Consider the following 57,671-nt stretch of genomic DNA (forward strand, 5'->3'; position numbering starts at 1 on the left):
CGATACGTTCTCGCGGTTCGCGATGAAGGCGAACCTCATATCGAGTCCTTCGCAAAGTAGGCCGCCGCTTTTTTTAGGATGTCGCGCTCCGCCTTCATCCGCGCCAGCTCGCGGCGCAGCCGCTCAATCTCAAGCTGTTCTGGCCGCAGGTTGCCGTGGCCGGGAAAGGCCGATCCAGGATCGCCTTCCGCCTCGCGGATCCACTTGCGCAGCACGTTGGCATGCACGTCGAGATCGCGCGCCGCCTGCGCCGCAGCCCCCCCCCGCTCCAATACCAGCTTCACCGCCTCGAGCTTAAACTCCCGGCTGAACTTCCGTCGTTGCATCGTCACCCTCCGGTTCCAAAAACACCTTATCTTGGTGTCCACGAAACCGGGTGCAGCTCAGACATTTGAGGCATTAGCGTTCAACGTATATCTTGAATTTGGTCGGACAGACCTTGTTCGTAGGTGCTCCATCCTGAGTTGATGCCATAAGGCGCGCGGTGGAAGATCGCTTCGATCCGGCGGATCTGTCCATTTTCTATCCGGAAAAGCTCACCCAACTGCCACGTCCAGTTGAGCCGCTCATGATCGAAAAAGGCGAATGCGAACACGATCCCGCGTTCGCGATCAACCGCAACGAAGCGACGGTCGCGGACGCGCGAAACGATGTTCTTGAGCGCGGCTTCGAACTGATATTTGCACGTCATCCGCCCGCGCTTGCCGGTCGCCGGATCAAGCGCGTTGGCAAGCACATCCATGCCGTTTTCAAACCGGATGCAGTCATCCGTGAACGGGTAATAGCCCCTGCCGTCGTTACGCTGCAGCCCCGTGAAGTAGTAATTCGCGGTCCTGACTAATTCCTCGCGCGTTTGACGTTGAGCAACGGGGATCGGCGTTGTGAACAAGGGATGGGGCCGCCCCATCTTTTCAACGCCGACGCCCGTGGGAGGGATGTCGTTCCGACTGCTATTTGTGTCATCCGGGCGGGATGCGAGTTGCTCGATCTCGGTGATCCGATCGCCACGGATTTTCAAGCGCAGTGCAATGGCGATCACATCCTCCTTGCCATCGCGATTTTCGGCGCGAACCGTTCCCAGAAACGCGACCTGCTGCGTTTCGATATCGGGGACGATGAATTTGTAAGTACCAAGCGCGCTCATCGAATGCCAAAGGCCCTCGTCGCCTAACGGCAACTGAATGCCATTCTCGGTGAATTTTGCCTCCCGCGCGAAAAGCGTTGGGTCCACCTTGGCGTCACGCATAGCGACCAGATAGCGGTCTACCCACCCCTCTAAGCAAGTCCGATCGCAGGCGGGAGACGCGGGCTGCTGTGCGAATGTTGCTGTCCCGATCATCAGAACGCAGGCCCATACTACGGCTAATTTCATGCGATTCATCCACCCTCTCCCACAAACCTATCACTGTTAGGTTTTGTTTATTCGGAGCGTGAGGAGGAGCGCAAGCAAAAGGTTTCGACAGGCAATGTCTCAGATTTATGCGTCAGGATCCGGGAGGCCGCGAATAAGAGCTGACAGGCCGAAATGGAAAGCGTCGTCCGCCGCCGTGACTGCACGTCCGCGTTTTGCCGCGAGAGAAGCCTGCTCATCGATGGTCCAGCCAAGCGTGAAGCGATAGGCCGACATGCGAATGAATGTGGCCTGCGACGGGGTGAAGCCAACGTCAAACAGTGGTTGATATAATGTATGGATCAGTCGCTGCGAGCGTTCAGTACCGGTCGGACCTCCGCCAGCACACAGGATAGCACCATCCTGGCACGACAGCATGGCCTTCCTGGTGAGCGTGGAGATTGCCAATATCCAAGCGCGCCAACTTTCGCCTGGCAGGGGGGGCCGCCAACTGGGTGCAAGCAATTCCTCGGCGACATGGTCCAGCAGAACTCGTTTGCTCGCAAAATGATGGTAGAGCGTTGCCCCTTGGACATCGAGCCGTTTTGCGAGCGTACGCATACTCAGCCCATCCAGCCCGCTTTCGCGGAGCAGGTCGAAAGTCGCTGCGATAATTTGTTGTCTGTCGAGTGGCATCTCGCAGCTTTTCCTTACCAGTTAGGTCTTTGGCAAGCGGAGTTTCGTGGGTTGACATGCTCCCTAACATTGTTAGACTAACAGTGTTAGAATAATCAATATGCAGTATCGGGCGCTTAAGCCCTGCCAGTGGCATCGGGAGGGGTGGATGTGTCGACGAACGTGGGTCTGGCGAAGGGCGGTGGCCGCTTGGGCTTTGCAGTTGCCACTGCCACCGCAGATCTTGAGGTCCGCCAAACGGCGCGATCCCGATCATGGCAGTGAGCATGCCGATGAAGGTGTGGGGGTGAAGGTGAAGCAGGTAGTGCGCTCGGTGCCCAAACCGAAAACGCTATGTTCATTGCAATCAGGCCGTCATGCCGCGGGTGTTCTCCTGGCGAGGTCGGCACAGGCCGTCGGATTTCGCATTCCTGCTGCTCTCGCGGCTGTATGTCTGGCGGGCGCCGGTGCGGCGGCGACGGGCAATCCTGCATCTTATTCAGTTCCCGTCTCGTGCGATCGCGGTTGCCTCAAAGTGCTGCTCGATCAAACGCTCGACGCAATGGCAGCGAACGACATCAGCCAGCTCCCGCTCGCCAGCGATGTGAAGGCGACCGAGAATGGCGTGGAGCGCGCATTATGGGACGGGCTTTGGCGGACGGCCAACGCGCGCGGCCGCTATCGCATCACAGTCGTTGATGCTGAGGCCGGCCAGGCGGGCTTCGTAGGGACCATGATGGAGGACGGGCGGCCCGTTTATATCGCCCTCCGCATCGCCGTGCGCGAGCAGAAGATCGGCGAGATCGAAACAGTGGTCGCGCGCGGAGGAACGGCCGGTCCCTCTGTTGCATCGCCTGGCGCGAAAATCGAGGAGATCGGCAGGCCTCGCCCGCAGTTTCAGCGCAATGTGGCGGAGCGTGAGCGCATGTCACGCGAAGAGCTCGTGCGTGTTGCAGATGCCTATTTTGCCAATCTCCAAGGAAGCACCGGTAAGACCAGTGCTCCTTTTGCAAAGGGCTGCGAGCGCATTGAGAATGGCGGACAGACCACAAATCTGAAGACGGTCAGGCCCGGCCGTGAGCGGTTTGATGCGCTGATATTGGGTTGCGAGGGTCAGCAGCTCAGTGGTTTCTATGCTTTTGTGACGGGCATCAGAAATCGACGCTATCCGATTGTGGATCGTGAGCGCCAGTTGGTGCTGAGCTTCTCTTATTGGGATCATACGGGTGCGGTGAAGAATCTGGTGCTGACCAATGGCCTCACCGTGCCCTCGCCCTTCCGCGCTCCTCTGACGTTTCAAGTGGCAGAGCTGTTTCAGATCGATGCGGGTAAGCATGATCAGATCGAGGCTGTCATCAACACGGTCCCTTACGGCATGCGTTCTGATGTCTGGGATAAATAACTTCACATCTTCCGGAGATTGTCCGCCGCAAGCGAGTTGACATAGTCATCAAATAATCGTCTCATATGGGACGGATACTGAATCATCGTATAGTAATTTTTGTGCGGATGAACCCGCGTTGCGAGGGTGACGAAAGCCCGCCCCGCCGTGAGCCATCCTCTAATTAAATTTGCGACATAAACATGGGACGGAGCGGGATAGCTCCAAAAAGGGGAGGTCTGAATGGCCATAGAATCACAGCGTTTGTTTCGTCACTCGATGTTGAGCTCTGCCGCGCTTTTCTCGACGGCGCTGGCCTGCGCCATGCCGTGCGCGGCCATTGCACAGGAAGCCACCGATCCCGCTGTTGGGGGCGGTAGCAATCCTGCCGTCGCTGGCGCATCGATCGAGGGCGGCAGTAATGACATCGTCGTCACGGGCTCGCGCGTGATCAGCGATGGCTTTTCCGCGCCCTCGCCGGTGACGGTCGTGGCGGCGCAGCAGCTCCTTACCAGCACACCCTCGACGATTGGCGAGGCTCTTAACAAGCTGCCGCAATTCGCCAACTCGGTGCGTCCGACGACCTCGCAATTTGCGCCTGAGAGCGGCGCGGCGACCCAGCTCAACCTGCGCTCGCTGGGCGCACAGCGCAGTCTGATCCTGCTGGACGGACGCCGTGTGACGCCGAGCACGTCCGATGGCATCGTCGACGTGTCGATCTTGCCGGAAGAGCTGGTGCAGCGCGTGGACATCGTCACTGGCGGTGCCTCTGCTGCTTACGGATCGGACGCGGTGGCCGGCGTCGTCAACTTCGTGCTCGATACGAGGTTCAAGGGTGTCAAGGCTGCGGCGCAGTCGGGCATCACGCAGCGCGGGGACAATGATACGAAAAAAATCTCGCTGACGGTTGGCACCAGTGTCGGCGAGCGGCTGCATGTTGTCGCGAGCGGCAGCTACTTCACGCAATCTGGCGTGAGCGACTATCGCGATCGCGACTGGTTCCAGTCCTGCGCGCCGCTGGTGCTCGCGGGGCAGACGCCGCTGCGCGTGCGCACCTGCAACCTCAAAACACCGCTCGAGGCGGATGGCGGCCTGATCGTGTCCGGCCCCTTGCGCGGCATTCAATTCGGTCCTGGCGGCGTACCGCAGCCATTCATCTTCGGAAACCCGCTCACGTCCAGCCAAATGGTCGGCGGCAGCGGCGAAGATCAGGGGCTCGACTTTACGCCGGTCGCAGCGATTGAACGCAAGACCGCCTATGGCCATGTGCTCTACGAAGCCAGCGATTCAATCAATCTCTATGCCGACGCGCTCTACGGTAACAGCCTCGCCAAGTTCGGCGGCACGTTGATGGGCTTTTACGGCAACACGGCGCTCACCATTTATCGCGACAATGCCTTCCTTCCGCCATCTGTCGCCGCGCAGATGGATGCGGCGGGCATCACCCAATTCACGCTGGGCCATACCATGCGCCAGACCGGCCTGTTGCGGAACCAGGGCGAGAGCGAAACGCTCCGCTTTTCCGCTGGCTTCAAGGCGAAGCTCGGTGGGGGCTGGAGCCTCGACGGTCATTATGGCTACGGCACCAACCTCCAGACAATCCGCGCGGAAGGCAATCTGACGATCGAACGCGTGTTTGATGCGGTCGATGCGGTTCGCGACCCGGTGACAGGCAACATCGTTTGCAATCGCTCGCTGACGGTGCCAGCCGTGCAGGGCTGCGTGCCGTTCAATGTGTTCGGCCCAGACGCTGCGTCGCAGGCCGCTATCGACTATATCCGATCCAGCCCTTATGGGGGCACCGGATCGCGGACCTTTGAGCGCACCAAACAGCATGTGGCTGAAATCGTCCTGAGCGGTGCGCCCTTTGCGACTTGGGCCGGCGACGTCGCGATCGCCGTTGGCGGCGGCTACCGAAAGGAGTCGGTCAATCGGACTGTTGACCCGGGGTCGAACGGGCTCAAATTCCCCAATGGCCAGCCGCGCGGCGTGGCGAATACGCGTTATGCCACCAGCACATTCGGCGCCTACTTTCTTTCAAACCAGCGCCCGATTGTTGGCGGATATGATTTGTGGGAAGTCTTCGGCGAAGCGCTCATCCCGCTCGCCGATGGCGTGCCTTTTGCGCGAAAGCTGGACCTAAATCTTGCCGGTCGCCACACGAGCTACAGCACCAGCGGTGGCGTCAACACCTGGAAGGTCGGACTCAACTGGCAGCCGATCGACGACATCCGCTTCCGCGCCACCCGGTCGCGCGACATCCGCGCGCCTAACTTGCGCGAGCTGTTTTCGACATCCGCTGCGGGGGCGTCCGCCGCGGTCGACCCGTTTCGCAACAATGAAACACCAGTGGTCGTCAGCCAGGCAAATGGCTCGACCGCGCTTAAGCCGGAAGTGGCCGACACGCTCACTGTCGGCGGTGTATTCACGCCTTCCTTCATTCCCGGACTCAACATATCGGCTGATTATTATACGGTGCAGATTGATGATGCGATCGGACAGCTTGGCGTCCAGAACATCATCGATCAGTGCTTCCGAGGTGCCACGGCATTGTGCCCAAGGCTCGAACGCGCGCCCAATGGCGTTCTGTTCCGGGTCGATAATGGCTTCCTCAACATCAATCGCCTGAAAACGCGTGGCCTGGATATCGAAGGCAGCTATCGCACCGAGCTGGGGAGCGGTTCGCTTGGCCTCAGGGCCATTGCATCGCGCGTGTTCGAGCTTTCGACGCTCATTCCGGGGTCGACGGTCGTGAATCGCGCAGGTCAGGTCGGTGTCGATGGCGGTGTGCCGAAGTGGACCTTCAACATCAATGCCACGCTCAAATTCGGCGGTTTCACCGCGAGTGTGGATGAGCGGATTATCGGCGCCGGCACATATGACGCGACGTTCGTGGAAGGCGTGACCATCGATGATAATCATGTTCCGGCAATTACTTACACGGACCTGAGCCTGACCCAGGATATCACAACCGAGAATGGCCGGAAGTTCCAGATATTCGCGACAGTGAACAATCTGCTCGATCAGGACCCTCCGGGCAATGCCGGGAATTTCTTCGTGTTCGCGACGCGGCCCACGAATACCTTCCTTTACGACCAGATCGGGCGCTCCTTCACCGTCGGCGTGCGGGTGCAACTGTAGGCAGTCCGATTTTCACTCTGGCGAGCGCGCAATCTACGCTCGCCAATTTCTCACAAGATGCAGCCTGCGGATCGTCAACATCATGAGCAGGATGGACATGTTCAATTACGGAAGGGATGGAATGCTGAGAAAGATAGCCGGTCTGGCGCTCGGATCTTGTATTGCTCTCACCGCCATGCCTGCGATGGCGCAGCAAAGCTGCACACGCACGGCCCTGGAGGAAGCAACCCAATCCTATGTAGCAGCTCAGCAGGCGGGAAATCCCAGCCTGATCAAGCTGGCTCCCGATGCCGAGCTTCAGGAGCAGATGGAGCCTATCACGCTTGCCGCTGCTCTGCTGAACAAACCGCAAAAAATAGATTTTCATCGCGCGATTCATGACACCCAGGGCTGTGAAAGCTTCGTGGAAGTGATCATCACCGATCCGGCGCATCCCTATGTGCTGGGCACGCGGATCAAGCTCACGGGCGATCTGGTCCGCGAAATAGAAACACTGGTTACGGATGCGGATGACTGGCTGTTCAAGGCGTCCAACACGCTGGCTTATTCACGGGCAGAGAAGTGGGACATGATCCCGATGGAGAAGCAGGACAGCCGCGAGACAATCATCGCCGCCGCCGATGCCTATCTCAACCTCTTCAACGACCCGACGGTCAGAGTGCCGTGGGGCAGCCCATGCGCGCGACTGGAGGGAGGCATCTATACCGCCAAGGGCGCGCCCGGCGTGGTAAGCAAAGAGGATAGCTGCGCCGTTGGTGTGCCTAAGAACACGCCGCTGGTCGACCGTCGCTATCTTGTCGACCAGGATCTTGGCTCGGTCGTCGTGTTGCTGCGCTTCGGCAACAGCAGCTTGCCCGACAGCCACCTGTTCCGGGTTGAAAATGGCCTGCTTCGCTATGTGCATACCATCACGGTCTGCAAGACGCTCAACTGCGGTTTCCCGGTCAAGCCCATCCCCAATCCGCCGCGCGGCTGAACGAGGGTGACGTCCAGATAACAGAGACTGCAAGGGAGAATTCGGATGGCGGGCACACCCTATCCCAAGGAACAATATAACCGCATTCCGTGGACCAAGCTCAGCGACGCCCAGATCCTGTCAGCACTGCGGCCAGTGGCTGAGGCGGGGCCGGCGAGCCACGGCAAGAGGCCCGATCTGCTCGCGGGCAAGCAGTTGCGCATCGTGACCGACAAGGGGCTCACGCTCAATTATCGTTTTACCGGCGCAGACAGGCTGACGGTTGCGGAGAATGGCGCCAAGGCCGTGACTGCAGGCTATGGGGCACTCGCACTGGACGAGATTGTCGTGCTCACTCACCTGATCCCGAACAGTGAGCGCGGCTTTGCTGTGATCATCGACCAAGCCACCAATCTTGCGACGGTGTTTGAGGTCTGGTTCGGCGGGTTTGTCGACAAGCGCGAGGTGATGCGCGAAATCTACCACGGTTATGTCGATGTTGCAGGTAGCGGCCCGCCAGCCGCTCGCCACGCAGCGACCAATCGCGTTGAAGGGAAGGCCTATCACTGGACGCAGGACAATGGCATCGAGACGCTCGAATTTTATCCGAGCGCGGCCTATTCTCATTTCGTGGAACTCACCCGCACGGGCGGCGAACTCGGATTTTGCGGACCCTCCGATTATATCCGCCTGTCCGAAGAAGCCTATATCTACACACGCACCGAGTGCGAGTTCTCGGGGATCTTCACGCTTTACGTGATGGATGTGAACCGGATTGAGCAGATTGGATTTCGATTAGGCTTCGATCAGCGCGACAAGCTGGAATATTACATGTTCCGCGGCCAGGGCGAATGGCTTGGTCAGCTCGCCCAGTTTGAGAAATTCGGCGATACAAGGGGGAATGTCGTGCCCCCGGATGAGCCTGGTAAAGGCGCGCGCCGCGTGTATCGTCCTTTGCGCACCTGGAAGACGCTCACCAAGGCACAGGTCGATGAAGCGGCGAAGACGACGCTGGTGTTCGACAAGCCGAGCCAAATGGCAAAAAACGGCAATCCCCCCACGGACAAGCTGACGGGCAAGGCGCTGACCGTCCGTTACGACAATGGCCCCTCCATCGAATATCGCTTTGATGAGGCCGATCGTTTGCGATGGCGCTATGTGGGGGAGGTAAACTGGATCACTGCCCGCTACAATGCTTGGGAATCCGCGCCGGGCTTGTATATTTTCGGCCATCTGCTGGAAGGCGCGCCGAACCACGACTGCCATTCGACCGTGATCGATCTCGATGCGGGGCTGGCCACCTGTTTCAACGGCTACGTCAATACACCCTATATCGCCAATGAGGCTGCCGCCCGGACGCTGTTCGGCACGGTGGAAGGGGAGGGGATCCAGCCGCCCAAGTTCAGACGTCATGAGCGAACCAATGAATTGCTCGGTCGTGCATTGACGTGGAATTACGCGCCCGGCCTCACGTCGATGCACCTCTATTCAACACCGCGCACTGTCTCCTGGATCATCTTCACCGATGAAAACGCGGGGGGAATGGAGTGGAGCGGTTCGGGGGATTTCGTGAAAATTCGCGATCAGATCTATTTTGCGCATTGGCTTGAAGAAGCGTGCAACGGGTCGATGGGCACCTTCCTGATCAACATGCGCACCATGCATGACGCCGGCATCGGCTATCATTGTGACGAGAAGGGGCTGAGCCTTGGCCCCATCGGTGCGCATTCGCGCCACGCTGGCAAGTTGGACATCGACCGGTTCTACGCGCAAAAGACGAAGAGGAGCGACGCATGACCACCGACACCACTTCATCCCGCCGCTCATTCCTGAAAAGCAGCGCGTTCATCGCGATGCCGCTCATCACCGTGCCCACTGCCGCGCTCGCCGACGACGGCGCTGCTGTGCGGCTGGCGCAATTGGAGGACGAGGCGGCCGTGCGCAAAGTGCATGAGCGCTGGCTGCGCGACACCGCAGGGGCCGTGACGCATCTCGATGGCGCGAGCGCGGTGACCCCAGACCATGATGGCCAGCCCCTCGCGATCCAGATTGCAGACGATGGCCGCAGTGCCATCGCCCGTCAGCCCTGTGTCGTCGAGTCTGCGTCGACACTGGAGGCAGATTGCACATTCGCGCAAATGGCCTTGGCGCAAGGCAATCGTTGCATACGCCAGACCGAGCGCCGTGTGCTGATTACGACATTGGCCAAACATGATGATGGATGGGTCGTCACGAAGGTCCGGTTTGCCGAGGCCTAAGATAAATGCGGGTGTGCGCGAGCCAAGCCCCTCGCGCCAAGCGACAGATCAAGGGCAGCTGCGGTTCACCAGCCCGATCTCATGCCATAAGGCACCATATTGAGCACAACTTCTATTTGCGCGATCTTGCCGCGCCGTAGTTTGAACAGTTCAAAGATCTGCCAGGAATAGGGCTGTCGCACGCTGATCGGCACGGTGCGGCCGTCGGTCAGCTTCGCTTCGTGGACGGTTCCTGCATGATCGAGGAAGGGCAGGCTGGCCACAACGCCGCGCTCTGTGTCGATAACCGGAAAGCGCCGATCACGCACCTGCGTCACGAACACGAAATAGCCAAGAGCGAACTGTTCTGCCGGGCCGAGGCCATAAAAGGGTGGCGAGCCCTCCTTGTCGAACTCTGGCGCCTGCGTGGCATAGACGCCATTGTCGAGCCGACGGCATCCCTCCTCAAATGGAGCAATGAAATGCCCGTCGTTGCGCTCGAGCGTGCGGAAGTAGGAATCGGCCAGAGCGGCGAGCGCCTCCCGCGACATGCGGTCCTGCTCCGGAGGCACTTCCTTCCAGATGGGGAGGGGCTTGCCCATGGTAGCCAACTTTTTTGGGCCATCCTTGTAGAACAGGATGTCGGTGCGCGAGATCACCATTTCCGCCTCGGCAATGCGATCGCCGCGCAATGCAAGGCGAATTCCGGCGATCACAGGTCGGTCATTTTCAAGTATCACCGCCGTCATCGCGATGCCGCCCGTTTCGCGATCGATGACAATATGCTGATAGCGGCCGGCGCCATTCGCGGTGCCCCACAGCCCATCGCCCAGCGTCAGTTCTTGCCCATTTTCTGTGAGGCGGAACTCTGGGTGAAGAGGTAAGTCGCCGGGGTCACGCGCGATCAGCCCATCAAGATATCGCATACCGAGTTGTTCAAGATCATCGCGGTTATAGTGCATCAAGCATTCTCCTCACCGCAATAGTGATGGTCCCAAACGGGACTGTCAAGTTGGGCAGTTGACCCCCGCCGTTCACATCGGCTAGCCGGGCTTCCTGAACGCGCACGAACAGACGTCTTGCGATTGGAAATTGAGGGCGGAACGGACTTGGGGCGAAAGATATCCACAGGGGCAATCGACCGCATTCCTGCAGAGCTCCGCCAGCGCGTGCTGGGGGAGGGCGGAGACTGGTTCGGGCTTCGCATGATCCTCATCGGCAATTATTATTCAGCGGAGGCCTTTGCAGCGCTTGCCCAGGACCATGGTCTGCTTCGTGACGAGTTCACCATTCTTGGCTATCTGTCCGACTATGGAGAGATGACCGCGAATGTGATCTGCGCGATGAGCGGGCGACCGAAGAATAGCATCAGTCGCGGGGTGATCAAGCTCACGGCCAACAAGCTCATTACCGCGCGACCGAGCGAAGAGGATCGCCGTTATATGGTGCTCGACGTGACCGACGAGGGTCGCGCGCTTTACATGCAGGCAATGAAGCTGTTCCGGGAGCGAGAAGAGGAGATATTCGGCTTTTTGTCGCGACGCGATTTGGCCAAGCTGGACGATCTGCTGATGAAAATCCTCGCCCACTGGCATGCACGTTGAGTTGACATGATCTCATTTGGGACTATTCCTGCCCCAGCCCGGGAGAGGAATTGTCATGTACGAAGTCGCACCGATCCGTCCGGTCCCGCCCATGGTGCGCGACATGGACCTGGGCAAGAACCGCCAGGAATCGACCACGATACTGGCCGGGCAGGACATCCAGCTCGACCATGACGATGGCGCTGCCCTAATCCTCCGGTTCGGGATCGACAGGGTGACATGGGAGATGAGCGGAGCGGCGGAGCCCGCCTCTGGAGGCGCCCCTTATGATGCGGTTGAGGTTCGTCCAGGCATCTTCTTCGTTCATATCGCCGAGGCGGAGCGCAAACTCGGCCTCACGCATGTGATTGACCGCGAGCAGGGGCGTGCAATTACGGTCTGGGACCAATTGATCGAAGGTGAAAGCGCGATGCGCCGCCTGGTCCGTCCGGCGCGGATCGCGGGCAGCACTGTCGATTATCTGCCAATAGCGGAGAGCCGCGAGCTGATCGGCAGGCGCGCTTATTGCCAATATAGTGAAGAAGCTGCGCTGGAACATGTGTACGTCAATTCGCGGGCAATCCTGTGGCAATGGCTGATCTTACCGAGCGATCCCCGCTTCGATGCGCTAAGGACGGAGGTTGGGATCGAGGCCGTGAGTATGTGCAAGGTCGGCGATGAGCTCTTTCTTCTCGCGCTGCACGATGGCGGCTCCATCGAACTGACATTGCTGATGGATTTCGCCCAAGGTCGTAATGTCGGCCAGCTATTTGGCGGGACGGAGCGCGGGATCGTCAGTCGGCCAGTTGGCGCCAAAATCATTCCGCTCGGTTACATCGATTATCCGCAAGGATTTGAGCCTGGTTGATCCTGCCGACCAACTCCCCCGGAGAGAGCGATGAACGAGCTGCCGATCACAGGATATCTTAACCGCCTCTCCGCACGTCCTGGTGAGCAGCTTGAGGCGCGGATCAGCGTTCGGCGTGGGGGACGCTATCAGGTGCGGCTGGTGCGGGTCATCTCGGCTGATCCCAACCCTGCCGGACCAGGGTTGCAGTTCGAGGATTTGTCATCCCTGTACGAGACCGAGCAGCTGGGGCATCGCCAGCCGATCCGTCTCGGCTCCTTTGCCGAAGCGCCGGGGCCCGGCATCATCACCGATGCCGCCTGCTGGACAGCGCTCGCCATGCCCTCAATGGCGCAATCTGCGCCGCGCGTCGTGCTTCATCATGCGGGTGCGGCGGCCAAGCTTACCTTGAGCATCGGGAGCGGAAAGGTTGAGGCGCGGCTGGACACGGGGCAGGGGGTCTTCGTTGCTGAGGTCGCGGGGCGGCTGCGCCATGATCGCTGGCACCGTATCTGGGCCAGTCTCGACATCGCGTCGGGCCGGCTGCTCGTTGGCTTCCATACGCCCGCTCATCTTTATGAGCCAGCCCAGAGCGGTTCCAATGAGGTGGAGGTGGTTCACGCCTCGATGCCTGGTCGAGGTCTTGTGCGGCTCGCGGCGGCCAGACCCGGCGGACAGGATGAAACTTTCAACGGGAAGATCGAGGACCCGGCCATTCTCGCCTCGTTCCGCGCAGAATGGCCCCGCCCGCTTGAATCGCTTGAGGAGCTTGGCAATCGCCTCATCTGCGGCTGGGATCTCGGGATCGGGATTGATACGCAGGAGATTGTGAGCGTCGGCGAGCAAGGCTGTGATGGGACGCTCGTCAATCTGCCCATGCGCGGCGTGGTCGGTGCACGCTGGACTGGCGCCGAGCAGAGCTGGCGGCATGCTCCTGGCCATTATGCCGCGATCAGGTTCCACGAAGATGATCTGGGTGATTGCGGCTGGGCGCAAAGCTTCGCATTCGCGGTTCCCGAGGGGCTGAAGAGCGGATCCTATGCGCTCCATCTCCGCTGCGAGGATGGTGAGGATTGGCTGCCCTTTTATGTGCTCGCCCCGCGTGACGGGCCGCGCGCGAACGTGGTTTTTCTCGCGCCCACCTTCACCTATCAGGCCTATGGCAACCATGCGATTGGCTGGACCGATGACGCGCTGCGCGCCCGGATAGCAGAATGGGGGGCTTACCCTCATACGCCTGATGACTTTCCGATCTATGGCCGCTGCACGTACAATCATCACCCGGACGGATCGGGTATCGCCTATGCCTCGAGAGCGCGGCCGATCCTGACGATGCGGCCAGGGTTCCTCACTTTCAAGGACAGGGCAGAGGGCGGGTCAGGTGTGCGCCACTACGCCTCGGATTCGCACCTGCTCGGCTGGCTGGAGGCGCGGGAGATCGAGTTTGACGTGATAACGGACGAAGATCTCCATGAGGAGGGAGTCGCGCTGCTCGGCGGATATCGGGTGGTGTTGACGGGCGGCCATCCGGAATATCATACCGCCGAAACGCTCGATGCCTTGCAAGCGCATGTGCAGAGGGGCGGGCGCCTTTGCTATCTTGGTGGCAACGGCTTTTATTGGCGGATCGGCCGAAACCCGTCGCTGCCATGGGCCCTCGAGGTTCGTCGCGCTGAAAATGGCGTACGCGCCTGGGCAGCCGAGCCCGGCGAATATTATCATGCGCTCGATGGCAAGTTCGGAGGCCTATGGAAGCGCAACCGGCGTGATCCACAGCAGCTTGTTTTGACCGGATTCTCGACGCAGGGTCGATATGAATCTGCATGGTTCCGGCGCACCGACGAGTCTCGCCACCCGGCAGTTTCGTGGATATTTGACGGCGTGGACGGCGAAGTTTTCGGGGATTGCGGCCTCAATTCCGGAGGCGCCGCAGGTTACGAACTTGACCGTGCTGACACGCGACTGGGCACACCGGACGGGGCAGTCGTCATCGCTCGGTCTGAAGGCCTACAGGCGGGCTTCCTGCCGCTCATGGAGGACATGCGCTTTCCCCCTCAAGCGCTTACCGGCGAGGATGCCGGAGCACTCGTGCGGGGTGACATGACCTATTTCGTTACCGACCGCGGCGGCGCCGTGTTTGCCGCCTCTTCCATAAGTTTCAATGGGAGCCTCTGGTGCAACGGCGCGTTCGGCGGCCCTGTGAGTCGCATTCTCGAAAATGTTGTTCGCCGCTTTGCTCGAGGTACTCACGAGCCGCTGGCGGACTGAATGCTGCTGATTGCACCTTGAATCCCGCGCGCAATGGCGCTTCTCCAAACCCGGTAAAATTTCCGCTCCCCATCGGGAAAGATTTTGCAATTCGGTCCCAAATGAGACTATAATTGCCCGTATGGTGTCGCGAAGGAACGAGGCATCAAACAAGAGGAGAGCGGGCATGTTTCGAACGGGGCGGTCGAGCAATTTCATGATCGCGTTGGCGATGCTTGGCGGTGTGGTTCTTTCCAGCGGAGCCCTTGCAAGCCCTGCGGATGATCGTGCGGCGATTGAGGATCTTCATGGCCGCTACTTGTTTGCATTCGATTGGCACGACGCGGCGAGCTATGCAGCCACCTTCGCCGAAGATGGTACTCTCGATTATGGTGCTGGCGAGATCAAAGGTCGCAAGGCGATCGCGGCATTTATTGAAGAAGGCCGTAAACGGGCTGTTGAAGCGCGCGCAAAGGTGCCTGCCGGGGAGCGTCCGAAGGGAGGACGCCACATCATTTCAAATATCGTCGTCAAACTCGACGGGAACAAGGCTCACGGACTGGCCTACTGGACCCATATGACGAGCGGACCGACAGGTTATGGCACGGTCGATTTCTGGGGCCACTACGAAGACGAACTCGTCAAGGTTGATGGCCAGTGGCTGTATGCGCGTCGCCGCATCTACAATCAGGCCATCCCAGAATGGTCGGCCCAGGACGCCAACCCGGTTGTTACACCCAGCGCCCCGCCGCGCCAGCGCGCGACTCCTGCACAGGGCACATCAGCCAATCGATAAACACCTCTATCGGACGACACGATCATGGGAAGGATGAGGATAATGCGCGCACAATCACTGAATTTGCGTGGAGGACGGGTTTGCGCCGGTCTTATTGCAGCCTTGCTCTGCACGAGTGTTGCGCCCGCAGCCACGGCCGCGCCAGCAGCAGCGCCGTGCGAGCGCGCGTGCTTGGAAGGCTTTGTCGGTCGCTATCTCGATGCCGTTGCGGCAAAACAGCCGAGCGCAGTGCCGATCTCGCCGAATGTGCGCTTCACGGAAAACGGCCAGCGCCTGTTAGTCGGCGACGGCTTGTGGAACACAATGAAAGCGCGCGGCAACTATAAGCTGTTCGTCACGGACGTCGCGGCCGGACAAGTCACATTCTTCGGGACTATCCAGGAGGATCATCGCGACGCCGCCAATTTCAACGGCTCGTTCATTGCACTGCGTCTGCTCGTCCGTAATCAGCAGATTGCGGAAGTGGAGCAGATTGTGTTCCGCTATCCAAATGAGACGGATAATGCGAGCTACAACCGGCTCGATGGCATGGCGATCCATCCCAAGCTCATAGAGGTGATCCCTAAAGCTGATCAACTGTCGCGTGCAGAGTTGATTGCGCAGGCGGACAAATATTTCATCGGGCTCCAGAAGAATGACGGCAAGGGCGACTATCCATTCACGCCCGAGTGTCTGCGTCACGAGAATGGCAAGCAAGCGACACTTGCACCTACCCCGGCTGGAGAAAAGCGCCCCGATCCGGCCACGGCGACTGGCTATTCCGGCCAGTGGAGCTGTACCGAGCAGTTCAAGTCAGGGCTGATGGCGTTCGTCAACCGCATTCGCGATCGCCGCTATGTTGCAGTCGATCAGGAACGTGGACTGGTGTTCGCCTTCGCCTTCTTCGATCACTCGGGTGGCGCGACGCGGACTTTCACCACTGCCAATGGCCGGACGGTCACCGCCGGGCCGGTCCAACCGCATACATGGCAGATCGCAGAGATTTTCAAGATCGAGAAGAATGGCATGATATCCAAGATCGACGCTCTGCTTGAACGCGCACCTTATGGATTGAATTCGGGCTGGAGCACTTGGGAGCAGGGCATGTCTGACCATGCGCGCGATGTGACTTTCGAGGCGCCGACGGGCATCTGAGAATGCCGATAGATCGAGGCGGTCACGGCATGACGCCTCGATTTCAAGGCCTCTTAAAACTCATGCCAAGTAAGAGCGGCTATAACAAAGAATTGAATTAGGGGTTATGCTGTTTAACGCCTGCAAGACGATAATGTAATGAAATTCATGGTAGACAACTGTTGCGATAATGTCATGAACAATGGTTTTAAGTTCTGGAGATGCTGACGCATTAACGCTGTTCGAGGGAGCCGAAAACCGACTTCTCAAGCTTCTTCGGGAAGCTGGTTTGAGTCGATGAACGATCGGCAGCTAATAGAGGCATCAGTTTGATCACTGAGCGCCCGCTATGTTGGCGGCTTCTGACACAGTGCCCGCCTCCACAGTTGCAGCTGCTCCCGACCAATGCCGGTCGTTGAGATCGGAAAGCGCTAATGTCTGCTCCAGACGATAGCAGTCATTGAGTTACTTTGGCCCGTCCGACGGGACCCGCCCTCAAACCCGACGTGCAATCTTTCGAACCGGTTCCCGAAACCTGCCTTTCATTCATCTAATGACAGGACATTCGTTGACGGTAATCATCCATCTCAACCAGAGCTTGAGATGCGAAATGCCCTGCAATTCCTCTTCGTCAAAGCGGCCGATTGGCACTGCTGATCGAGGACATGTACAATCGATTATCCAACGTCACCCGCGCCACAGTTTCTCCCTGAGCGGTAGCGCGGGCAACGGTTCTGCTCAGGCTGCTTCGTATTCCACCGCCTTTTCCTGCCGGACGATGCGACTGGTGCGGCCATCGATGCTCACTGGCGCTTCGCCATGAATGGTGGCGCGGCGCAGAGTGCGGCGCTGCAGGCCGAAGTCGGCGACGGCGCGGTGCTGCGTTGCCTGATTGTCCCAGAAGGCGACATCGCCGGGCTGCCAGCGCCACCGCACCAGGTTCTCCGGCCGGGTGATATGGTCTTGGAGAATGCTGAACAGCCGCTGGGAATCCGCCTGATTAAGACCGACGAAGCTCTTGACGAAATGTCCGAGCAGCAGGCTGCGCTGGCCCGAAACGGGGTGAACGCGAACCACCGGATGCTCGGTCTCGTACACCGTGGAGGCGAACACATTGCGATGCCGCTTGATCTGCTCCTGCGCGGTGGTGTTGTCCTTGGGTGCATTGCCCAGGATCGCAGCGTAATCGTAGAGATTGGTGTGCACAGCCCAGAGATTGTTAACGAGTTGGCGCAGGGATTCCGGCAGCGCCTCATAGGCCGTCTCGCCATTGGCCCATAGCGTGTCGCCGCCGGCCTCCGGGATCGTGATGCCACGCAGGATCGAGCCCTTTGGATAGGCATCGACAAAGGTGACGTCGGTATGCCAGCTCGAGGCGGCGTATCCCTCGCGGCTATCCAGCTCCAGCAGGTAGCGCGAGCCTTCTGCGACCGGCACGGTGGGATGCGCGACCGGATCGCCGAAGAGCGCCGTAAAATTCTCATGCTCAGCGTCATCGAGATGATGCTGGCCACGGAAGAAGATGACCTTGTGGCGAACCAGCGCGTCTTGGATCGCCTGTACGGTCGCAGCGTCGAGATCGCCGGAGAGCACGACGCCCCCGATTTCGGCGCCGATCGTGCCTGTTACCGGCTTGATGTCGAGGGGGCTATTGGGGTCTGCGGCATTGGCATAGGTCGTGATGGACATGATGAGGCTCCTTCTTGCCTTTGGGGGTGCGGGGGGGGGGATTTCAGTTGGGCGATTGGGGGCCGCGCGGGCGCTCGCCGACGATGGTCACGCGCTCCATCTCGCGATTGCCGCGATAGTCGGGCACCGCGTAGTGCTGGGTCGCGCGATTATCCCAGAAAGCGATCGAGCCGGGCTGCCAGCTCCAACGCACCTGGAATTCCGGCCGCTTCACCTGGTCGAAGAGGCGAGCGAGCAGCGCTTCACTGTCGCCTGGTGCAAGTCCGACGATCTCGCGGGTGAAAACGGAATTGACGTAGAGCAGCTTCTCGCCAGTTTCGGGATGGATGCGCACCACCGGATGCTCGACCGGCGGATATTGCGCCTGCAAGGCGGCCCGCTTTTCAGCGGACTCGATGAACTGCAGGAAAATGCGGGTATCGTGAATGGCGGTCAGCCCGTCGATCCGGGCCTTAGTCTGCTCGTCCAGCGCTTCATACGCCGCGACCGCGTTGGCGAAGACGGTATCGCCACCCAGACCCGGCGAGACGCGCTGGATGAGGATGGATGCCGCAGACGGTTCAGCGCGGAAGGTGGTGTCCGCGTGCCAGTTGCTGTCCGTGGTGCTGCGATACTTGCCGGCGAACTCCTTGGAGCGCAGCGGCAGAATTTCCGGATGATCGGGGTGCGCGAAGACCGGGTGGGTCTCCAGATCACCAAACGCTGCGCCCAGGGCGATATGCTGGTCATGCGTCAGATGCTGATCGCGGAAGAACAGCACCTTGTACCGCAACAAGGCGGCGTGAAGCGCGGCGTGTAACGGCCGGGTCAACGGCTGGGAGAGATCGATCCCGCTGATCTGCGCTCCCAAACTGGGCTGAAGCGGCTTGATTTCGAACAGGTCGGTATCGGAAGCAATGAGGGTCTTTTCGAGGACGGTCATGACGTGCATCTCCTTTCAGGGATTTCATTCAGTGCGGGTCACTCGGCCGGGGCGAGAGCGAGGGGCTGGTCGTCCAGTTGGCGGCGGATTTCGGAATGGGCGGCTTCGTCGAGCGGGAAGCGGGCGAGGAGCAGTGCGGAAAAGGCGTGGCCCAGCGCAGGACCAAGCGCGAAGACATAGGCAAGGCCAAGCAGCGCTTGCGGGCTGTTGCTGCCCCGGGGATCGAAGCCCAGCCAGGCGACGAGCGGCAGGGCCACACCGATAGCGATGGCCGAGGCGCCTTTGCCCGCAAGGCTGAACACCGAATAATAAAGCCCAGTGCGTTCCTCACCGGTTTCGAGGCGGTGCTTGTCGGCGATATCGGCGACGATGGCGCGCAGCATGAGGTTGCCGGAGCCTTGCGCGAGCCCCTGCACCAAGGTCAGCGCCAGCAGCAGACCGAAGGTGTCCGGCGTGACCAGCAGCAGGCTGAGATTGACCGCGACCTGCACCAGCTCGCCCAAGACCGCCGTTCGGTGCTTGCCGAGCTTGAGGCCGATGCGCAGCCAGATGGGGCCCGCGAAGATGCCGAAGACGAACTGGAAGAGGAACAGCGCCGCTGCCCAGTCCGGCCGGCCCATATAGAAGCTGACGTAGAAGACGATGAGCGCTGCGCGAATGCTCTGGGCAAGCGTCACGGCGAAGTCCGAGGCGAGCACGCGCAGAAGCAGGGTATTGGCGAACACCGCGCGCAATGTGTGCTTGATCGACAGCGTCTCCGCTGGCCCGGCCGGAGCCGGAACTTCCGGAAATGCCGTAAGCGACAGAAAGACGCCGGGGATGACCGTGGCAAGCACCAGCGCGCCCATCAGTGACATTTGCAGGTGCCCGTCGCCCGGCCGCAGTTGATCGGCGAGCGCGGGAAGCAGCAGCGTGACGAATAGGGCCGCCGAACCCACGACCGTCTGGTAGGTCGCGATGCGGGTCCGCTCGTGATAATGCCCGGAAATCTCGCCGGACCAGGCCAGGAAGGGGATCTGGATCGCCGTCCAGCCTAGGTAAAAAACGAACAGGACGCCGCCGAGGTAGTGCGGCGTTACCGTCGCGACCGGAAAAAACAGGAAGATGGAGGACAGGGTGAACAGCACGGCCCCCGCCGCCATCCATGGCTTGCGGCGTCCGAAGCGGCTGCGGGTACGGTCGCTCAGGGAGCCGATCAGCGGATCGGAAATGGCATCCCACAGGCGGCCGATCAGAAAGATGAAGCCGATCATGCCGAGCGACAGGCCGAAGTCCCGTGCAAAAATGGCGGGGAGGTAGACGCCGATGGGCATGGTCGCGGCGGCGATCGGCACGGCAACCGCCGAAAAGCGGATGAGCCGCAGGGCGCCGGAACGCTCGTCGCCCTTGCTCTGCAGCGGCGACAATGAGGAAGAGGGGATTGCAGTGAGTGCGGTCATGGCGTGCCTCACAATTTTGCGCGGAGTGTGATGCCGTAGGTGCGCGGGTCGCCGATCAGCCCCGTCACCAGTCCGGTGTTCCCGGCCGACAGCGTCTGGAAATAATTCTCGTCGAGCAGGTTCTTGCCCCAGATCGAGAGGTCGTAGCGGCCGTCGTCGAACCGTACGCCGATCCGCCCGTTCAGCAGTCCATAGCCGTCCACGATGGCGAGCCGCGAGTTAGAGGCGGAGGTGTTGAAGCTCGATCGATGCGACCAGTCGGCATGGCCGTACATCTCGGTCGTGCTGCCCAATGCGGGAACCGGTGTCGAGACATCTGCGCCCAAAGTGTAGGTGAACTTCGGCACGCCCGGGAGCTGCTGGCCGGTGAGGTCTTGTACGGCAGAAATGTTCAGGCGCTCGACGGCCTGCGGCGCGTTCCTGTAATCGCGATAGCTGGTGTCGGCATAAGCCAGCGACGCATTGAGGCTGAAGTGCCGCAAGGGAGCGTAAACCGCGTCCAGCTCGAAGCCGCGAGAGCGCACCTTGGGAATGTTCGCGATATACTGCCGGTAGGTGACCGTGTTCGCCACCTGCTCGGTGATCGCCGTCTGATAATTGGCGGTGTCGATCCAGTAGAGCGCCCCGTTGAAGGTCAACGCGCGATCGAACAACTGCGACTTGAAGCCGACTTCATAGGCATCGACTCGCTCCGGCGCGACCTCTGGCGCGATACCCGCCGGCAAGGCAGTCAGATTGAGCCCGCCTGACTTGTTGCCGCGCGAATAGGTGCCATAAATGATCGCGTCGCGCGTCGGTTGCCAGCGAAGGGTAACGAGGCCGGAGAGGCTGTCATCCGAGAAAGCGGTCGCGAAGGTCTGCACCGGGTTGAACTGGGCGCGGATGGCGTTCGCTGTCGCCTGCTGTGCCGGCGTGAGGCCGGAGAGATCATTGCCCGCCACCCAATATTGGCGGAACGCGCCCTCCTTCTTCTCATGGGTGTAGCGCAGGCCGGCGGTCAGGGTCAGCGCATCGCTGATCGACCAGTCCGCCTGCCCGAACAGGGCGAGGCTATGCGTCTGCGGCGTGGAGGTGGAGTTCGCCTCGAACCCGTCAAGCGCTGCGTTGCCGACGACGGGATCGACCGCCGGCAAGTTCCAGGCCGCCGCCGCCGAGCCGTAGCGGCTCGCGCCATAACCGCGAATGATCTGCCAGAAATAATAGCCGCCGATCACATAATCGATTGGGCCATCATCCTTGGACGCAAGGCGGATTTCCTGACTGAACTGGCGTTGGCGGTTGGCCTGCTGCGCCTTGGTGACGACAGGCAGCGCGGTGGAATCGCCATCATTGGCCGGGTTCCAGTCCCACCAGCGATAGGCGGTGATGGAGGTGAGCTCTGCGCCGCCCAGATCCCAGTCGACCTGACCGGACACCCCATAGCCATCCATGTTGGACTGGTAATGGCTGTCGGACTCGCCCCGACGCGCGAACGGATGGATGGCCGGCAGTGAAAGGCCGAACCGCGCCAGACGCGCCGCAAAATTGTTCGGGATTGTCGCGCCGTTTTCGTAGGTGCCGACATAGTTCGCAAACACGTTAAGGGCGTAATTCTGCTTCTGGCTGGCATAGTCGCCGATCAGCCGGATCGAGACATCGTCCGTCGGTGTGAAGAGCAATTGGCCCCGCACGCTCGCATTCTCATAGTCTTGCGCGTCCTTTCCGGTGGTGGTGTTGAAGAGCAGGCCATCGCGCTTGGTGTAGGCACCGCTCAGGCGTACAGCGAGACGATCGGTGACGATCGGGCCGGATACCGAGCCGCGAACTTGCCGATAGCCATAATTGCCGATGCTCACCTCGCCGGAAGCGTCCGGCTCGAAACTTGGCTTGCGGGTGCTGATGTTGATGACGCCCGAGGTCGTGTTCTTGCCGAACAACGTGCCCTGCGGGCCGCGCAGCACCTCGATCTGCTCGAGATCGACCAGATCGAACTGCGAAAGGCCGACGCGGCCATAATAGACATTGTCGATATAGAAGCCGACGCCGTTCTCCAGCCCATCATTGGTCAATGCGACATTGCTGCCGAGGCCGCGAATGTTGATGTTGGTATTGCGCGGGTTGAAACTGAATACCTGCAGCGCCGGCACTTGTTGCTGGATCTGGCCGAGGGTGAAGTCGCCGCGACGATCAAGCGTTGCCGCGTCGATGACGCTGATGGCGATCGGCACGTCCTGCACGGCTTCCTCGCGGCGGCGGGAGGCTGTGACGATGATCGGCGAGCCTGCGTCCTCCTCCGCTGCGGTCGGCTCGGTCTGCCATGGCTCTTCGGCCGCATGGGCGCTGATCGGCACTGCGAGCGACAGGGCTGCAGCTGTTGCCCGCAGCATCGTCCGGCGCGCGCCGGTAGGCGAGAAGCGCTCGCCTGTATAGAGCCCGATAATATACTGATTAAGTGTCATTATTATGGTTGTCCCTGAACGTGACTGTATTTGGTCGACCGTCGGTTTTCGCCGTCACGGTCTTCGAGGCGGACAGAGCGCAGGCTTCCCCCCGGCAGCTGAGACCAGATGGCCAGCGCCGATTGCTGAAGAGACAGGGGGTAGCGCGCCAGGTCCGCCAAATCGGAACTGGTGAGCCTGATCATGACGATCCTCGCAGACCGAAAGGCGCGGCCACCGGATGGTAGGCGCGACATCATCACGCGCCGGTCCCGAGTGCGTCCGGAGGGCATAAGCCGTTTCGGGCGCTGGCTCGCAATAACCGGCACGCGACTGCGTGCGGACTAGGTCAACAGAGCTGGTGGGTCATGCGCATCGGATCACCTCATCGTTAGAGAGGGGAACACGACGCCTGGCGCGGTCGCCTGAGCATCGTGCGCTTTAGCGGTTGGTCACGCGGAGCAAGCTGCATCCCTATCAAAAGCCGCGGGTCAGACACTCGTGATGATGCGGGAGGGGCCTGACCAGCCATCCCGCTCGAGGTATTTCAACCTAATCGATAGAATATGATTTCGTCAAGGCAAGTTTTGCTTTTGCTACGGCAAAGTTTGGGTGCGGGCGAAGGGCCGGCTCCAATCCCTAAGATAAGTGCGGGGGGCTCAGCCATTAGGAAGATTGCCGTCTACGCCCTCAAAAACGACATTCGCTGGGCCAAAGCTGCTCGTCGAAACCCGTCCTGCTTTCATCCACCTGTCGGGGTCCGCGACCGACAATACCTGGGTCCGATGCCAACCAAACTCCGTCGTTCAGAGCGAGCGAAGCTAGCGTCTGATCCGAACAATAGCAGCCACTCGATCCTCTTCAGCCCATCCGGCGGAACGCGCCAACAAAGCGGTCGTTGGAAGCAAGGTTTCGGTGACCCAATAGCTGCCGCTCATTCAGGTGAGCATTACTCACCAAATGTGAAACGGTCAGGTGGCAAAGAAGCCATCGTCATATTTGTTCACAAATGGGCTGCGTCTTGTTCGCCTGCGAGGTGCACGATGGCATTGGGGGCGCACATTCGCTTTAACTCTTAGACAGACGGTCCTCGCGCATTACAATTCCTTGATTGAGTAGGATTTCGAAGCGCTGTTCGTCGAGCGGCGGCGCGAAGAGGTAGCCTTGTCCCACCGAACAGCCCAGTGTCCGCATCATCACTCGATCGGCCTCAGTCTCAATGCCTTCCGCGACGACGCGCGCGTCGAGCGCCACTCCGAGCTTCACGATGCTTTCAACGATGACGTGCTTGACATGGTTGTGCGCCACTTCCCGCACGAAACTACGATCAATCTTTATCTCGCTGAGTGGAAACCGTTCGAGATAGCGTAGGTTGGAATAGCCCGTGCCGAAATCGTCGATCGAAATGCCGACCCCCAGGCGCCGCATATGTTCGAAGGATCGGCGTATATCGTCCGACTCAGGGGCCATCAGCTCTTCGGTAAGCTCCAGCGTCAGCCATTCGGCCTTGCACCCGGTTTCGTTGAGCACCTGTTCGACAAAGGCGACGACGTCCCTTCGCGTGAACTCCATCACCGACATGTTGAAAGCGAACCGGAGCGGTATCCGACGGTTTTGATTGACCCGCGCTGCATACGTCGCGAGCGTACGCAGGCCCCACGCTCCGATCTCCATCATGGCGCCGGTCTCTTCAGCAACGGCGATGAACCGGCCGGGTAGCTGGAGGCCGAATGCGCCGTGGTCCCAACGGAGCAGAGCTTCAGCGCCGATCAGGTCACCGGATTGCAGATCGACCTGGGGCTGATAATGAAACAGCAGCTCGTCATTGGAAACGGCGGATTGCAGTTCGTTCGCGAGCCGAATGCGATTACGCGCGTCTCGGTCATCTGCTTCCTCAAACGGATGGGGGCCGTGGTCGGGCGTCGCTTTGGATCGTTGCATCGCCGCACCTGCATGCCGGACCAGTAGAAGAGGATCGGTTCCGGCGAGCCCGACAGCGAAGCCAGCGGCAAACTGCACTGTAAGCGATGCGCCAGGCAGGACAAATCGGGGTCTCAGCAAGTCGAGGACCTCATTGACGATCTTGCCCGCACGGCTGGCATCATCGAGCGCGAAGGCCAGGATGAAGTTATTGCTGCCGACGCGAGCGATAGCCAGGGCTGGCACAACAGCCAGACGCGCTGTCGCCGAACGAAGCAGCGCATCACCGACATCGTAACCGAAACCGTTGTTGACGTCACGGAACCGCAGGACGTCGAGCTTGATGACCAGCAAGGCGGAGTTCGCCGACATTTCGATCTGTGCCAGCCGGTCGAGCAACCCATAACGATCCAGCAGTCCGGTAAGCCGATCGACACCCGGTGCGTGCGTGATATCCCGGATCAGGCCCACGAAATGCGTGAGGCGCCCTAGGTAGTCCCGAAACGGCTCCAGACGCAAAGCATTGCGAAACATCGTTCCGTCCCGCTTGTAGTTGCGCAGTGTCACCGAGCAGGCGCGCGCCTCCGCAAGCGCAGCCCGTATTTCCGTAAGTTCCGGCTGCAACCGATCGCTTCCCTGGAGATAGCGGCAGTTCTTGCCGATGACTTCGTCAACAGAATAGCCAGTAATTTTTTCGAATGCTGGGTTTACCAGGACTATGGGCTGCCCCCGGAGGCGCATGTCCGCGACGAGCAGGCCATCGCTGACATGATCGAGCGCAAGTTTGGAAAAGAGCTCTGTTACACACTGGCCTCTGCGCCCACCGAGGAGGCGAGGCCATCGCAGCAACGGGGAACCAGTTCTACCGGGCTCCACGATCGTGCCGTCGGCCGCATCGGGAGTCATCTCGCAAACAGGCTTTCGAGTTTCATCGCGATGAGCGCGTAAAGATCAGATCTCATCCCATGCCTCCGTGCTAGAGGATGATGCCGTGGTGCCGACGTTTCAATTTCAGCGGCGCGGCGTTTCGAGACAAATCGACGCCAGTTTCGTCGGGGTACGGCAAACGTCTCGTGGCCTGGTCGAGCGGGTCACCAAGCTGCGATATCCGGTAAAGATATTTTTGGATTTACGTGTCGCTCTGAGGTGCGGGCGAAGACGCGTCGTCAGCAAGCGGAGGCATCTGACATGCAGCCTGAAGGCTACTTTCTATAAGGCGAAGATGCGCCAGGACCGTATTTTGCAGCTCGCTGCATGCCGACACGATTGCAGAGGCATATTCCTGCTGGGTTGCCCCAAGGTTTCCATCGAGCTTGAGAAGCTCAGCAAATCCCGTGATGTGGGTGAGCGGTGTCCTGAGATCATGCGACAAAGTGTGGAAGTAGGTATCGAAAAGAGAGTCCTTGCGGAGCGGAACATTTTGCCATTGCTCAACAGCGTTTTGTATCATTTGCTGAAATCTCCACGCTGGGGTGGCGAGACTGCCGCGCTTTATGTCTTTTCACTTATCGTGAGCCTGCGGGAACGAGTTGCCATCGCCTCTTGGCACCACGATGTCGTCCCGCAGCGCTGTTTTCAACTTCGCTGATGCGACCATTCAGGACAGAATAGCGGCTCTTTCGACGTTGATCGGCTCTCCGCCTCCGCTGCTGTGAAAGCGCATGCGATACTCCAGGGGCGTGACGCCCATCCTGCGCAGGAATGCCCGTCTGAGCGTAGTCGTCGAGCCGAACCCGGCAGTGTAGGCAATCGCTTTTATCGGAGCGGAACTTTCTTCCAGCAGTCGTCGCGCAATATCGATCCGGGTCAATTCGACATATGCGATTGGGTTCATGCCGAGTTCGGCGCGGAACAGCCTGGAGAGATGGCGCGAGCTTACGCCAGCAATCTTTGCAAGGGTTTCAAGGGTCAGCTTCGCGCGGGGATGTTCGAGGATGTGAAGTCTTATCTTGTCGATCGGGCTGTTGGAAACAGTTTGTGCGGTCAACAGTGCGCTGAATTGCGACTGACCGCCGGGTCGCTTCAAGAAGACGACCAGCCGCCGTGCCACCCAAAGCGCCAGTGCCCGCCCGTGATCCTCCTCGATCAACGAAAATGCGAGGTCTATCGCTGCGCTTACCCCTGCGGAGCTGAACACTGGTCCGTCGCGCACGAAGATGAGGTCGGGTTCTACCAAAATGTCCGGAAAGTCGGCGGCAAGGCGTGCAGCATACTCCCAGTGGGTTGTCGCACGACGACCCGCCAGCAATCCGGCATGAGCCAGCAAGAAGGCCCCGGTGCACGTCGATCCGTGACGCCGGGACTGCCGTGACTGCTCCCGCAACCACTCATTAACTGCTTCGCTTTGGGGCGACGGGACGCCATATGGCCCTGCTACAATCAAAGTGTCGCACGGCTCTGTCTCGTCGTAGATGCTGGCGTCAGGCAGATAAACGATGCCGGAGGCGCTTTGCTCCGGCATGCCCCGTTCTGTCACCAGCTTGACGCGATAGCGATTACCGGACCCCATTTTGCAATTCGCTTCAAACAGCGCGTCTCGTACACCGGCTATTTCCAGCAGATGAACGTTGCTTGGGGCGAAGATTGTGACGAGCATGGCCTGAAGCGCTCCGCGGCGACGCAAGATCACCGATCAGAAACACGATACGCCTCGGGTGCTCAATTACCTACAACAATGGGGTCTGTCAGAGCAAATGCAGCTGCGGATGTCCGAGCGGCGCAGCTCGACATAGCATGTCAGCTTCTGCTGCCGTTACCCATGGCAGAGCATAGCTCTTTTAATCCCTTGAACTCAGCCAGCGCGCACAGATACGACCGACTTCGCCAACAAAGCCGACCTTCCGGAGCCCAAATCGGCTTTCCGTTAGCGGTCGTACGTTTATTACTCAGCACGCCGTCTGGCCAGCGAGATTGGGCCGATTTCGTAACCGCGTCCGAGTGACCGTGATGTCGTCTGGGCGTCCCGGGGTCGGCGAGCGGAGTGAGGATGTCACGCGCCTGAAAGTGGTGGTCGGTGCTCATGGCATTGTCACCCTTGCTGGCTACGCTTGTAGAGCTCGGCGACCCAGGGCGAGTGATGGCCTTCCTGATAGACGATGGCGAGCTCCTTTCGCGGCCGGGTGACGCTAACATAGAAGAGCCGGCGCGCCTCGCGCAGCGCCCCGGCGGACTTCCTGTCGCGATTGCTCGGGATGTCGCTTGCGTTCATCCCGTAGAGAACCACCGCGTCGAACTCGCGCCCCTTGGCGCTGTGCAGGGTGCTGAGACTGAGCCGCCCGGTGCCTTCGATACGGCCCGAGAAGACGTTGAGCGGCATGTCCTTGTCCTGCGCGGGATCGGTCTTAACCACCATCTCGGAGCAGATCTCCCATTCCTGCTGGGGGTTGCGCGCCAGCACACGCCATGGGGCGACCAGCTCGCGGCAGAGACGTTGCAGCCAGGCATGCGTCGTCTCGCCCGCATCAATGCTGCTGCGCAGGAAGGCGATGAGCTGGCGAGAGACCGTCTCCTGCTCGGCGTCGCTGGCGCAGCCGCCATAGACGAGCGCGAACGCCTGGGCGAGCAGCCGGCCATAAGGCGGGTCGGCCTCGCGCCAGCCGCCGGTGACCCATCCGGCGCAGCCCTCAACGAAGCGGGCGAGGCTCGAGCTGCGCTTGATGAGCGCATTGCCATCGGTGCGGACGTGCGCGACGCCCCTGCCATCGAGCGCGTGTGATATTTTGTTGCCGAGCCAGGCGGCGCGGTAGAGGATCGCGATCTGCTCGGGGCGATGGCCGCGCGCAAGCAGCGCGGGAAGCACGGTCTCGGCAATCGCCGCCGCCTGCGCATCATGGCCTCCCATGACGGGGTAGAAAGTGAGCTCGCCTTCGGGTGCGCCGTCGAGGCCGCGATAGTCGCGTTCCTCGCCGAGCGCGCCGAGCGACGCCCGGATGATCCTTGCACCCGAGCGGTAATTGAAGCGGAGACGAATTTCTCGAACGTCGGGGCGGGGCGCGAGGCTCTGAAGAAGCTCCGGATTGGCGCCGGTGAAGCCATAGATCGACTGGTCGCCATCGCCGACCGCGAACAGGCGCATGCCGCCGTCGAAGCAGAGCAGCAGGACCAGTTCATGGAGCGCATGGCCGAGGTCCTGATATTCGTCGACGAACAGGACCGGGAAGCGCGCCTGCAGCGCGGCGCGTATCCAGCGATGCGCCTTGATCATGCCGAAAGCGATCAGCGGCATGTCGTCGAAATCGATCAGCCGGCGGCGGCGAAGCTCGGCTTCATAGGCCTCGATGAAATCGGCCAGTTCGGGATTGATCCCGCGCCAGGCGGGCAGACTGCGATCGACGTCGCGGCGCCGTTTCTCCTCGGCGAAGCTCCACCGGTCATGGGGATCGAAGCGGTCGTTGAAAACCGCCAGATAGGCGGATTCGACCGCGGCCCGGCGCTGGGCGGTGGTGGCGACGCGAAAATCCGCAGGCAGCAGGCCCGGGAAGCACCGGGCATAAGGCATGATGACCTGGGTCAGCGCGAAACTGTGCACCGTGCCGATGAAGTTGCGGTCGCTGCTCAGCACGCCGAGCGCCGCAAGCCGGTTCTCGAGCTCGATCGCGCATTCGTTGTTGTAGGTGATGCAGGCGACGCCGCGCGGATCGACGACATCCTCGACCAGCGCACTCGCCATGGCGGTGGTCAGCGTCTTGGTCTTGCCGCTGCCCGGGCCGGCGAGCACGACGCAGTGTCCGCGTTCGCGTACGGCATCGGCTTGTTCGGGGTTGCCTGCAAGGTCGGCCAGCGCACGCACCAGCGCGAGATGGTTAGACACGCGCGGCTACATAGCCGACGGCGCCGGCGATATAGGCGGGGGGCGCCAGGTTCCAGGCCAACTTATTCTTGAGCTTGGCGCTCAGCCGCCCCTTGCCGATGTCGGCGACCATGGCAAGGAGCTGCGCAGGATCGACTGGCGCGCCGGCGCGCCAGGCAGCGATGCGCGCCTTGCGGATCGCGCCAAAGCCCTGCTCCTCCAAGATATCGAGCAATGCCGCCTGCAGCCCCGGCGTGTTCGCGACCGCGATCTCAAAGGTCTGGTCGTTGAGGAAGATACCGGCCTGGCCCCATCCGGCGCAGAAGCCGGCAAAATCGGCGGCCTGCCACTGCGCGCGCTGCTCGGGCGTCAGCGGCGCGGTGCCGGTCACGGTGCAATAGGCGTCCCAGATGCCGAGGGTGCGCGCCTTGCCGAGCGGCGGCTTGGCGCCATCGAGCGGATCCCAGTCGGTGATGACCGAAAAGGGCAGCCCGAGGCTCGCCGCGAGCTTCACATAGGGCTCAAAATGGATACCTGCGACATTGCAGACGCTGATGCCGAGCCGGTCGAGATTATGCCCGATCGCGTCGGCGAAGACCGGCAGCAGCGTCTCCTCGGCGTCGCCTTCGACGAAGATGACGCCGCGCGAGAACAGCAGCTCGGAGCGCGTGGCGGTCAGATATTTTTCGATATCGTCGAGCTCGTCGGGGCTGACCGGGAGGGTAGCGAGCGAGTAGGCCCGGGTAGCGCCGCCCGCCGCGCGCAGCTGGACGATGGAGCGCAGCGGCGCCGCCGCGGCGAGCGTCGGCGAATGGCTGGTGACGATCAGCGCCTGTGCGGGATCGGGGGATTGGAAGAGCTTGTCGAACACCGCGCGCTGAAGCTGGGGATGAAGGTGCGCCTCGGGCTCCTCGATGCACAGCAGCGAATAATTGCGCTCGTTTTTGGCGCGGCGCCAGGCGAACTCGGCGAGCTTGAGCGCCACAAGCGCGACATTGGCGGAGCCGAGGCTGGCCTCGGCGAGGCCGCGCCGGCCATTGTCGATGTAGAGTGCGATCGCTCGGAACAGGCGCAGCGGATCGGCGGGCGCGAAGCGCAGCCGGGCGTCGATGTCGTGGGCGGTGCCGGCGAGATCGAGGATGCCCGAGCGCAGCGCTGTCTCGAGCGCCTTTACCGATGGAAAATTCTCGAGCCGCTTGGTGGCGGCCTCGAGGTCGGAAGCGACGCCGTCGAGATCGGCGCGGCTGACCGAGGCAATTGCGTCCTCGAGCAAAGGGCGCAGCGGCGAGTTGCGCCAGGAGGCGAGCTGGCCCTCGGCGTCGCGCAAGGCATCGAGCATATCGAGCGCGATGCGGCGGCGCACCCGGCTCGGGACGGCGCGCGATTCGTCGCTACCGCCATAGACCAGGAACTCGCAATCCTCGCTCGACTTAGGGATGCCGGCGATCTCGGGCTTCTTGCGATAGATATAGCTCAGCCTGGCGACAGCGGGATCGGCGGCGGTTCGAAAATCGGTGAGCAGCGCGACCAGCGCGGCATCACCGTCGAAGTCGGCGAAATCGAGATGGACCTCGATTTCGGGCGATGCCGCCAAATCGCAGCCATCCCAGAAATCCGAGAGCTTGAGCTGGCGCGCCGAATCAGCAAGCGTCGGGTCGAGGACAAGGCGTACCGCAAAGAGGAGGTTGCTCTTGCCGACGCGATTTTCGCCCAGGAGGACGACATTGCCCGCCAAGGGCACGTCGATTGCCTGGAAATTACGGAAGTTTCGGATACTCAACTTGGCCAGACGCACGCCGTCCCCCTCCCATCCAGATCTTTATCTTGCCCCCAAGGCGCGAGAGTTCACGCGCGAGCGCTTAAGTCAACTGATCAGTTCCGCCGATAATGGCTGCACTGAGGCAGCAAGCCGACCGCTATGACGGGCACACCGGCGGCGGCAACGAAAGCCACGCATCCAATTTTCGCGCTGCCGATGCGCGCCTGCCGCGAAACGTCGCTTTGAGCTGGATCCACCGAGGCTACCACAGCATTCCGCTCCAAATTCGGTCTTTCGGTCGCGGGGATGCACTACCTGATAACTCTCGTTCGTTCAGCAATTTGCCGGCAAGTCCGAGGTTTTGGTCAATACAGGCCTTGCGTCTGTCGCAGTTCCCGGTCAGCCTGAGGATCAAATGACGACGATACCAGACATCTTCATTATCGAGTCTTTAGGTCCGGATGACGAGGGCAATGGACGCCTCGAAGGTCCGATTATTGCTCACATCGCTAGATTGCACGGCAAAAACCCTACATACCGATACGTGCGGAACCGGAAGGACTTCGCGAAGGCTGTGAGGGCGTTCTCAAAATCCAACTACCGCTATCTACACATTTCCGCCCATGCCGACGATGAAGGCATCACGACGACGAATCTTGAAGACGTGACAAACGCCGCCTTGGCTAAGATGCTCGGAAAGCAGGTAGCGGGACGCCGAATTTTTTTCTCAGCGTGTAGTATCATTCACGAAAAAATGGCGGCCGAAATCATCCCGCCGACCAAGGTTTTTTCGGTGGTGGGTCCCAGAGAGGATATTGGGTTCGCTCAAGCTGCCGTATTCTGGACCGCCCTCTACCATCTCATGTTTGAGCATGATGCATTAGCGATGAAGCGGGCTGCCCTCATTAAGAACCTCAAGAAAGTTGCCAGTCTGTGCGACGTCGAGATTGGCTACTTCGGGCGATCGGCCAGCCGGAAGTCCGGCTTCTCCCGAGATATCCTCGCTGTAAAGGGTTAAAGTACACTGGGTCTGCGAGCGGCGACCTCGCGGTCGCGCCTCCGGCTCGGCCCTTTCCGTCGCAACGCGACATACATTCACAGCAACTCGGGTGGCATAGTCGACTAGCGTTGGGACATTGCCGCCGCGCGATCTGGATGCTCCAGTAAATAAGATACCATTGCAGGGGGGGGCTCCCGATTTCCTGGGGAGAACTTGAGCACTTTTTCTTATGAAAACTGCGTTACCGGCAACCAATAGCAATGGAGGGCGGCCTCGCAACTCCCTGCGGACGCTGTTGTCATTGTGGTAACGGGCCTGCAAACGGACAGATAGACTACGAGGAGGGCGCCGTGGCCGTTGGCCAGCCAAATGAAAACTTGCTCCGCGATTACATAGCTGATCGGCTTGACATGGTCGAAGCCGGCCTCACCTTGGTGGGCCGCGAACATTACCTCAAGAATGCGCGCGGCGCGGCGGGTTTCCTCGACATTTTCGCCCGTGATTCCTTCGGTCGTCTCGTCATAATCGAATTGAAGCGAACAGATAGCTCGGCCAGAGAAGCCATTCAGGAACTCTTCAAATACGCTGCCTTACTTCGCGAGCGCTACCTCATCCGGGACATCGAATATCGCCTCATCCTCTTGTCGGTGGAGTGGCACGAACTCCTAGTCCCATATTCGGAAATGAAGAAAACGGCCTTCTTCGATCTGTCCGCAGGCCGGATCGTCTTGGATGCCAATGGCTGGCCGGTAGACGTCGAGCCGGTGGAAGCCATCGCTACAGCAGCCCCGCGCCGGTTCTCAAAGCGGCATTTCCTGTGGCGATTTGAAGATGGGGGCAAAGCTGATGCGGCCGCGCCGCTCATCGCGGCACGTATGACAGCCGCAGGCCTTCGAGACTTCGTATTAGTGAGGTGCCGCGCGAACGACGAGAGGCTCCGCGGCAACGTGTTCCTTTATTTCGCACATCAAGAGCTGACGTTGAAAGAGTATCGCCAGAGCCTTCGCCGACAGCTTAGTTCTGAAGCCTACAACGAATTCGAGGAGCAGATTGCCGATCTTACAGAAGAGGAAGACCGCGTCGGCGAGGCCGCGGATGCAGTTTGGTTGCCGGGGTACGATGAACTTTTTGAGCGCATCGACTCCGATTATTCGGAAATTTCGCATCCCGAAAAGGCATCACACTGGTTTAAGGAAGGATCGCTCGCGGAAGTCGAGGTGATGAGGTTCGGCCGCTTCAACGACGTGATCATTTCGGACGACAAGATCATCGAAGAGCTGATTGGTCAGGGCGGCGCGTCAGATTTCCTGCTTCGTTCGAATGCTAGCACCGTATCCCCGCCGCAGATGGCGGCGCTTCGCGCAGCGGTTTCGAACATATTCTTTTTCAATCCGGAATGGCGTAATGCCTGCCTCGACCTTCTGACCTATGCCGAGAAAACCGGGCCGGCAAATGTCACGGTGGCAGCCTTCAGCAATGAAGATATTCTGCGCTCCATCGCCGGAGCGGCCTTTCGCTATCCTGGCTATGTCCCGACCTTCAGGTTGGAGATTGCACGAGTTGCCACAGCGGTCGAGACATTCATGGGCGTTCCCGAGTGGGATGGATCGACCATCGATTTCGACAGTGTGCGCGAGGCCCACTTCGGAGATGACCCCTTCGCCTATTTCATGGCCTGCCATTTCGGCGAAAATCGCGGACTCAATGCGGACCTCATGCACGATCTCGGGTTGCGATACATTGTATTCCGCATGGGCAAAGACGGGCCCGAAGCAATCCGTGTCGTCGGCTCATCCATAATTGCCTCCCCGAGGAAAATCCGCGGATCCGTTTTCGCGCTGATCGAAGCGAATATTCCCGAGGTCCACAAGATCGTGTCCATGTTCATGGAGCATGATCAAGGGTTCCAAGAGGCGATCACGGCGTGGGTCAACGATCCGCCCAATCTCGCGGAGCGAGAGCTGGAATCTCGCCTGGAAGGCCTCGTTGCGACAGAGGAAGAGCGTTACTGGAACGGCGCGGTCGGCGAATGCCAAACCTGTGGCCATTCCCTCGCCGCAGCGCAGTTCATGATCGATGCGCACATCGGCGGCGGCGCGAATGTATGCGCGCTCTGCTATCTGGCCGAGGGCGACGGCCGCGGTACGATATTCTTGGCAACTGGACCGCGCTGGCGAATGCTCGGTCGAGACGGGGCATCGCGCGCCATGCCTGAAATCGCCAGAGATGCCGAGCCGTGAAGCGGATCAGAGTCGAAATGCTGAAGCCGGGCGATATCGTCCTCACGTCCGACAGCGGCAAAACGAGTCGGCTGGTGCGCAAAGCAACCAGCGGGGCAGTTTCACATGCGATGGTCTGCGTCCAGAACGGGTCTGTCATCGACTCGACCGATTTTGGTGTCCAGGCACACAACATCCAGCGCGAGCTTTACAACGACGCCGATCTGTTGCTCGTCTATCGCCTGCGCGACCCGATCGACGCTCTGCATATGACGGCGGTGATCGAGCTTGCCAGGTCCGAGATCGGCACGCGATATTCGAAGCTTGAGGCGGCGCGATCGATCCTTCCAGGCCCAAAGCCCAGGGACAGAAAGATGTTTTGCTCCCGTCTGGTCGCCCGCGCCTACGCCTATGCTGGCGTCCGCCTCGTGACCGACCCTGATTATTGCACGCCCGATGACCTGCGAAACAGCCCGCTACTGGTTCCGGTGGCCGACATGAGCGAGTCCGTGTCGGAGCGTGAGCTCGCCGCATGGCGGCGTCGCCCCAATCCGATCGCGGCCATGCAGGAAAGCCAGAATGCTGTCCTGACCGCTGCGCGGCAGCTTGATCCGGCGGTCGAGAATTTTAACGACCTCGACGCCATGGTTCAGGCTCATCCCGAATGGGATGCCGATATCGCACGAGCTTATCGAGAGTCCGGCTACCTCGAAATCTGGAAATCCGACTTCGTCATCAACCCATGGCACTATGATCCTGATGCGATGGAGGAGGCAGGCAAAGGCGCGGTGCAGGGAGACAGCCTTCACAGCTATTGCGTAAGCACGATTCGCGAAGCGCAATCCGGCGGTTTCCGGTACGCCGTGAACCTAACGCACTACCGGGCGGCCTTTGACACATCGAAACGGGAAACCACCGGCCAACTTGTCGCCCTTTATGAGCGCCTGGTCTGGAACGATCAGATGCGCCGCGAGACGGCTCTGACTTGGCTGCGGCGCCATTTCCCTGAGGACGCCAAGAACGAGCTTGAACGTATCCTTCCGCATTCTCAACTGTGGTTCTCGATGGTGGATCGCGTTGAACCTCGTCTCGGTGCGATTGCACGCCTGTCGATACAGAGCTTGGGATCTGATGAGATATGCTCATCATGCGGTGAGCCGGCCGACGACTACCGACTGGTCAACGGCGCAGAAGCGATGCCCGGTGTTCCCTCGCTGAGGCTATGCTCCGACTGCCTTGGTATAAGGCGAGGCGGCGGCGAGGTTCTGGAACCGTTCGACGATTGATCGCACGCTGTCCTCACGACCGTGCAGGCCTGCCCTCTAGCTCGGCAAGTGTGGTCGCTCGCGTTCCAACCCGTGAAATCCGAAGATAATATGATGACAGCGAAATGGCGTGGGATAGGATTTGCCCATCGGGACGGTCCGATCATGGACCGAGCTGCGATGTGAACGAGCCAAACTGCCGGGCGGAGTGTCTTCGAATTCGACTCCCAGCCTAGCAGCAATATTGGTGAGCGTTTCTTCCTCGCTGCCGTCCAAGAGATATCCCAACATTGTGCCCGAGGCCACCAAGGGTGCATAGCGACAGGTCAGGAACTGGTCGCGGATATCAGCGAGATAGTCGGCCAGCGCTCTTGGAGAATTCAATATTTTCGCCTCTGCGGGCCACATTACGCGGGGATCTGCACGCAGAACGAAAGCCAGGTCATAGGCCGGCGGTTGTGCCGGCGCCGGTAGCATCGTCTCGCGTTCGAACGGGCTATGCTGGACATAGTAAGGCGCCTCACCCGGAACGACATCGTCGATCGCAGCGGTGAGCAGTTGAGTGATGCTGCGTTCTAGGTCACGGCCGTCAAAGGCGGGCGACAAAGCTCGCAATCGCTCGAAACCCGACCAGACCCATTCAATCAGCTCTTACGATTGCACCGAAGACAGCAGTCCATAACGTCCCAATTTGCCGGCATTTTGCGGCCGCCGCCTGAACCAACGGCGGCTTTTCCTCCCCGCGCACCCAGAAGCTGCCTGTTCGGATCGTCCCGCGTTGCCGACATTCGATGGGCGGCCTGAACGAGCGGCGACTTACCGACATCGATCGCCGCGAAGCGGACAGTTCGGATTGTCCGACATCATGGCCACTCAGAGCCTCACCATCGGACGTCGGCTGTTGGCCAACTCTGCCGTTCGATGATCAGCTTGGGAACGACAGCAATGTCCCAGCTCGCGTCATTAAGACGGAGATGAAAGAATGTCCCTTTCGTGGTTCTCATTCATCAGCCCGAAAGTCCGACATGGCGGCGGCTCTAGAATTACCACTTCACCGGATGGCGCTCTCTGATGTGGCGGGTCTAAAAGGATGACTTTCCCGTTCCTGGCAAGTAAAGGGCCAGCCACATGTTCCCGCTTCGCACCTTCTTTTTGCGGCATCGCCTCCTGGCAATTGTGGTGGTCATGGCGGCGTTGTGCATAAAGGCGCTTGTCCCAAGCGGCTATATGATTGGGCAAAACAGCAAAGTCCTGACCATCCAGATCTGTCATGATGGGATCGGTGAAACGATCACAAAGCAGGTCGTCATTCCCATGGATGGCGAGCACGGCAATTCGAGCGGCAAGCAGGCCAAGGGCGATTGCGCCTTCTCCTCGCTGTCGATGGCGTCGATGGCCGGCGCCAGCCCCGCTCTGCTCGCGGCCGCTTTGGCCTTCCTCATCGCACTCGGCTTCACGCCGACGCGCTTCCCGGCCCCCGAGCGCATTTTCCATCTCCGCCCGCCGCTGCGCGGGCCTCCGGCTCTGATCTGACAGACTGAGTTTTTGTCGGACCGGCCGGTCTGAGCGTTTGACCACGCACATGCACCGGCCCTGCCGGAGCATATTCCTATGTATCAATTGCTGCACCGTTCTTCGGAACGGCCCTGGGACATGTCCAGTTATGCACTGGACAGCCTCCCATTCGCTGATCGCGACAGCGATCGCCATCTCATCCTGCATATGCAGGAGAACCGATCGCACCTCACGCGGGAGGCACGGCTCTGCTTCAGCGTGATCGCGCTGCTGTTCATGGTGACGAGCCTCGCCCCGGCGATGAAAGGCCAATGGCTCGTGCCGGCCTTCTCGATGCTGGCCATGGCGGCACTGACCTGTGCGCTGGAACGGCATGTCAAATCGCGCCCTGCCAGCGAGACACTGGAACTCGACCACGGTCACATAAGGCATCGCGACAGTGCGGGCCGTATCGTCGAATATCCCGCTTACTGGATGCGCCTCGCCACCGAAGGACGAAGCGAAGCAGACCTGCGGCTTTTCTTGCGCAGTCGCGATGGCACAATCGAGTTTGGTCGCTGCCTCAGCCTGGATGAAAAGCGGGAGGTCGCTCCGCTGGTCGCCGCCGCGCTGGTCAAAGCAGGAGGGCGCTGAGCGATGGCCTGGCTGAAACTGTCAGATGCGCGAGCAAAGGAATGGCGTCGATTCCGTCGGCGGACATGGGCCATCATCGCGCTGTGCTTTTCCGCCCGCGGGGCGGACGCCGCCTTCGGGCTGCACATCATCGAACACGCGCCATCCGCCGCAGCGCAGAGCGGCGCGCGCTGTGCGGCCAATGCGGACCGCGACCCCGAACATCAGCATCTTCAAATCAAAAAGGGAATATAATCGTGAAGACATCCATCATCGCGCTTGCCGCTGCTCTTGCGGCCACTCCAGCCTGGGCGGCAGACGCCGATCAGTCGTCTCGGGCGAGCGATATTATCGTCACTGCCACGCCCACCACGGAGCAGGCTGCAGCGGAAATCGAGCGGACGCCCGGCGGGGTGGAGGTCGTGCCGGACACCGCGTTCAAGAACACGCCGGTGCAGCACATCAAGGACATTCTGGCCTATGTCCCCGGCGTTATCACGCAGCCGCGCATGGGCGACGATGCCCGCGTTTCAGTGCGCGGATCGGGGCTCTCACGGGCTTATGGCGCGCGCGGCATTTCCCTGTTGCTGGACGGCGTGCCGATGAACACGGCGGATGGCCTCGTCGACTTCTTCGAGGTTGATCCCAGCGCCTATCGCTATGTCGAGATATTCAAGGGCGGCAACGCCATGCGCTATGGTGCCAATGCCCTTGGCGGCGCGATCAATCTGGTCACGCCAACCGGCCGCGATGCCGCGCCGCTCGATGCGCGCATCGACGTTGGCAGCTTCGGCTATGTGAAGGGTAAAGCCAGCACCGGCGGCGTTTCAGGCACGCTCGACTATTTCGCGACCGTTTCGGCTCAGAGGATCGACGGCTATCGCGACCATAGCGATGGCAATGCCCTTCGCGGCAACATGAATGTCGGCTACCGCATCTCGCCCGATGTCGAGACGCGCTTCTATCTGACCGGCGCTTCCACCAATCAGCGCATTCCCGGCGAGGTCTCGAAGGCGAGCGCGCTTGGCAATCCCCGCGCCGCGAACCCGGAGTGGGTGCGACAGGACCAGCAGCGCAATGTCGAGTCCGTCCGCATCTCGAACAAGACGACGGTCCGGCTCGACCAGACCGTGCTGGAGTTCGGCGCCTTCTACAACTGGCGCCATGTCGATCACCCGATCTACGAATATCTCGACTACACCGTCGACGATTATGGCGGGTTCCTGCGCGCCGTGGACGATCGCAATCTGGGCAGTCTGCGCAATCGGCTGATCGTCGGCGCCAATCTCCACAACGGCAAAATGGACACCGAGCAGTTCGTCAACCTGACCGGCGCAGTGAAGGGCGCGCTGACCCAGTCGATGGTCGACACGTCGAAGAACCTCTCCATCTACGCCGAGGACTCGCTCTACGTGCAACCCAACCTCGCACTGATCGCGGGCGTCCAGTATCTGCACGCCACTCGCGACCGCCGCGACCGGATCGGCACGGGATCAGGCCGCCAAAGCTTCGACCTCTGGAGCCCGAAGTTTGGCCTGCTGTGGGACGTTCAGCGGGACGTTCAGCTCTTCGCCAATGTCTCGCGCAGTGCAGAAGTGCCGAGCTACGATGCGGGCATCTTCTCGTCGCCGACCACGAGCATGGAGGCGCAGCGCGCGACCACCTACGAGATCGGTACGCGCGGACGCAGCGGCGTCATTGGTTGGGATGTCTCGCTCTATCGTTCCGAGATCCGCAACGAGTTGCAGTGCCTCACGCTCTTCCCATGGGCGCCGTGCACCACCACCAATGCCGATCGCACCGTGCATCAGGGGATCGAAGCAGGGCTGGATGCCACGATCCCGCTGTCGCCTTCCGGGGGCAGCCTCGCGCTGACCGCCGCCTATACTTACAGCGACTTCTTCTTCGACGATGACGCCATCTACGGGAACAATCGCATCCCCGGCGTGCCGAAGCATTATCTGCGTGCCGAGATGCTCTACAAGCATCCCAGCGGCTTCTACGCTGGTCCAAATGTCGAATGGGCGCCTGGCCATTATTTTGCCGACAATGCCAACACGCTGACGGTCGATCCCTATGCGTTGCTGAACCTTAAGGCCGGGTTTGATCTGGGCGAGCGCTGGTCGCTCTATGTCGAGGGCCGGAACCTCACCGACAAGCGCTACATCTCCACGGTGGCCATTGCCGGCACGGCCAGCCCGACATCGGAGATCTTCAATCCGGGCACCGGCCGTGCGGTGTTCGGCGGCATGCGCTTCACATGGTGATGCCTGCCGAGCCAGTCACCTCCAGCAGGCGCCGCCTATCGCACGATCTGGCGCTGCTGTTGCCATGGATCGGCTCGTGAGCCGCGCCGGCCGCTCACCTCATCGCAAATTAACCGCCGGGTGGCTGCGCCGCGCGCGTCGCTCGGCTGCCAGCGTCGTCACGGACGCCCCCAAAAGATCGAAGGTATCATCATGAACGGACATTTTCTTGACGGCACTGCAACCTGCGCACTCGTGGCGCTGGGTTGCCTGAGCTCCGCAGCTCACGCACAAACATTAGCCGAAGCTCCGCCGAGTTGGGCGGGCGATACCATTGTCATCACGGGAAAGCACGAGGGCTATGCCGTCCCCACGTCGGGCGCAGCGACGCGCACCGATACGCCGCTGATCGAGGTGCCGCAATCGGTGCAGGTCATCACCCGCTCGCTCCTGCAGGAGCAGGATCGCCGCACGCTGGGAGAGGCGCTGGTCAACGTCTCCGGCGTGACGCCGACGCGCTCAGAGGAAAACCTGTTTATCCCGCCGATCCTGCGTGGCTTTCCGGGAGAGGTTTATCTCGACGGCCTGCCGATCTTCGCGGGCAATCAGCAGGCCTATGACCCGAGCAGCCTGATCGGCGTCGAGCGGATCGAGATACTCAAGGGACCAAGCGCGACGCTCTATGGCGGCGGTCTCGGCACGCCGCTGGGCGGCATCATCAACGTCGTCACCGAAAGGCCAAGCGACAAGACGGGCGGATATCTCGCGATGCGCGCCGGCAGCTTTTCGACCTGGAACCCCTCTGGCGACATCAATGTCGCGTTGACGTCCGGCATCTCGGCACGGGTGGCAGGTGAGTATCAGAGCAACGAGAGCTGGATCGACAAGGTCGGCGGCGAGCGCTGGTCCATTCAGCCGAGCCTCTCATTCCAGATCGATGCCGATACCGACTTGCTTCTGCAGGGGCAGTTCAACCGCCGCCGCCAACTGGAATATTCCGGCCTGCCCGCTGATGAAGCTCTGGCCGGCACGCTCGACCGCAATGCCTTTCCCGGATCGCCGATCGGCCAGCCTCGCACGAGAAATGACAATAACATGGGCACGGCAACGCTGCGCCATGCCTTTTCGGATCGCGTCAAACTGACTGTCACTGGCCGCTATTATGACAATGACGTCGATGAGAGCGGGAGCTTCGTCTATCCCGGCCTGGCCGGGACCGGCACTCTGGCGCCGCTCTATGACGTCTTCCCGATCACGATGGTCAATCGGACGAAGGAGGCGACCATCGACGCGAACCTCGCCGTGAAAGCTGACATGCTTGGCGGCGCACACACGCTGCTACTTGGCGCCAACTACGACTGGACCAGTTTCTACAGTGCCATGGGCCTGTTCGTGAGCGACAGCCCTTCCGGTACAATCGATCTCTCCAATCCAACTTATGACCTCAGCTACACGCCCCAGACCCCAGTCAACAGCTACACGGATGACCGGTTCGAGACGTTCGCCGCCTATGTGCAGGATCAGGCGACTTATGGCCGCCTCCATCTGACCGGCGGCCTGCGGCTCACCCGTCTGAAGTTCATCGAGAACAGCAATTTCGGCGTAGCGAACGATAGGACCTTTACCCATGTCTCGCCCCGCATGGGCGCGACCTTGGACGTGGTTCCTGGCATTGCGCTGTTCGCGGGGTATGCGACGGCGTTCCGCGCGCCGTTCGGGTTCATCGGGACACAGGCGGCGAAGCCTGAGACCTCCAGCAGTATCGAGGGTGGCGCCAAGCTGGCGCTGCCCAAGGCTGGCCTCTCTGGCACAATCGCGGTCTTCCGGCAGACGCATGACAATGTCGTCACCGTCGACCCGACCAATGTGGGGTTCTTCATCCAGAGCGGGCGACAGCGTGCCAGCGGCGTGGAAGTCGATCTGGTGTGGGAGCCGACCCCGGCTTTTTCGCTGCTGGCGAACTATGCTTATACCGACACCCGGGACGATGGCATTGCTCCCGGCGATACGCTTGCCCGCGTGCCCAAGAGCAGCGGGCGAGTCGCAGCGCGCTATCGGGTGCTCAATGGTCCTGCAAAGGGGCTGTCGTTCGGGGCTGGGATCACCGCCTTCACCTCGCGAGAACTGACGCTGCCCAACAGCATCGCGGCTCCCGGATACGCCGTGATCGATGCGCAGGCCACTTATGATCTCGGACGGTTCTCCCTCGGCATATCCATCGTCAATCTCGGCAACCGAAAGGCCTGGGATCCGCACAGCTATATGGGCTATCCGGTCGTCTCGCCCAATCAGCCACGATCGGCCTTCGTCACGCTCAAGGCGCGCCTCTGATGGTGGAGACCTTCAAGAAACCTCTGGGAAAAGCGGCGGGTCTCATGATGGCAGCCGCGCTGCTCGGCGCGACGACGGCTATGGCGCAGACGACCACAGGCGGGGAGATCATTCCGCTCTATGCGAAGGGAGCAGTCGCTTCGCTGGGAGTCCCGGAATCGCGGGACACCCTCGAAACCGGCGAGACGATGATCTTCAACGTCAGCGAACCCACGCTGGAGGTGTTTCGTCCCGAGGCCGGAAGCACCAACGGCACGGCGGTCATCATCGCACCGGGCGGCGGGTTCGTTGGTCTGGCCTACGAGGCTGGCGGGACGGCTATCGCCCGTCAGTTGGCGCAGCGGGGCGTCACCGCGTTCGTGCTCAAATACCGCACCATCAAAAGTCCCGAGGACGCGATGCACATGCCCGAAATCCATATGAAGGAGATGGAGGGCATCATGGCGCGCGCCAGAAACGGTGTTCCGGAGCAAGTGCCACCTTTCGCGGGCGAGGAGCATGCGGTGGAGGATGGTGCACGCGCCATGTTGATCGTGCGGCAACATGCCGCTGGATGGGGCATCGACGCCAAGCGGATTGGTTTCCTCGGTTTTTCATCTGGCGCATTCCTTGCAGCCAATCTCGCCATCGGGGACAAGGTCTCGCGGCCCGACTTTGTCGGCCTGATCTATGGCGGGCTTCGCACGCCGGTTCCTCCCGATGCGTCGCCCGCGTTCATTGCCGGAGCCGCGGACGACGAGTTCACACCGAATGATCCTGTCCAGCTCTATACCGCCTGGCGGAAGGCGGGCGCTGCCGCTGAGCTTCATATCTATGAGCGCGGCGGACACGGGTTCGATCTGAAGCCCAAGGGCGCTACCAGCGACCACTGGTTCGATGAACTGATCTGGTGGATGCATTCTCGTGGCTTGATGGCGCGAGCAAAGCGCTGATCGAAAGCGGCATGACCTCGGATCGCAAGTCCACCAATGACCAGTTTCGGCGAAACCCGTCATTCAGGGTCGCGCTCGGGAACGACCGTTAAGTCCCACAGTCAGACCATCGGTTGCTTCAATCGATTCAGATGGGCATAACTTAACGCGGTACAGAAATTTCCCAATGATTTGAGTGCCCATCGCTTTCATGCCGGGCGCACCAAAATCTCACAATTTTGATTGCTGCTTGTGATGCAGCCTTTCGATCACCTTCCCACTTGAGAGTTCGCGGCGTGCGTCGCTGCCGATCCAGCGTGCGGTCTTGTCGTCCGATGCGGCGAGCTGCTCCGCGAGCGCCAGGGCGGGCTGGTGACAGGCGAGGTTGCGTTTGCCGATGTTGCGCAGCGCCCAGTTTACCGCCTTGCGCACATAGTTTCGCGCGTCCTGCGCATGGTTCGCGATCAGGGGCAGCGCGTCCATGAAGGTCGCGTCCGGCTCGGCCTTGCGATGGACCGCCATGCCGGCGATCATGGCAAAGGCAGCGCGGCGGACGAACTCGCGCTCGTCGGCGGCGAACACGGGAAGGAGCGCGTCAAGCCCCGCTTCCGCGAACAGGTGGGCGGCGATGTCCACGATCTCCCAGGACTCGAAATCGTCCGCCCATGCGCGGGCTTGCTCCGCCGTCAGCCGGGCCGGCTCGGCGGTGTAGATCGCCAGCACCCGCACATCGCGAATGCCAGTCTGCCACAAGGCCATCGCGCGTTCATGGTTAGGGCCGATCTGTTTGGCGATGCCCCGCAAAACCGGGTTGCTCAGCCCCAACGCATTATCGGTATGAATGCCGACCTGCTGCATGCCGGCAAGTACTGGCTCGGAGGTCATGCTTTGCATGGCGGCAACGATCTCCGGCACCGATGATGCTTGGGTGAGGGGGGCGGGCATGAGTTGAGATCCTGTATTGGGAACGTTGCGAGGTCGCATCTAGGCCGCCTGCTGCATTCGCTCTTTGATGGGGCGCAGGCGCATGTCCCGATCTGGTGCGGTCCTTTCCCCAGCCGGAGTCATGGTTAATCAAATGTAATCATCCTGTCATTCGCGCCTCCGATAGGCGGGCGACCTCCATGGGGGAGGGCATGATTCGGAGGTTGCCATGAAGATGATTTTCCTGCGCGCGGGCATTGCGATGTTCGCCTTTTCTGCTGCGTCTTCCCACGCGGCTGGCCTGCTCGACAATTATGTCGTCGGCTTCAGCAAAGCGATCGACACCAAGGAAGCCAGCGCCGTCGCTTATAATTGGGACACGCGCACGCTGATGGTCACCAATGACGAGGAAGAGGATGACGGTACGAACATCTGGGGCGAATATGATCTGAATGGCAACAAGACCGCGACGATCAGCCTCTCCGGCTGCCTCTCGCTCGGCAGTTCGCAATGCGATGCCGAGGGCCTCGCTTATGTGGGCAACGGCCAATATGTCGTCGCCGAAGAGCGCTATCAGGATATCGCGCTGCTCAGCCAGACTGGCGTGAACGGCACGACCCGCACCTACACCGCCTATCCGGATGCGCCGACGATCAGCGTCGGCTCCGATGCGGGCAATAGCGGCCTGGAGGGCATTGCCTACAACAAGGTGACTGGGGACTTTTTCGGCGTGAAGGAACGCAGCCGCGAGACGATCTGGAAGATCTCCGGCACCAATTTCGGCACTGAGACGGCGACGGTCACCGAGCTGTTCGATATTGCGGCGCTGCCGGGCCTCGATCGGCTGTCTGACATCGCGGTGCTTTCCAATGGCATCTTCTCCGCGACGCCGTTCGGCGACAATCTGCTGATCCTCAGCGGCCGCTCGTTCAACCTGCTCGAGGTGACGCAGGCCGGCCAGATCGTGAGCAGCTATGATCTCTCCGGCTTCAAGTCGCTGGTCGACCCGGCCAACCAAGGCGGCAAGTTCGAGGGCCTGACCCTCGACGATGCCGGTAACATCTACCTCGTGAGCGACGATGGCGACGGGCCGAACCAGTCCTATCTGGTCAAGCTCAGCTATGCCGGATCGGTGCCGGAGCCGGCGACATGGGCGATGATGCTGGGCGGCTTCGCGCTGATCGGCAGCACCATGCGGCGGCGCAAGGTGGCTCTCGCTTTCAGTTAAACGCAGCGACAACGGGCGTCGCGGGCAGACCGCGGCGCCCACTCAGATCAGAGGGGGACTTCCCCCTCGTCGCTGCCGTTCCAATAATGGATGCGACGGGCGCGGACATGGATCATGACGAGATCCGGCGTGTCGATGCCCTGCTCGAACCAGCGTTCGAGATCCTTGTTCCAATGTTCGGCAAAGCGCGCCTTGTCGCGGATCAGCTCCGCGCGACCCTCGACGGCGATGAACAGCGGGGGTCCGCCCAGCAGCCCGACCGCGCCGGTGAAGGTGAGGCCGACCTCGGGATCGCGCTCGATATCGGCGATGGTGCGCGCCGCCTCATAGGTGAAGAAGAAGCTGTCGCCGCGCCAGGCGACCTCACCATTGTTGCTCATCGGCCGGCTGGCCAGCGCGCCGCCCTCCGTGCGCGTGGAGAGCATCCCGAAATCGATCTTGCCCATCTTCTCGGACAGGTCATCGAGCGTCATGTCAGCCATTAAGGGCCTCCTGGAGAAGCCGGACGAGAGCGTCCGGTCTCCTCCAACGGATCATGATGGCTTAAGGTTGCGTCGGGTCAGCTGACGCCAATTTTCAGGGCTTCTTGAACGTCCAGCGCCCGGCCGGGCTCTCGGGATCGAACTTGACCAGCGCCGGCGTAGTACCGCCGATGGCAACGAGGGCGCGCGCTTCGCCCGTGCCGGGCGTCGCCTTCGGCATGATCCGGTAGGTGCCGTCGATGAGCTGGTCGATCCGCCAGAGCTGCTCGGGCGCGCCGGTGAAGGCCGGCACCGCTTCCACCTCGCCCGCGGCCGTCGCCGCCAGCGCCCGTTGCGTGCCTGCGATGACGATCTTGTAATAAGGCGCGCCCATCACGCCGCCGGCGCCCGGCACGGGGGCGACCGTCCAAAGCTGCTGGGGGCGGACCATATAGTCGCCCAGATCGACCGGCACGGCTCCGGCCGGCCAGCCGGGTTCGACCTGCCCCAAGGTCTGGTCGGGTACGTTGACAGGCGGTGTGCCGGGCGGGGCGAAGAAGCTGCGGCGGGCGTCAAAATCGATCCGCACGAAGTCGGCGGCAAGTTGGAGGGCATAGCCGCTACGCTCGGCCTCGATCTCATAGGTGCCCTCGGCGATATTGTCGCCCGCGACCGGCCAGCCATCTTTCCATAGCAAGGGGCGGATGCCGAGCACGCTGCGGCCCCGGTTCATGTCGATCTCATAATGCATCGAGACCTTCTCGACGCCCTCGCCAAGATCGATCAGCCCGAAATGGCCGGGGCCGATGTCCCGTCCGCGCGCGTTGACGACCATCTTGCCGCCGCCCTTGAGCAGCGGGATGCCCATATGATCCACATAAGGCCCGAGCGGATCGCGCGAGCGGCCGACGCGGATGTGATAGGTGGAATTGGGGCCATCACAGCAGGTGCCGTGGGTGCCCAGCAGATAATACCAGCCATCGCGATGAAGCAGGGCGGTCGCTTCCATGTCGATGGCGATATCCACCGCCTTGTTGCCGGCCTTGCGCGCGCCGGTGGCCGGGTCCAGCTCGATCATCTGGATCGCGCCGAAATAGGTGCCGTAACTCAGCCATAGGCGGCCATCGACATAGAGGAAGGCCGGATCGATGGCGTCGAGATTCTCCTTGCCATCGCTGGAGGCGACCGTGCCCACCTCATGATAGCCAAAGTCCGGCGAGGCGGGATCGAGGGATTTGGTCCACATCATCTTCACGTCGCTGGCATGGCCGCCGGACATGCCGCCGCCGCCGACGGCATAGGAGACATAATAGCGATCGCCGATCTTGATGACATCCGGCGCCACGCCGCCGCCCGGCCGATTGCCCCCGCTGCGCCACGTCCAGCCATCCTCGGAAACCAGGCCGTCCTTACCGGTGCCGAAGGTATAATATTTGCCGTCCGAATAAGTGATGGTGGACGGATCGTGGATATAGGGCTCGCCCTCAAGCTGCGCGCTGGCGGGACTCTGGAGCAGGAGGGCAAGGGTGAGGCCAGTGGCTGCGATGGTGCGGTTCATGCGATCACCTCGGTTGGGCGAAGAGGGAGAGGGGAGGAGCTGGGGTGCGGCTCGGTCAGAGCGTGGTCACCGCAAGATCGGTGACGCCGCGTCCGGCTTCATCGATGAAGCGGACGCAGTAATCGCTCAGGCCCGGCCCGTTAATGACCGCGCCGCGAATGATGTTGCGGCCCTTTTTCAGGGTGATGCGGCGCGAGACCACATCGTCCATCACCATGCGGCGATCGTTGAACAGGACGGCCGTCTCCACCCCATTGACCCACCACATGGAGGCCGAGTTTGAGCCGACGGCCATGCGCACCTGCATGTCGCGCGGGCTGTCCACGACGGTCGCGACATGGAAGATCACGCCATATTTGGTCTTGCCGAGTGACTGGGCAAAGTTGAACAGCATCACATCGAAGACGGTAGAATCCAGCGCGTGCCAAGCGAGCTTCTGGCCTTCCACGGTCACCGTCTCGCCCGCCCGCGGCAGACCGGCGGTCTGGGTGGGGAAGGGATAGGCGGTCAGCGTCTTGCGCACATAGCTGCCGGTAAACACCGTATTGGTGCGGTTGGGCTTGGCGATCGGCTCCAGGATCAGCCAGCGGCGGATGAACCCGTCCCCATCCGGCCTGGCCGGGGCGCGCCCGGCAGGCGTGAAATAGGGCGCGAGCGTGCCGGCGCTCTCCGCTGCGCTTGCGACGCCCGGCAGGGTGCCCAACAGGATCAGCGAGGCGAGGCAGCAACGCACATGGGATATGGCCTTGGACGCGATCATGGTCATTCCTTCAAGGGTGGGCTGCGGCGTGCGCAGCCCGGGAAGAGACCTGCGGGGCAGGTCAGGACGGTTTCAGCAGTCCGTGCATGTCCAGCCACGCTACAAAGGCATCCAGCCAGCCGGTGCTGGTCGTGCCTTCCTTGCCGAGGCCGAAACCGTGGCCGCCGCGCTCGTAGAGGTGGAATTCAACCGGTTTGCCGGCCTCCTGCCACGCGTCGAGCAGGCCGAAGCCCTTTTTGGCGAACAGGGGATCATCCGAGGCGATGACGCCGAACAGCGGCGGCGCGTTGGCGGGTACGGTCACCCGCTCCATCGAGCCGTAGATGGGCGCGATGAACGCCAGGTCGAGATCGGGACGGGCGAGGGTCGTGACCATTGTCGTCATGGCCCCGGCCGAAAAGCCCATCATGCCGACGCGCTTGGGGTCGATCCCCCACTCGGCGGAACGGGCGCGCACCAATGTGATCGCGGCGACGGCATCGGCAATCTGCTCCGGCAGGCCGGCCACGGCTTCGTCCGGGCTGGAGCGCGTCTCCGCCCGGCCGACATTGGCGAAGGCAGCGCGCAACTGGCTATCGAAATCGGCAAGCGCGGGCGGCGTGGGCCGCAGGCGATATTTGAGCACGAAAGCGGTGATGCCCCGGTCTGCCAGCGCACGGGCAACCCGCCAACCTTCATTCTCCATGGAGAGCAGCAGGAAGGCGCCGCCCGGCGCGACGATGACCGCGGTGCCATTGGCCTTGCCCGGTGCCGGCAGCACCGGTGTAAGCGTGGCGGTGGAGACATTGCGGGCCATTGGCACGCCATATTGGCGGAACCAGCTTTCGGGCGCCGTGGCGCCCTTGACCGGGCCGGTGCCGAGCGGAATGGCGCCGGGTTCTGCCGGCGCGGGAATGGCGGTAACGGTCGCATCCTGCGCGGCGGCAGGTGACAGGGCGGCAGGAAACAAGGCGGCGAGAGCCAGCGCGGACAGCACGGTGCGAACGGACGCATGACGTATCGAGATGTTCAAGACTTTCCTCCCCGGTTTAGCGGCGGTCGATAGGCCGACTGCCTGCCTCCTCCTCGATACGCCATTGCGGCGAACCTGCGAGTCCCCCGATGCGATGGCTGCAGGATAATCGTTGATTTCTTCAAACGTCAACTTGTCCGACAAAAATAACGCGCAGTTTCAATCGCTGAACTGAGCCGAGCAGTCTGTAAGCCAGCGTTATCGCACAATTTTGTTGCCAATCTGAAAATTGCACAGCTATGTTAGCGTTAACAAAATCAGGAGGGATGGATGCGGCGCGCGGCTTTGTTTGGATCTTTTGTCGTAGTTTTTATGGCTTCGATGATGCCCGCTGCGCATGGCGAGGAACCGGCCCTGCGACTTGGTGATTCCGGCTATTTCGAGGCGCCTGCCGCCAATGTGCTGGTGTTCAGCAACTGGTATGACGGGCTGTTCGCCGACTCGAAGATCAGCGGCGTGGAGATCATCCAGCAGGATCGGCGTATCGCCACCAATGGCGATGTTCGCCTCTCCGCCACGCCGGGGCAGTGGGATGCGATCGGGCGGATGATCGAACGCAAGGTCGATGCGCGGACCGGGACCATCGAGGCTGTTCTGGAATATCCCGAGCATGATTTCCGCTACATCATCCGCGCCGTTCCGCGCGGCGCCGACCTTCTCCTGACCGTCGAATTGCCGCGCGCCTTGCCGGCGGCGCTGGTGGGCAAGGCGGGGCTGAATTTGGAGTTCCTGCCCTCGGCTTATTACCACAATGCCTTCATGGTGGATGGCAAGGCCGGTGCCTTCCCGCGTTATCCGGCCAGCGCGATGGTGCGGACGCCGGAGCGTAATCCTGCGAGCGGACGCAGCGATGGCCCCGGTGCCGAACCGCTCCCTCTGACTCAGGGCAGTGACATCGTCCTCGCGCCGTCCGATGCCGCGCGCCGGGTCCGCCTCCGCTCGCAGACGCCTATCGCGCTGTATGATGGGCGCAATCAGGCGCAGAATGGCTGGTTCGTCCTGCGGTCGCTGCTGCCGGCGGGCAAGACGGGCGTGGTGGTGCAGTGGACTCTCTCGCCAACCAGCGCGCCCGGCTGGCTGCGGCCGCCGTCCATCGGCCATTCGCAGCTTGGCTACACGCCGGGGCAGGCGAAGGTCGCGACGATCGAGATCGACCGCGCCGACACCCGGCGCGCGCAGGCGCAGCTTCTACGCGTCGAGCCTTCGGGGCAGGAGGTGCCCGTGCTCAGCGGCACGCCTGCCGAAGCGGGGGATTATCTGCGCTATCGCTATCTGCGCTTCGACTTCAGCGCCGTGCGCGCGCCGGGGCTCTACCGGCTGGCCTATGGCGACAGCAAGACCGCGCCGTTCCGCATCGCACAGGATCTGTTTGCCGATGCCTGGCATCCGACACTGGACGTTTACTTCCCGGTGGCGATGGACCATGTGACCGTTAACGAGGCCTATCGGGTCTGGCACGGCGAATCCCACAAGGACGATGCGCGGCAGGCGCCGCTCAATCATGAGCATATCGACCTCTATGCGCAGGGGCCGACCACCGATACGCGGTTCAAGCCCGGCGAGCATATTCCCGGCCTTAACATCGGCGGATGGTACGATGCCGGCGACTATGACATCCGCACGCAGACCCAATATGCCGTGATACGCTCCATGGTGCGGAGCTGGGAGGGCTTCGGGCTGGATCGCGACACGATGAGCGTGGATGGTGCCACACGGCGCGTGGAAATCCACGTGCCGGATGGTCAGCCCGACCTGCTCCAGCAGATCCGCCACGGCACGCTCCAGCTCGCCGCGCAATTCGATGCGGTGGGCCATGCGATCCACGGCATTGTGGAGCCGGATGTGGGGCAGTACACGCATCTTGGCGACGCCGTGACCAAGACCGACGGCAAGATTTATGATCCGGCGCTCAAGCCTTATGAGGTGAAGGGAGACCGTAGCGGCACGCCCGATGATCGCTGGGCGTTCACCAGCCGGTCCTCGGCGCTCAATTTCGGTTCGATTGCGGCGCTGGCTGCGGCCAGTCGCGCCCTCAAGACGCTGGACCCGGCGCTCTCCGCTAAGGCATTGGCCATTGCGACGCGGGTGTGGGCCCAGGAGCAGAGCCATCCGCCTTATGTCTTCCAGCATGGCAATACGACCGGCGGGCCGCTCGAAGCCGAGCAGTTTGCGGCCGCCGTGCAATTGCTCAAGACCACGCGGGACAAGCGCTATGCGGCACAGATCGAGGCACTGTGGCCGTCCGTCTCAAAATTCTTCGGCTTTCAGGCCGCGCTGGCGACGGAAGCCCTGCCGTTCATGCCGCCTTCCTATCGCACGGCGATGGAGCCGCTCGTGCGGCAATGGGCCGCGCAGAGCGACAAGATCGCCGCCGCCAATCCCTATGGCGTGCCGATCTCGGAAGGCGGCTGGGCGGGGAACGAAGGGGTGATCGACTATGGCCTCGCCGCTTATGCGCTGCACAAGGCTTTTCCAGCGATCGTGAAGCCCGATGCGGTGTTCCGCAGTATCGACTATCTGCTCGGCAACCATCCCGGTTCCGACATCTCCTTCGTCTCGGCGGTTGGCGCGCGATCCAAGGAGGTGGCCTATGGCACCAACCGCGCGGACTTCAGCTTCATCGCCGGCGGTGTGGTGCCGGGTGCGCTGATTATCAAACCGGATTTTCCGGAGAACCATGAGGACTGGCCGTTCTTCTGGGGGCAGAATGAATATGTGATCTCGGCCGGCGCGGGATTTATCGAACTGGCGAACGCTGCGCATGAGCTGGCGAACGCGGAGCGGTAAGCAGGGGTGAGACTAACCACCCCTCCAACCGTCACCCCGGGCTTGACCCGGGGTCCAGCTAACCTGTTCCGGCGCATTTCGTCTGGCAAGATCCTGGCGAGAAGTCGGTCCGGAAGGAAGCTGGACCCCGGGTCAAGCCCGGGGTGACGGCGGGGGTGGGGCAGGGTTTTGCCGAACACGCCTCCACAAGCGCTCAGTGCTCAAGCGCGCGCCACGCCGCTACCATGGCATCCGCCCGCTGGCGGACCTGTGCTGCGTCCAGCCCCGGCTGATAAATCGATGATCCAATGCCGAACCCGGCAGCGCCGGCGCTGCGCCATGCGGCCATATTGTCCGGCCCGATGCCGCCCACCACCAGCACAGGAATGTCGGCGGGCAGCACCGCCTTCATCGCCTTGAGCACCGCCGGGCTGTGCATCTCGGCGGGAAAGAGCTTGAGCGCATCGGCCCCGGCATCGATAGCAGCGAAGGCCTCGCTCGGGGTTGCGATGCCGGGCATGGAAAGCAGGCCGAGCGCCTTCGTGCGGCGGATTACGGGTGGGTCCATATTGGGCGAGACGATGACGCGCCCGCCCGCCTGCGCGACCTGATCCACCGCGTCCACGCTCAGCACGGTACCGGCCCCGATGAGCGCGCCGCCGGGCAGGCGGGCGAGGGCGGCGATGCTCTCCAGCGGGCGGGGCGAATTGAGCGGCACCTCGATGCAGCGCAGGCCCGCCTCGATGAGCGCAGCCCCGATCGCGGGCGCCTCCTCGGGGGTGAGGCCGCGCAGGATCGCCACAAGCGGCATGTCGGCGATCTGATCGAACCACTGTGTCACAGGGATGCTCGCTTTCTCAACGACGGACGTCGCCGGTTTGGCCGGGGCGGAATGCGGCGAGTTCCTCCGCGCTGATCGGGCTGAAATCGCCATGAACGAAATGATTGAGCACACAGAGCGCCAGACCGCGCTCGGCTGCGGTGGCGATGCCGGCATCGATATGCGCGATCACACCGGCGGCGAATGCGTCACCGGTGCCGATTCGGTCGACGATCCCAGCAACTTCAACCACTTGCGTCTCGAAGTTGTCATCCGGTGTATCGAGGCGGGCGCAAAGGTGATGGAGCCCGGCATGGGTGACCACGCGAAGGGTGGAGGCGATGTGGCGCAGATTGGGGAAGCGCGCGAAGGCTGCCTGGGCGGCGGCGCGACGTCCGTCCGCGTCCTGCGCATCGAAGGACTGGCCGAGCAGCATCGCAATGTCCCGCGCACTGCCGAAGAACAGATCGGCCATCTCGACATGGCGGGCGAGGATCGGCGCGGGATTGTCGCACCAGCTTTCCCAGAGCGTCGCGCGGAAATTCCCGTCGAATGAGATCGGAATGCCGGCGGCCTTCGCCGCTTCCATCGCCGCGAGGGACAATTTGGGAGCGTCAGGCGAGAGGGCGGGGATGATGCCGGAAAGATGCAGCATGGCCGCCCCCTCCAGCGCCGCAGCCCAATCATAGCGCTCGGCAGGAGTGATCGCGAAGTTGCTGCCAGCGCGATCATAGCTGATCGCGGGCGCGCGCAGGCCGCTCCCCGGCATGAGATAGAACAGCCCCATCCGCCCCGGCTGGCGCTGCACATGGCGCACGTCCACGCCGGGCCGGCGCAGGGCGTCCAGCGCCGCATCGCCAACCGCGCCCGGCGGGAGCGCGGTAATCAAGGCGCTCGGAATGCCCAGCCGGGCCAGCGCCACCGCGACATTGGCTTCCGCGCCGACGAATCGCGCATCCAGCCGCTCGCTCTGGAACAGGCTTTCGCCGGGGACGGCGGAGAGGCGGAGCAGCAGTTCGCCGAAACAGAGGATGGGGCCGAGTGTCATCGTCTCTCTTGTCAACGCGTTAGAGGCACAGGAGTAGCCCCTCTTGACAAACAAGCGCAATAGCTCTTGATAGCGCTAACACACAGGGGCGCCCTCGGGGGGCGAGGGAGAGGAAGTGATACATCCAGAAGAGTCCGGCCCGATGCTGCCCGTCGATTGGGAAGAGGGTATGTTTCTGGGGCGAGCCGATTTTGGCGATGGCCCGAGCCCCGTGCTCGTCCGCCAGGGCGAACTGCACGATATGGCGCACGTCTGGCCGACCGTCTCGGCCCTTGTAGAAAGCGGCGATTTTTCAGGCGCTGGCGGCACCTCGCTGGGCCATTTTGATCCTGCATCCACGCGCTTGCTCAGCCCCGTAGATCTACAGTGCGTCAAGGCTTGCGGCGTCACCTTCGCTCTTTCCGCTATCGAGCGGGTGATCGAGGAGCGGGCGCGGGGCGACTGGAGCCGGGCGGCCTCGATCCGCGAGCGGCTTGAGTCGCGCATTGGCGGACAAATCCGCTCCGTCCAGCCCGGTACGCCGGAAGCCGCCTCTCTCAAGGAGGCGCTGATCGAGGACGGGCTGTGGTCGCAATATCTGGAGGTCGCCATCGGCCCGGATGCGGAGGTGTTCACCAAGTCGCCGGTGCTCTCCACCGTGGGGCCGGGCGCCGCGATCGGCATCCGTTCGGATTCTGCGTGGAACAACCCCGAGCCGGAGATCGTGCTGCTGGCGGACAGCCTGGGCCGCGTGGTCGGCGCGACGCTCGGCAATGACGTCAATCTGCGCGATTTCGAAGGCCGCTCGGCCCTGCTGCTTGGCAAGGCCAAGGACAATAACGCCTCCTGCTCCATCGGCCCGCTGGTGCGGCTGTTCGATGACAGCTTCAGCATCGATGATGTGCGCCGTGCCGAAGTGCGGCTGACCATCACCGGAGAGGATGGGTTCGTGCTGAAGGGCGTGAGCAACATGGCGGAGATCAGCCGCGATCCGCTCGATCTGGTGCGCCAGACGCTAAGCGAGCATCAATATCCCGATGGCTTTGCGCTGTTCCTCGGCACGCTGTTCGCGCCCGTGCAGGACCGCGACGAGCCGGGGCGTGGCTTCACCCACAAGGTGGGCGATGTCGTGACCATCGCCTCCGACAAGCTCGGGCGCCTGGTCAACCGGGTCGTCACCTCGCGCGATGCACCACCCTGGCAGCTGGGTATTGGCGCCTTCTACGCAAATCTGCAGCGGCGCGGTCTTCTGGAATCGGCATGAACAAGTCTGAGCAAACACAATACGCCGTCTATCCCAGCCTGGCGGGCAAGAACGTGCTGGTCACCGGTGGAGCGACCGGGATCGGGGCGGCCATTGTCGCGGCGTTTGCGGGCCAGGGCGCGCATGTCGCCTTCCTCGACTTCAACGATCTCGCCGGCGCCGATCTGGCGCGGGATCTGACCGGCGCGCGCTTTCGCCATTGCGACCTGCGCAACGTCGCTGAGCTGGAGCGGACCGTCCGCGCGCTGGAGAGCGAGATGGGCGGGTTCGACGTGCTGGTCAACAATGCCGCCAATGACGACCGCCACCGCTATGACGAGGTGACCGCCGACTATTGGGACGAGCGCATGGCGACCAACCTGCGCCACCAGTTCTTCGCCGCGCAAGCCGTGGTTCCGGCGATGCGGGCGCGGGGCGGCGGTGCCGTCATCAATCTGGGCTCGGTGAGCTGGCATCTCGGCATGTCCGAGTTGGTGCTCTACCAGACCGCGAAGGCCGGCGTGGAGGGCATGACCCGCGCGCTGGCGCGTGATCTGGGCGGCGACAATATCCGCGTGACCGCCATCGTGCCGGGCAATGTCGATACCCCCCGCCAGAAGCAGTGGTATACGCCGGAAGGTGAGGCGGAGATCCTGCAGGCGCAATGCCTCCCGCGCCGCATCCAGCCGCGCGATGTCGCCGCGCTGGCGCTGTTCCTCGCCTCCGATGACGGCGCGCTGTGCAGCGGGCACGAATATTTCGTCGACGCAGGCTGGCGCTGAGATGCAGCCGGAGCCGATCCTTCCCCTGGGCATGACGCTCGGCGAAGGGCCGGTCTGGTGGGACGATGCCCTGTGGTTCGTCGATATCAAGGGGCACAAGCTCTACCGTCATGTGCCTGCGAGCGGCGCGCTGGCGGTGTGGGATGCGCCGGACCAGATTGGCTGGGCGCTGCCTACGCGCAGCGGCGGCATGATGACCGGCGTGCGCACCGGCCTGCATCGGTTCGATCCGCAAAGTGGCACATTTTCGCTGTTCCACGATCCCGAGCCGCATCTGCCCGGCAATCGGCTGAACGACGCCGCCACAGATACTCAAGGGCGGCTGTGGTTCGGCAGCATGGACGACAGCGAAGCCGCCCAGACCGGGTGCCTCTATTGCCTCGCCGGCGGGCAGTGCGCCGCCACGGTCGTGCCTGCTGTCGAGATCACCAATGGCCCTGCCATCAGCGCAGATGGGCGCACGCTTTATCACACCGACACGCTTGGCCGGAAAATCTGGAAAGCCCCCGTCGATGAGAACGGCACGGTCGGCGCGGGCGAGCTGTTCATCACTATCGAGGATGGCGCGGGCTGGCCCGACGGCTCCGTGCTGGATAGCGAAGGTTGCCTGTGGGTCGCTTTGTTTGGCGGCTGGGGCGTGCGGCGCTATGATCCGCAGGGCTCGCTGATGCAGACCATCTCCTTCCCGGTCGCCAATGTCACCAAGATCGCCTTTGGTGGGCCGGATTTGCGCACCGCCTATGCCACCACCGCGCAAAAGGGGCTGGATGCCGCCGCGCGTGAGGCACAGCCGTTGGCCGGCCACGTCTTCGCATTCGATCCCAAGGTTGCAGGATTGCCGGTTACCCCGGCAGATATTTGACAGAAGAAACGCCGTCCCGGCCTCGGCTGGAGTCGGCAGAATTTTTGAGAGAGAGGAGGGGCTCGGCATGAGCGCTGAAACGCACGCCATCGGGCGAACCAACATCGGGTTCATATTCGCCATCGTGGCCATCGCCACCATTGGTGGCTTCATGTTCGGCTATGATTCCGGCGTGATTAACGGCACCCAGAAGGGGCTGGAATCCGCGTTCGACCTGGGTGCGCTGGGCATCGGCATCAATGTAGGCGCCATTCTGGTCGGCTCCGCGCTGGGCGCGTTTCTCGCCGGGCGCATGTCCGACCTCATTGGCCGTCGCGGCGTGATGATGCTGGCCGGCCTGCTCTTCCTCATCAGCGCGCTTCTGGCCGGTGCGGCCGGGTCTTCGGCGATGTTCATCATCGCGCGGATCATCGGTGGCCTCGGCGTCGGCGCGGCCAGCGTGATTTCGCCGGTCTATATCTCCGAGGTGACGCCCGCCTCGATCCGGGGGCGCCTCTCCAGCATCCAGCAGGTGATGATCATCACCGGCCTTACCGGAGCGTTCGTCGCCAACTTCGTGCTGGCGCGCTATGCCGGCGGCTCGACGGCGACCTTGTGGTTCGACCTGCCGGCCTGGCGCTGGATGTTCCTGCTGCAGGCGATCCCTGCGGCCATCTATATCCTGGCGCTGCTGATCATTCCCGAAAGCCCGCGCTATCTGGTGGTCAAGGGCAAGGAAGAGCGCGCCCACGCCGTTCTCTCGCGGCTGTTCGGGCCGGAGGAAGCGACGCGCAAGGTTGGTGAGATCCGCGACAGCCTCGCCGCCGATCACCATCGCCCCCGTCTTTCCGATCTCATCGACAAGACGACCGGGCGCATCCGGCCGATCGTGTGGACCGGCATCGGCCTT

Annotated in this window: 45 protein-coding genes and 2 pseudogenes (2 of these 47 only partly in view); 26 read left to right on the forward strand and 21 right to left on the reverse strand. The window is 61.7% G+C overall.

Annotation, left to right across the window (positions count from 1 at the left end; all coding sequences use genetic code 11):
* Positions 1–19: pseudogene (locus tag M2341_RS06500) on the forward strand (IS3 family transposase); its annotated part reaches 685 nt to the left of the window's first position; the annotation flags it as partial.
* Here the strand turns inward: M2341_RS06500 and M2341_RS06505 are convergent.
* From M2341_RS06505 to M2341_RS06515, 3 genes and pseudogenes are all read right to left on the reverse strand, one after another.
* A pseudogene (locus M2341_RS06505) lies at positions 4–326 on the reverse strand (transposase); the annotation flags it as partial. The pseudogenes M2341_RS06500 and M2341_RS06505 overlap by 16 nt on opposite strands.
* An 80-nt stretch (positions 327–406) precedes the next feature.
* On the reverse strand, positions 407–1,381 hold the full coding sequence (locus M2341_RS06510) for a hypothetical protein (RefSeq protein ID WP_264584658.1): 975 nt from the start codon (positions 1,379–1,381) through the stop codon (positions 407–409).
* A 96-nt stretch (positions 1,382–1,477) separates the two neighbouring features.
* Positions 1,478–2,026: a TetR family transcriptional regulator gene (locus tag M2341_RS06515; protein WP_264584659.1), complete on the reverse strand. Its 549-nt coding sequence runs from the start codon at positions 2,024–2,026 to the stop codon at positions 1,478–1,480.
* Positions 2,027–2,207: 181 nt separating this feature from the next.
* Here M2341_RS06515 and M2341_RS06520 point away from each other — a divergent pair, with 181 nt between their 5' ends.
* The 5 genes from M2341_RS06520 (at position 2,208) to M2341_RS06540 (ending at position 9,740) form a co-directional block, all read left to right on the forward strand.
* Entirely contained in the window at positions 2,208–3,407 is a 1,200-nt protein-coding gene (locus tag M2341_RS06520; RefSeq protein WP_264584660.1) for a hypothetical protein, read from the forward strand.
* A gap of 222 nt (positions 3,408–3,629) precedes the next feature.
* Complete coding sequence (locus tag M2341_RS06525; protein ID WP_264584661.1) at positions 3,630–6,527, forward strand: TonB-dependent receptor domain-containing protein; 2,898 nt, start codon at positions 3,630–3,632, stop codon at positions 6,525–6,527.
* Positions 6,528–6,618: 91 nt separating this feature from the next.
* Positions 6,619–7,503, forward strand: coding sequence for a hypothetical protein (locus tag M2341_RS06530; RefSeq protein WP_264584662.1), 885 nt, complete (start codon positions 6,619–6,621; stop codon positions 7,501–7,503).
* A gap of 204 nt (positions 7,504–7,707) precedes the next feature.
* Positions 7,708–9,279 carry a MoaF N-terminal domain-containing protein gene (locus tag M2341_RS06535; RefSeq protein ID WP_264584663.1) on the forward strand — a complete coding sequence of 524 codons (1,572 nt, stop codon included), beginning with the start codon at positions 7,708–7,710 and terminating at the stop codon, positions 9,277–9,279.
* Positions 9,276–9,740 carry a hypothetical protein gene (locus M2341_RS06540; protein ID WP_264584664.1) on the forward strand — a complete coding sequence of 155 codons (465 nt, stop codon included), beginning with the start codon at positions 9,276–9,278 and terminating at the stop codon, positions 9,738–9,740. The genes M2341_RS06535 and M2341_RS06540 overlap by 4 nt, the downstream gene beginning before the upstream one ends.
* A gap of 65 nt (positions 9,741–9,805) precedes the next feature.
* Here the strand turns inward: M2341_RS06540 and M2341_RS06545 are convergent, their stop codons facing one another.
* Positions 9,806–10,681 carry a hypothetical protein gene (locus M2341_RS06545; RefSeq protein ID WP_264584665.1) on the reverse strand — a complete coding sequence of 292 codons (876 nt, stop codon included), beginning with the start codon at positions 10,679–10,681 and terminating at the stop codon, positions 9,806–9,808.
* Positions 10,682–10,804: 123 nt separating this feature from the next.
* Here M2341_RS06545 and M2341_RS06550 point away from each other — a divergent pair, with 123 nt between their 5' ends.
* From M2341_RS06550 to M2341_RS06570, 5 genes are all read left to right on the forward strand, one after another.
* Positions 10,805–11,323 (forward strand): MarR family winged helix-turn-helix transcriptional regulator, encoded by a 519-nt coding sequence (locus M2341_RS06550; RefSeq protein ID WP_158512722.1) that lies wholly within the window; start codon positions 10,805–10,807, stop codon positions 11,321–11,323.
* 103 nt (positions 11,324–11,426) lie between these two features.
* A complete protein-coding gene (locus tag M2341_RS06555; protein WP_264584666.1) occupies positions 11,427–12,170 on the forward strand; it encodes a molybdenum cofactor biosynthesis F family protein in 744 nt (247 codons plus the stop codon).
* Between the two features lie 132 nt (positions 12,171–12,302).
* Complete coding sequence (locus tag M2341_RS06560; protein WP_264584667.1) at positions 12,303–14,417, forward strand: N,N-dimethylformamidase beta subunit family domain-containing protein; 2,115 nt, start codon at positions 12,303–12,305, stop codon at positions 14,415–14,417.
* Positions 14,418–14,583: 166 nt separating this feature from the next.
* Positions 14,584–15,192 (forward strand): nuclear transport factor 2 family protein, encoded by a 609-nt coding sequence (locus M2341_RS06565; protein WP_264584668.1) that lies wholly within the window; start codon positions 14,584–14,586, stop codon positions 15,190–15,192.
* A gap of 42 nt (positions 15,193–15,234) precedes the next feature.
* Positions 15,235–16,326, forward strand: coding sequence for a hypothetical protein (locus M2341_RS06570; RefSeq protein WP_264584669.1), 1,092 nt, complete (start codon positions 15,235–15,237; stop codon positions 16,324–16,326).
* Between the two features lie 717 nt (positions 16,327–17,043).
* On the opposite strand, the gene M2341_RS06575 is transcribed toward M2341_RS06570, so the two are convergent.
* The 9 genes from M2341_RS06575 to M2341_RS06615 form a co-directional block, all read right to left on the reverse strand.
* On the reverse strand, positions 17,044–17,994 hold the full coding sequence (locus M2341_RS06575) for a TauD/TfdA dioxygenase family protein (RefSeq protein ID WP_264584670.1): 951 nt from the start codon (positions 17,992–17,994) through the stop codon (positions 17,044–17,046).
* Positions 17,995–18,037: 43 nt separating this feature from the next.
* Entirely contained in the window at positions 18,038–18,916 is an 879-nt protein-coding gene (locus tag M2341_RS06580) for a TauD/TfdA dioxygenase family protein (RefSeq protein WP_264584671.1), read from the reverse strand.
* Between the two features lie 38 nt (positions 18,917–18,954).
* On the reverse strand, positions 18,955–20,355 hold the full coding sequence (locus M2341_RS06585; protein WP_264584672.1) for an MFS transporter: 1,401 nt from the start codon (positions 20,353–20,355) through the stop codon (positions 18,955–18,957).
* An 8-nt stretch (positions 20,356–20,363) separates the two neighbouring features.
* Positions 20,364–22,793 (reverse strand): TonB-dependent receptor, encoded by a 2,430-nt coding sequence (locus tag M2341_RS06590; protein ID WP_264584673.1) that lies wholly within the window; start codon positions 22,791–22,793, stop codon positions 20,364–20,366.
* A gap of 1,047 nt (positions 22,794–23,840) precedes the next feature.
* On the reverse strand, positions 23,841–25,598 hold the full coding sequence (locus M2341_RS06595) for an EAL domain-containing protein (RefSeq protein WP_264584674.1): 1,758 nt from the start codon (positions 25,596–25,598) through the stop codon (positions 23,841–23,843).
* A 223-nt stretch (positions 25,599–25,821) separates the two neighbouring features.
* On the reverse strand, positions 25,822–26,142 hold the full coding sequence (locus tag M2341_RS16480; RefSeq protein ID WP_181558473.1) for a histidine kinase dimerization/phospho-acceptor domain-containing protein: 321 nt from the start codon (positions 26,140–26,142) through the stop codon (positions 25,822–25,824).
* A gap of 147 nt (positions 26,143–26,289) precedes the next feature.
* Positions 26,290–27,288 carry a GlxA family transcriptional regulator gene (locus M2341_RS06605; protein WP_264584676.1) on the reverse strand — a complete coding sequence of 333 codons (999 nt, stop codon included), beginning with the start codon at positions 27,286–27,288 and terminating at the stop codon, positions 26,290–26,292.
* 432 nt (positions 27,289–27,720) lie between these two features.
* Complete coding sequence (locus tag M2341_RS06610) at positions 27,721–29,502, reverse strand: ATP-dependent helicase (protein ID WP_264584677.1); 1,782 nt, start codon at positions 29,500–29,502, stop codon at positions 27,721–27,723.
* Positions 29,495–31,276: an ATP-dependent nuclease gene (locus M2341_RS06615; protein ID WP_264584678.1), complete on the reverse strand. Its 1,782-nt coding sequence runs from the start codon at positions 31,274–31,276 to the stop codon at positions 29,495–29,497. Before M2341_RS06615 ends, M2341_RS06610 begins: the two co-directional genes overlap by 8 nt.
* 379 nt (positions 31,277–31,655) lie before the next feature.
* Here M2341_RS06615 and M2341_RS06620 point away from each other — a divergent pair, with 379 nt between their 5' ends.
* The 3 genes from M2341_RS06620 to M2341_RS06630 all read left to right on the forward strand — a co-directional run bounded on the left by M2341_RS06620 (position 31,656) and on the right by M2341_RS06630 (position 35,745).
* Entirely contained in the window at positions 31,656–32,258 is a 603-nt protein-coding gene (locus M2341_RS06620; protein ID WP_264584679.1) for a hypothetical protein, read from the forward strand.
* 332 nt (positions 32,259–32,590) lie between these two features.
* On the forward strand, positions 32,591–34,480 hold the full coding sequence (locus M2341_RS06625) for an endonuclease NucS domain-containing protein (RefSeq protein ID WP_264584680.1): 1,890 nt from the start codon (positions 32,591–32,593) through the stop codon (positions 34,478–34,480).
* A gap of 17 nt (positions 34,481–34,497) precedes the next feature.
* Entirely contained in the window at positions 34,498–35,745 is a 1,248-nt protein-coding gene (locus tag M2341_RS06630) for a YiiX/YebB-like N1pC/P60 family cysteine hydrolase (RefSeq protein ID WP_264584681.1), read from the forward strand.
* A 36-nt stretch (positions 35,746–35,781) separates the two neighbouring features.
* Here the strand turns inward: M2341_RS06630 and M2341_RS06635 are convergent, their stop codons facing one another.
* Positions 35,782–36,330, reverse strand: coding sequence for a hypothetical protein (locus M2341_RS06635; RefSeq protein ID WP_264584682.1), 549 nt, complete (start codon positions 36,328–36,330; stop codon positions 35,782–35,784).
* Positions 36,331–36,852: 522 nt separating this feature from the next.
* Between M2341_RS06635 and M2341_RS06640 the strand changes: the two genes are divergently transcribed.
* From M2341_RS06640 to M2341_RS06665, 6 genes are all read left to right on the forward strand, one after another.
* Positions 36,853–37,257 (forward strand): DUF2946 family protein, encoded by a 405-nt coding sequence (locus tag M2341_RS06640; RefSeq protein ID WP_413715297.1) that lies wholly within the window; start codon positions 36,853–36,855, stop codon positions 37,255–37,257.
* A gap of 120 nt (positions 37,258–37,377) precedes the next feature.
* Positions 37,378–37,872 carry a DUF2244 domain-containing protein gene (locus M2341_RS06645; protein ID WP_264584684.1) on the forward strand — a complete coding sequence of 165 codons (495 nt, stop codon included), beginning with the start codon at positions 37,378–37,380 and terminating at the stop codon, positions 37,870–37,872.
* Positions 37,873–37,875: 3 nt separating this feature from the next.
* On the forward strand, positions 37,876–38,106 hold the full coding sequence (locus M2341_RS06650) for a hypothetical protein (protein WP_264584685.1): 231 nt from the start codon (positions 37,876–37,878) through the stop codon (positions 38,104–38,106).
* 2 nt (positions 38,107–38,108) lie between these two features.
* The gene (locus tag M2341_RS06655; protein WP_264584686.1) at positions 38,109–40,118 is read left to right on the forward strand and encodes a TonB-dependent receptor family protein; all 2,010 of its coding nucleotides are present in this window, start codon (positions 38,109–38,111) and stop codon (positions 40,116–40,118) included.
* 192 nt (positions 40,119–40,310) lie between these two features.
* Complete coding sequence (locus M2341_RS06660; protein ID WP_264584687.1) at positions 40,311–42,428, forward strand: TonB-dependent siderophore receptor; 2,118 nt, start codon at positions 40,311–40,313, stop codon at positions 42,426–42,428.
* Positions 42,428–43,360 carry an alpha/beta hydrolase gene (locus tag M2341_RS06665; RefSeq protein WP_264584688.1) on the forward strand — a complete coding sequence of 311 codons (933 nt, stop codon included), beginning with the start codon at positions 42,428–42,430 and terminating at the stop codon, positions 43,358–43,360. The genes M2341_RS06660 and M2341_RS06665 overlap by 1 nt, the downstream gene beginning before the upstream one ends.
* A 210-nt stretch (positions 43,361–43,570) precedes the next feature.
* Here M2341_RS06665 and M2341_RS06670 read toward each other — a convergent pair whose 3' ends face one another.
* Positions 43,571–44,284, reverse strand: coding sequence for a DNA alkylation repair protein (locus tag M2341_RS06670; protein WP_264584689.1), 714 nt, complete (start codon positions 44,282–44,284; stop codon positions 43,571–43,573).
* A 208-nt stretch (positions 44,285–44,492) separates the two neighbouring features.
* On the opposite strand from M2341_RS06670, the gene M2341_RS06675 reads away from it, so the two are divergent.
* Complete coding sequence (locus M2341_RS06675) at positions 44,493–45,491, forward strand: SdiA-regulated domain-containing protein (protein WP_264584690.1); 999 nt, start codon at positions 44,493–44,495, stop codon at positions 45,489–45,491.
* Between the two features lie 47 nt (positions 45,492–45,538).
* On the opposite strand, the gene M2341_RS06680 is transcribed toward M2341_RS06675, so the two are convergent.
* The 4 genes from M2341_RS06680 to M2341_RS06695 form a co-directional block, all read right to left on the reverse strand.
* Positions 45,539–45,973 carry a pyridoxamine 5'-phosphate oxidase family protein gene (locus M2341_RS06680; protein ID WP_264584691.1) on the reverse strand — a complete coding sequence of 145 codons (435 nt, stop codon included), beginning with the start codon at positions 45,971–45,973 and terminating at the stop codon, positions 45,539–45,541.
* Between the two features lie 94 nt (positions 45,974–46,067).
* Positions 46,068–47,510 (reverse strand): family 43 glycosylhydrolase, encoded by a 1,443-nt coding sequence (locus M2341_RS06685; protein WP_264584692.1) that lies wholly within the window; start codon positions 47,508–47,510, stop codon positions 46,068–46,070.
* 55 nt (positions 47,511–47,565) lie between these two features.
* Positions 47,566–48,270 (reverse strand): acetylxylan esterase, encoded by a 705-nt coding sequence (locus M2341_RS06690; protein ID WP_264584693.1) that lies wholly within the window; start codon positions 48,268–48,270, stop codon positions 47,566–47,568.
* 61 nt (positions 48,271–48,331) lie between these two features.
* Positions 48,332–49,282: an alpha/beta hydrolase gene (locus tag M2341_RS06695; RefSeq protein ID WP_264584694.1), complete on the reverse strand. Its 951-nt coding sequence runs from the start codon at positions 49,280–49,282 to the stop codon at positions 48,332–48,334.
* A 321-nt stretch (positions 49,283–49,603) separates the two neighbouring features.
* Between M2341_RS06695 and M2341_RS06700 the strand changes: the two genes are divergently transcribed.
* A complete protein-coding gene (locus M2341_RS06700; RefSeq protein ID WP_264584695.1) occupies positions 49,604–52,069 on the forward strand; it encodes a glycoside hydrolase family 9 protein in 2,466 nt (821 codons plus the stop codon).
* 193 nt (positions 52,070–52,262) lie between these two features.
* Here the strand turns inward: M2341_RS06700 and M2341_RS06705 are convergent, their stop codons facing one another.
* Positions 52,263–52,859 carry a 2-dehydro-3-deoxy-6-phosphogalactonate aldolase gene (locus tag M2341_RS06705; protein WP_264585996.1) on the reverse strand — a complete coding sequence of 199 codons (597 nt, stop codon included), beginning with the start codon at positions 52,857–52,859 and terminating at the stop codon, positions 52,263–52,265.
* A gap of 46 nt (positions 52,860–52,905) precedes the next feature.
* Positions 52,906–53,916: a sugar kinase gene (locus M2341_RS06710; RefSeq protein ID WP_264584696.1), complete on the reverse strand. Its 1,011-nt coding sequence runs from the start codon at positions 53,914–53,916 to the stop codon at positions 52,906–52,908.
* 142 nt (positions 53,917–54,058) lie between these two features.
* Here M2341_RS06710 and M2341_RS06715 point away from each other — a divergent pair, with 142 nt between their 5' ends.
* The 4 genes from M2341_RS06715 to M2341_RS06730 all read left to right on the forward strand — a co-directional run.
* Entirely contained in the window at positions 54,059–55,159 is a 1,101-nt protein-coding gene (locus M2341_RS06715; protein WP_264584697.1) for a fumarylacetoacetate hydrolase family protein, read from the forward strand.
* On the forward strand, positions 55,156–55,920 hold the full coding sequence (locus tag M2341_RS06720; RefSeq protein WP_264584698.1) for an SDR family NAD(P)-dependent oxidoreductase: 765 nt from the start codon (positions 55,156–55,158) through the stop codon (positions 55,918–55,920). The genes M2341_RS06715 and M2341_RS06720 overlap by 4 nt, the downstream gene beginning before the upstream one ends.
* A gap of 1 nt (position 55,921) precedes the next feature.
* A complete protein-coding gene (locus M2341_RS06725) occupies positions 55,922–56,782 on the forward strand; it encodes an SMP-30/gluconolactonase/LRE family protein (RefSeq protein WP_264584699.1) in 861 nt (286 codons plus the stop codon).
* A 67-nt stretch (positions 56,783–56,849) separates the two neighbouring features.
* On the forward strand, positions 56,850–57,671 hold the 5' portion of the coding sequence (locus tag M2341_RS06730; protein WP_264584700.1) for a sugar porter family MFS transporter. The gene runs 597 nt beyond the window's last position; the window shows 822 of its 1,419 coding nt (coding positions 1–822); the start codon lies at positions 56,850–56,852; its stop codon lies off the right edge, out of view.

Source organism: Sphingobium sp. B7D2B (assembly GCF_025961895.1).
Taxonomy (GTDB): domain Bacteria; phylum Pseudomonadota; class Alphaproteobacteria; order Sphingomonadales; family Sphingomonadaceae; genus Sphingobium.

Bases quoted from the DNA above. Each gene is read 5' to 3' on its own strand.
- M2341_RS06510 (WP_264584658.1), bottom strand. From the start codon at position 1,381: ATGAATCGCATGAAATTAGCCGTAGTATGGGCCTGCGTTCTGATGATC.
- M2341_RS06515 (WP_264584659.1), bottom strand. From the start codon at position 2,026: ATGCCACTCGACAGACAACAAATTATCGCAGCGACTTTCGACCTGCTC.
- M2341_RS06525 (WP_264584661.1), top strand. From the start codon at position 3,630: ATGGCCATAGAATCACAGCGTTTGTTTCGTCACTCGATGTTGAGCTCT.
- M2341_RS06530 (WP_264584662.1), top strand. From the start codon at position 6,619: ATGGACATGTTCAATTACGGAAGGGATGGAATGCTGAGAAAGATAGCC.
- M2341_RS06540 (WP_264584664.1), top strand. From the start codon at position 9,276: ATGACCACCGACACCACTTCATCCCGCCGCTCATTCCTGAAAAGCAGC.
- M2341_RS06545 (WP_264584665.1), bottom strand. From the start codon at position 10,681: ATGCACTATAACCGCGATGATCTTGAACAACTCGGTATGCGATATCTT.
- M2341_RS06555 (WP_264584666.1), top strand. From the start codon at position 11,427: ATGGACCTGGGCAAGAACCGCCAGGAATCGACCACGATACTGGCCGGG.
- M2341_RS06565 (WP_264584668.1), top strand. From the start codon at position 14,584: ATGTTTCGAACGGGGCGGTCGAGCAATTTCATGATCGCGTTGGCGATG.
- M2341_RS06570 (WP_264584669.1), top strand. From the start codon at position 15,235: ATGCGCGCACAATCACTGAATTTGCGTGGAGGACGGGTTTGCGCCGGT.
- M2341_RS06575 (WP_264584670.1), bottom strand. From the start codon at position 17,994: ATGTCCATCACGACCTATGCCAATGCCGCAGACCCCAATAGCCCCCTC.
- M2341_RS06580 (WP_264584671.1), bottom strand. From the start codon at position 18,916: ATGACCGTCCTCGAAAAGACCCTCATTGCTTCCGATACCGACCTGTTC.
- M2341_RS06585 (WP_264584672.1), bottom strand. From the start codon at position 20,355: ATGACCGCACTCACTGCAATCCCCTCTTCCTCATTGTCGCCGCTGCAG.
- M2341_RS06590 (WP_264584673.1), bottom strand. From the start codon at position 22,793: ATGACACTTAATCAGTATATTATCGGGCTCTATACAGGCGAGCGCTTC.
- M2341_RS06595 (WP_264584674.1), bottom strand. From the start codon at position 25,598: ATGACTCCCGATGCGGCCGACGGCACGATCGTGGAGCCCGGTAGAACT.
- M2341_RS16480 (WP_181558473.1), bottom strand. From the start codon at position 26,142: ATGATACAAAACGCTGTTGAGCAATGGCAAAATGTTCCGCTCCGCAAG.
- M2341_RS06605 (WP_264584676.1), bottom strand. From the start codon at position 27,288: ATGCTCGTCACAATCTTCGCCCCAAGCAACGTTCATCTGCTGGAAATA.
- M2341_RS06620 (WP_264584679.1), top strand. From the start codon at position 31,656: ATGACGACGATACCAGACATCTTCATTATCGAGTCTTTAGGTCCGGAT.
- M2341_RS06630 (WP_264584681.1), top strand. From the start codon at position 34,498: ATGCTGAAGCCGGGCGATATCGTCCTCACGTCCGACAGCGGCAAAACG.
- M2341_RS06640 (WP_413715297.1), top strand. From the start codon at position 36,853: ATGTTCCCGCTTCGCACCTTCTTTTTGCGGCATCGCCTCCTGGCAATT.
- M2341_RS06645 (WP_264584684.1), top strand. From the start codon at position 37,378: ATGTCCAGTTATGCACTGGACAGCCTCCCATTCGCTGATCGCGACAGC.
- M2341_RS06650 (WP_264584685.1), top strand. From the start codon at position 37,876: ATGGCCTGGCTGAAACTGTCAGATGCGCGAGCAAAGGAATGGCGTCGA.
- M2341_RS06660 (WP_264584687.1), top strand. From the start codon at position 40,311: ATGAACGGACATTTTCTTGACGGCACTGCAACCTGCGCACTCGTGGCG.
- M2341_RS06665 (WP_264584688.1), top strand. From the start codon at position 42,428: ATGGTGGAGACCTTCAAGAAACCTCTGGGAAAAGCGGCGGGTCTCATG.
- M2341_RS06670 (WP_264584689.1), bottom strand. From the start codon at position 44,284: ATGCCCGCCCCCCTCACCCAAGCATCATCGGTGCCGGAGATCGTTGCC.
- M2341_RS06675 (WP_264584690.1), top strand. From the start codon at position 44,493: ATGAAGATGATTTTCCTGCGCGCGGGCATTGCGATGTTCGCCTTTTCT.
- M2341_RS06680 (WP_264584691.1), bottom strand. From the start codon at position 45,973: ATGGCTGACATGACGCTCGATGACCTGTCCGAGAAGATGGGCAAGATC.
- M2341_RS06685 (WP_264584692.1), bottom strand. From the start codon at position 47,510: ATGAACCGCACCATCGCAGCCACTGGCCTCACCCTTGCCCTCCTGCTC.
- M2341_RS06690 (WP_264584693.1), bottom strand. From the start codon at position 48,270: ATGATCGCGTCCAAGGCCATATCCCATGTGCGTTGCTGCCTCGCCTCG.
- M2341_RS06700 (WP_264584695.1), top strand. From the start codon at position 49,604: ATGATGCCCGCTGCGCATGGCGAGGAACCGGCCCTGCGACTTGGTGAT.
- M2341_RS06705 (WP_264585996.1), bottom strand. From the start codon at position 52,859: ATGCCGCTTGTGGCGATCCTGCGCGGCCTCACCCCCGAGGAGGCGCCC.
- M2341_RS06710 (WP_264584696.1), bottom strand. From the start codon at position 53,916: ATGACACTCGGCCCCATCCTCTGTTTCGGCGAACTGCTGCTCCGCCTC.
- M2341_RS06715 (WP_264584697.1), top strand. From the start codon at position 54,059: ATGCTGCCCGTCGATTGGGAAGAGGGTATGTTTCTGGGGCGAGCCGAT.
- M2341_RS06720 (WP_264584698.1), top strand. From the start codon at position 55,156: ATGAACAAGTCTGAGCAAACACAATACGCCGTCTATCCCAGCCTGGCG.
- M2341_RS06725 (WP_264584699.1), top strand. From the start codon at position 55,922: ATGCAGCCGGAGCCGATCCTTCCCCTGGGCATGACGCTCGGCGAAGGG.